General features: G+C 69.1%; 56 protein-coding genes, 6 tRNA genes and 6 pseudogenes (1 of these 68 only partly in view). 40 read left to right on the top strand and 28 right to left on the bottom strand.

All coding sequences use genetic code 11. The features are described from left to right. The 19 genes and pseudogenes from N0A24_09650 to N0A24_09560 form a co-directional block, all read left to right on the top strand. On the top strand, nucleotides 1-272 hold the 3' portion of the coding sequence (locus N0A24_09650; protein MCS7173617.1) for a hypothetical protein. Its footprint begins 172 nt before the window's first position; the window shows 272 of its 444 coding nt (coding positions 173-444); the start codon falls outside the window, past its left edge; its stop codon occupies nucleotides 270-272. Between the two features lie 15 nt (nucleotides 273-287). Continuing rightward, nucleotides 288-1,842: pseudogene (locus N0A24_09645) on the top strand (thiamine pyrophosphate-dependent enzyme). 3 nt (nucleotides 1,843-1,845) lie between these two features. After that, nucleotides 1,846-2,139 carry a 2-oxoacid:acceptor oxidoreductase family protein gene (locus tag N0A24_09640; protein ID MCS7173616.1) on the top strand — a complete coding sequence of 98 codons (294 nt, stop codon included), beginning with the start codon at nucleotides 1,846-1,848 and terminating at the stop codon, nucleotides 2,137-2,139. A gap of 101 nt (nucleotides 2,140-2,240) precedes the next feature. Next, nucleotides 2,241-2,408 carry a hypothetical protein gene (locus tag N0A24_09635; GenBank protein MCS7173615.1) on the top strand — a complete coding sequence of 56 codons (168 nt, stop codon included), beginning with the start codon at nucleotides 2,241-2,243 and terminating at the stop codon, nucleotides 2,406-2,408. Then, nucleotides 2,350-2,697, top strand: a complete 348-nt coding sequence (locus tag N0A24_09630) for a 4Fe-4S dicluster domain-containing protein (protein MCS7173614.1) — start codon at nucleotides 2,350-2,352, stop codon at nucleotides 2,695-2,697. The genes N0A24_09635 and N0A24_09630 overlap by 59 nt, the downstream gene beginning before the upstream one ends. Beyond that, nucleotides 2,690-3,349, top strand: coding sequence for a hypothetical protein (locus N0A24_09625; protein ID MCS7173613.1), 660 nt, complete (start codon nucleotides 2,690-2,692; stop codon nucleotides 3,347-3,349). Before N0A24_09630 ends, N0A24_09625 begins: the two co-directional genes overlap by 8 nt. Nucleotides 3,350-3,569: 220 nt before the next feature. Continuing rightward, the gene (locus N0A24_09620) at nucleotides 3,570-3,860 is read left to right on the top strand and encodes a hypothetical protein (GenBank protein MCS7173612.1); all 291 of its coding nucleotides are present in this window, start codon (nucleotides 3,570-3,572) and stop codon (nucleotides 3,858-3,860) included. Between the two features lie 226 nt (nucleotides 3,861-4,086). Beyond that, the gene (locus N0A24_09615; GenBank protein MCS7173611.1) at nucleotides 4,087-4,368 is read left to right on the top strand and encodes a hypothetical protein; all 282 of its coding nucleotides are present in this window, start codon (nucleotides 4,087-4,089) and stop codon (nucleotides 4,366-4,368) included. Nucleotides 4,369-4,414: 46 nt separating this feature from the next. Then, nucleotides 4,415-4,597 carry a hypothetical protein gene (locus N0A24_09610; GenBank protein ID MCS7173610.1) on the top strand — a complete coding sequence of 61 codons (183 nt, stop codon included), beginning with the start codon at nucleotides 4,415-4,417 and terminating at the stop codon, nucleotides 4,595-4,597. Between the two features lie 151 nt (nucleotides 4,598-4,748). Beyond that, entirely contained in the window at nucleotides 4,749-4,889 is a 141-nt protein-coding gene (locus N0A24_09605; protein MCS7173609.1) for a hypothetical protein, read from the top strand. A gap of 4 nt (nucleotides 4,890-4,893) precedes the next feature. Beyond that, on the top strand, nucleotides 4,894-5,583 hold the full coding sequence (locus N0A24_09600) for a TetR/AcrR family transcriptional regulator (GenBank protein ID MCS7173608.1): 690 nt from the start codon (nucleotides 4,894-4,896) through the stop codon (nucleotides 5,581-5,583). A gap of 42 nt (nucleotides 5,584-5,625) precedes the next feature. Beyond that, nucleotides 5,626-6,063, top strand: a complete 438-nt coding sequence (locus tag N0A24_09595) for a CoA transferase (GenBank protein MCS7173607.1) — start codon at nucleotides 5,626-5,628, stop codon at nucleotides 6,061-6,063. Next, nucleotides 6,060-6,251, top strand: a pseudogene (locus N0A24_09590) (CoA transferase). Before N0A24_09595 ends, N0A24_09590 begins: the two are co-directional and overlap by 4 nt. A 98-nt stretch (nucleotides 6,252-6,349) precedes the next feature. After that, nucleotides 6,350-6,742, top strand: a complete 393-nt coding sequence (locus N0A24_09585; GenBank protein ID MCS7173606.1) for a CoA transferase — start codon at nucleotides 6,350-6,352, stop codon at nucleotides 6,740-6,742. A gap of 13 nt (nucleotides 6,743-6,755) precedes the next feature. Next, entirely contained in the window at nucleotides 6,756-7,217 is a 462-nt protein-coding gene (locus tag N0A24_09580; protein ID MCS7173605.1) for an enoyl-CoA hydratase/isomerase family protein, read from the top strand. A gap of 270 nt (nucleotides 7,218-7,487) precedes the next feature. Next, nucleotides 7,488-8,237 carry a beta-ketoacyl-ACP reductase gene (locus N0A24_09575; protein MCS7173604.1) on the top strand — a complete coding sequence of 250 codons (750 nt, stop codon included), beginning with the start codon at nucleotides 7,488-7,490 and terminating at the stop codon, nucleotides 8,235-8,237. A gap of 11 nt (nucleotides 8,238-8,248) precedes the next feature. Next, nucleotides 8,249-8,683: a Zn-ribbon domain-containing OB-fold protein gene (locus N0A24_09570; protein MCS7173603.1), complete on the top strand. Its 435-nt coding sequence runs from the start codon at nucleotides 8,249-8,251 to the stop codon at nucleotides 8,681-8,683. Then, the gene (locus tag N0A24_09565; GenBank protein ID MCS7173602.1) at nucleotides 8,680-9,858 is read left to right on the top strand and encodes a thiolase family protein; all 1,179 of its coding nucleotides are present in this window, start codon (nucleotides 8,680-8,682) and stop codon (nucleotides 9,856-9,858) included. Before N0A24_09570 ends, N0A24_09565 begins: the two co-directional genes overlap by 4 nt. Continuing rightward, nucleotides 9,828-10,964 carry a 3-methylitaconate isomerase gene (locus N0A24_09560; GenBank protein MCS7173601.1) on the top strand — a complete coding sequence of 379 codons (1,137 nt, stop codon included), beginning with the start codon at nucleotides 9,828-9,830 and terminating at the stop codon, nucleotides 10,962-10,964. Before N0A24_09565 ends, N0A24_09560 begins: the two co-directional genes overlap by 31 nt. Nucleotides 10,965-10,969: 5 nt before the next feature. Here the strand turns inward: N0A24_09560 and N0A24_09555 are convergent. The 3 genes from N0A24_09555 to N0A24_09545 form a co-directional block, all read right to left on the bottom strand. Beyond that, nucleotides 10,970-11,045, bottom strand: a tRNA-Arg gene (locus tag N0A24_09555). 30 nt (nucleotides 11,046-11,075) lie between these two features. Continuing rightward, nucleotides 11,076-14,654 carry a GAF domain-containing protein gene (locus tag N0A24_09550; protein MCS7173600.1) on the bottom strand — a complete coding sequence of 1,193 codons (3,579 nt, stop codon included), beginning with the start codon at nucleotides 14,652-14,654 and terminating at the stop codon, nucleotides 11,076-11,078. A 347-nt stretch (nucleotides 14,655-15,001) separates the two neighbouring features. After that, a tRNA-Arg gene (locus N0A24_09545) sits at nucleotides 15,002-15,078 on the bottom strand. A gap of 34 nt (nucleotides 15,079-15,112) precedes the next feature. On the opposite strand from N0A24_09545, the gene N0A24_09540 reads away from it, so the two are divergent. Continuing rightward, a complete protein-coding gene (locus N0A24_09540; protein MCS7173599.1) occupies nucleotides 15,113-15,574 on the top strand; it encodes a hypothetical protein in 462 nt (153 codons plus the stop codon). 1 nt (nucleotide 15,575) lies between these two features. On the opposite strand, the gene N0A24_09535 is transcribed toward N0A24_09540, so the two are convergent. The 10 genes and pseudogenes from N0A24_09535 to N0A24_09490 form a co-directional block, all read right to left on the bottom strand. After that, nucleotides 15,576-15,668: transfer RNA gene (locus tag N0A24_09535), tRNA-Ser, on the bottom strand. 45 nt (nucleotides 15,669-15,713) lie between these two features. Further along, complete coding sequence (locus tag N0A24_09530) at nucleotides 15,714-17,069, bottom strand: M20/M25/M40 family metallo-hydrolase (GenBank protein MCS7173598.1); 1,356 nt, start codon at nucleotides 17,067-17,069, stop codon at nucleotides 15,714-15,716. Then, nucleotides 17,066-17,788 carry a DUF309 domain-containing protein gene (locus N0A24_09525; GenBank protein ID MCS7173597.1) on the bottom strand — a complete coding sequence of 241 codons (723 nt, stop codon included), beginning with the start codon at nucleotides 17,786-17,788 and terminating at the stop codon, nucleotides 17,066-17,068. Before N0A24_09525 ends, N0A24_09530 begins: the two co-directional genes overlap by 4 nt. 55 nt (nucleotides 17,789-17,843) lie before the next feature. Beyond that, nucleotides 17,844-18,989, bottom strand: coding sequence for a beta-ketoacyl-[acyl-carrier-protein] synthase II (locus tag N0A24_09520; GenBank protein ID MCS7173596.1), 1,146 nt, complete (start codon nucleotides 18,987-18,989; stop codon nucleotides 17,844-17,846). Continuing rightward, on the bottom strand, nucleotides 18,986-19,141 hold the full coding sequence (locus N0A24_09515; GenBank protein ID MCS7173595.1) for a hypothetical protein: 156 nt from the start codon (nucleotides 19,139-19,141) through the stop codon (nucleotides 18,986-18,988). The genes N0A24_09520 and N0A24_09515 overlap by 4 nt, the downstream gene beginning before the upstream one ends. Nucleotides 19,142-19,168: 27 nt before the next feature. Continuing rightward, the gene (locus N0A24_09510; protein MCS7173594.1) at nucleotides 19,169-19,441 is read right to left on the bottom strand and encodes a hypothetical protein; all 273 of its coding nucleotides are present in this window, start codon (nucleotides 19,439-19,441) and stop codon (nucleotides 19,169-19,171) included. A gap of 2 nt (nucleotides 19,442-19,443) precedes the next feature. Next, nucleotides 19,444-20,556: an NAD(P)/FAD-dependent oxidoreductase gene (locus N0A24_09505; protein MCS7173593.1), complete on the bottom strand. Its 1,113-nt coding sequence runs from the start codon at nucleotides 20,554-20,556 to the stop codon at nucleotides 19,444-19,446. After that, nucleotides 20,546-21,136 (bottom strand): methyltransferase domain-containing protein, encoded by a 591-nt coding sequence (locus N0A24_09500; GenBank protein MCS7173592.1) that lies wholly within the window; start codon nucleotides 21,134-21,136, stop codon nucleotides 20,546-20,548. Before N0A24_09500 ends, N0A24_09505 begins: the two co-directional genes overlap by 11 nt. A gap of 844 nt (nucleotides 21,137-21,980) precedes the next feature. Next, nucleotides 21,981-22,106: pseudogene (locus N0A24_09495) on the bottom strand (N-acetylmuramoyl-L-alanine amidase). Nucleotides 22,107-22,900: 794 nt separating this feature from the next. Further along, nucleotides 22,901-23,377 (bottom strand): annotated as a pseudogene (locus N0A24_09490) (thioredoxin domain-containing protein). A gap of 183 nt (nucleotides 23,378-23,560) precedes the next feature. Between N0A24_09490 and N0A24_09485 the strand changes: the two are divergent. Next, nucleotides 23,561-23,983, top strand: a complete 423-nt coding sequence (locus tag N0A24_09485; protein MCS7173591.1) for a hypothetical protein — start codon at nucleotides 23,561-23,563, stop codon at nucleotides 23,981-23,983. Between the two features lie 7 nt (nucleotides 23,984-23,990). Here the strand turns inward: N0A24_09485 and N0A24_09480 are convergent, their stop codons facing one another. From N0A24_09480 to N0A24_09440, 9 genes are all read right to left on the bottom strand, one after another. Beyond that, nucleotides 23,991-24,272: a hypothetical protein gene (locus tag N0A24_09480; protein MCS7173590.1), complete on the bottom strand. Its 282-nt coding sequence runs from the start codon at nucleotides 24,270-24,272 to the stop codon at nucleotides 23,991-23,993. A 23-nt stretch (nucleotides 24,273-24,295) separates the two neighbouring features. Further along, nucleotides 24,296-26,518, bottom strand: coding sequence for a TRAP transporter fused permease subunit (locus tag N0A24_09475; GenBank protein MCS7173589.1), 2,223 nt, complete (start codon nucleotides 26,516-26,518; stop codon nucleotides 24,296-24,298). Continuing rightward, nucleotides 26,515-27,054 (bottom strand): hypothetical protein, encoded by a 540-nt coding sequence (locus N0A24_09470; protein MCS7173588.1) that lies wholly within the window; start codon nucleotides 27,052-27,054, stop codon nucleotides 26,515-26,517. Before N0A24_09470 ends, N0A24_09475 begins: the two co-directional genes overlap by 4 nt. 6 nt (nucleotides 27,055-27,060) lie before the next feature. Then, nucleotides 27,061-27,348, bottom strand: a complete 288-nt coding sequence (locus N0A24_09465) for a cytochrome C oxidase subunit IV family protein (protein MCS7173587.1) — start codon at nucleotides 27,346-27,348, stop codon at nucleotides 27,061-27,063. A gap of 12 nt (nucleotides 27,349-27,360) precedes the next feature. Next, nucleotides 27,361-28,269, bottom strand: coding sequence for a cytochrome c oxidase subunit 3 (locus N0A24_09460; protein ID MCS7173586.1), 909 nt, complete (start codon nucleotides 28,267-28,269; stop codon nucleotides 27,361-27,363). 12 nt (nucleotides 28,270-28,281) lie between these two features. Next, nucleotides 28,282-28,890, bottom strand: a complete 609-nt coding sequence (locus tag N0A24_09455; GenBank protein MCS7173585.1) for a cytochrome c oxidase subunit 3 — start codon at nucleotides 28,888-28,890, stop codon at nucleotides 28,282-28,284. Beyond that, nucleotides 28,890-30,626, bottom strand: a complete 1,737-nt coding sequence (locus tag N0A24_09450; protein ID MCS7173584.1) for a cbb3-type cytochrome c oxidase subunit I — start codon at nucleotides 30,624-30,626, stop codon at nucleotides 28,890-28,892. Before N0A24_09450 ends, N0A24_09455 begins: the two co-directional genes overlap by 1 nt. 10 nt (nucleotides 30,627-30,636) lie before the next feature. After that, complete coding sequence (locus N0A24_09445; GenBank protein ID MCS7173583.1) at nucleotides 30,637-31,485, bottom strand: cytochrome c oxidase subunit II; 849 nt, start codon at nucleotides 31,483-31,485, stop codon at nucleotides 30,637-30,639. 109 nt (nucleotides 31,486-31,594) lie between these two features. Then, nucleotides 31,595-31,987, bottom strand: a complete 393-nt coding sequence (locus tag N0A24_09440; GenBank protein MCS7173582.1) for a DUF2628 domain-containing protein — start codon at nucleotides 31,985-31,987, stop codon at nucleotides 31,595-31,597. 116 nt (nucleotides 31,988-32,103) lie between these two features. On the opposite strand from N0A24_09440, the gene N0A24_09435 reads away from it, so the two are divergent. The 7 genes from N0A24_09435 to fusA all read left to right on the top strand — a co-directional run bounded on the left by N0A24_09435 (nucleotide 32,104) and on the right by fusA (nucleotide 39,210). Further along, nucleotides 32,104-32,190 (top strand) — tRNA-Tyr (locus N0A24_09435). 12 nt (nucleotides 32,191-32,202) lie between these two features. Further along, nucleotides 32,203-32,276: transfer RNA gene (locus N0A24_09430), tRNA-Gly, on the top strand. A gap of 45 nt (nucleotides 32,277-32,321) precedes the next feature. Further along, entirely contained in the window at nucleotides 32,322-33,188 is an 867-nt protein-coding gene (folD, locus tag N0A24_09425; GenBank protein MCS7173581.1) for a bifunctional methylenetetrahydrofolate dehydrogenase/methenyltetrahydrofolate cyclohydrolase FolD, read from the top strand. Further along, nucleotides 33,185-34,516 carry a bifunctional folylpolyglutamate synthase/dihydrofolate synthase gene (locus N0A24_09420; protein MCS7173580.1) on the top strand — a complete coding sequence of 444 codons (1,332 nt, stop codon included), beginning with the start codon at nucleotides 33,185-33,187 and terminating at the stop codon, nucleotides 34,514-34,516. The genes folD and N0A24_09420 overlap by 4 nt, the downstream gene beginning before the upstream one ends. Before the next feature lie 42 nt (nucleotides 34,517-34,558). Further along, complete coding sequence (gene lysS / locus N0A24_09415; GenBank protein MCS7173579.1) at nucleotides 34,559-36,163, top strand: lysine--tRNA ligase; 1,605 nt, start codon at nucleotides 34,559-34,561, stop codon at nucleotides 36,161-36,163. 5 nt (nucleotides 36,164-36,168) lie between these two features. Further along, on the top strand, nucleotides 36,169-37,113 hold the full coding sequence (locus tag N0A24_09410; protein ID MCS7173578.1) for a D-2-hydroxyacid dehydrogenase: 945 nt from the start codon (nucleotides 36,169-36,171) through the stop codon (nucleotides 37,111-37,113). Nucleotides 37,114-37,137: 24 nt separating this feature from the next. Further along, entirely contained in the window at nucleotides 37,138-39,210 is a 2,073-nt protein-coding gene (gene fusA / locus N0A24_09405) for an elongation factor G (GenBank protein ID MCS7173577.1), read from the top strand. A gap of 4 nt (nucleotides 39,211-39,214) precedes the next feature. On the opposite strand, the gene N0A24_09400 is transcribed toward fusA, so the two are convergent. Both N0A24_09400 and N0A24_09395 read right to left on the bottom strand, forming a co-directional pair. Further along, nucleotides 39,215-39,604, bottom strand: coding sequence for a secondary thiamine-phosphate synthase enzyme YjbQ (locus tag N0A24_09400; GenBank protein ID MCS7173576.1), 390 nt, complete (start codon nucleotides 39,602-39,604; stop codon nucleotides 39,215-39,217). Between the two features lie 32 nt (nucleotides 39,605-39,636). Beyond that, complete coding sequence (locus N0A24_09395) at nucleotides 39,637-41,154, bottom strand: HD domain-containing protein (protein MCS7173575.1); 1,518 nt, start codon at nucleotides 41,152-41,154, stop codon at nucleotides 39,637-39,639. Nucleotides 41,155-41,268: 114 nt separating this feature from the next. On the opposite strand from N0A24_09395, the gene N0A24_09390 reads away from it, so the two are divergent. From N0A24_09390 to N0A24_09365, 6 genes and pseudogenes are all read left to right on the top strand, one after another. Beyond that, nucleotides 41,269-41,937, top strand: coding sequence for a TetR/AcrR family transcriptional regulator (locus tag N0A24_09390; GenBank protein ID MCS7173574.1), 669 nt, complete (start codon nucleotides 41,269-41,271; stop codon nucleotides 41,935-41,937). After that, nucleotides 41,934-43,250: a TolC family protein gene (locus N0A24_09385; protein MCS7173573.1), complete on the top strand. Its 1,317-nt coding sequence runs from the start codon at nucleotides 41,934-41,936 to the stop codon at nucleotides 43,248-43,250. Before N0A24_09390 ends, N0A24_09385 begins: the two co-directional genes overlap by 4 nt. Before the next feature lie 11 nt (nucleotides 43,251-43,261). After that, complete coding sequence (locus tag N0A24_09380; protein ID MCS7173572.1) at nucleotides 43,262-44,743, top strand: efflux RND transporter periplasmic adaptor subunit; 1,482 nt, start codon at nucleotides 43,262-43,264, stop codon at nucleotides 44,741-44,743. Nucleotides 44,744-44,752: 9 nt separating this feature from the next. After that, the gene (locus N0A24_09375) at nucleotides 44,753-47,875 is read left to right on the top strand and encodes an efflux RND transporter permease subunit (GenBank protein ID MCS7173571.1); all 3,123 of its coding nucleotides are present in this window, start codon (nucleotides 44,753-44,755) and stop codon (nucleotides 47,873-47,875) included. Beyond that, nucleotides 47,872-48,162, top strand: a complete 291-nt coding sequence (locus N0A24_09370) for a hypothetical protein (GenBank protein MCS7173570.1) — start codon at nucleotides 47,872-47,874, stop codon at nucleotides 48,160-48,162. The genes N0A24_09375 and N0A24_09370 overlap by 4 nt, the downstream gene beginning before the upstream one ends. Continuing rightward, nucleotides 48,156-48,407 (top strand): annotated as a pseudogene (locus tag N0A24_09365) (biotin/lipoyl-binding protein). Before N0A24_09370 ends, N0A24_09365 begins: the two are co-directional and overlap by 7 nt. Before the next feature lie 358 nt (nucleotides 48,408-48,765). Here N0A24_09365 and N0A24_09360 read toward each other — a convergent pair. After that, nucleotides 48,766-49,254 (bottom strand): annotated as a pseudogene (locus N0A24_09360) (hypothetical protein). Between N0A24_09360 and N0A24_09355 the strand changes: the two are divergent. From N0A24_09355 to N0A24_09335, 5 genes are read left to right on the top strand one after another with little or no spacing between them, the layout of a single operon-like run. Then, nucleotides 49,140-49,610: an efflux RND transporter periplasmic adaptor subunit gene (locus N0A24_09355; protein ID MCS7173569.1), complete on the top strand. Its 471-nt coding sequence runs from the start codon at nucleotides 49,140-49,142 to the stop codon at nucleotides 49,608-49,610. The pseudogene N0A24_09360 and the gene N0A24_09355 sit on opposite strands and share 115 nt — an antisense overlap. Next, on the top strand, nucleotides 49,607-50,521 hold the full coding sequence (locus tag N0A24_09350) for an ABC transporter ATP-binding protein (GenBank protein ID MCS7173568.1): 915 nt from the start codon (nucleotides 49,607-49,609) through the stop codon (nucleotides 50,519-50,521). The genes N0A24_09355 and N0A24_09350 overlap by 4 nt, the downstream gene beginning before the upstream one ends. Next, nucleotides 50,518-51,441 carry an ABC transporter ATP-binding protein gene (locus N0A24_09345; GenBank protein ID MCS7173567.1) on the top strand — a complete coding sequence of 308 codons (924 nt, stop codon included), beginning with the start codon at nucleotides 50,518-50,520 and terminating at the stop codon, nucleotides 51,439-51,441. Before N0A24_09350 ends, N0A24_09345 begins: the two co-directional genes overlap by 4 nt. Next, a complete protein-coding gene (locus N0A24_09340; protein ID MCS7173566.1) occupies nucleotides 51,438-52,565 on the top strand; it encodes an ABC transporter permease in 1,128 nt (375 codons plus the stop codon). The genes N0A24_09345 and N0A24_09340 overlap by 4 nt, the downstream gene beginning before the upstream one ends. 13 nt (nucleotides 52,566-52,578) lie before the next feature. Continuing rightward, nucleotides 52,579-52,956 carry a RidA family protein gene (locus tag N0A24_09335; GenBank protein MCS7173565.1) on the top strand — a complete coding sequence of 126 codons (378 nt, stop codon included), beginning with the start codon at nucleotides 52,579-52,581 and terminating at the stop codon, nucleotides 52,954-52,956. Between the two features lie 21 nt (nucleotides 52,957-52,977). Here the strand turns inward: N0A24_09335 and N0A24_09330 are convergent, their stop codons facing one another. Genes N0A24_09330 through N0A24_09320 form a run of 3 tightly spaced genes read right to left on the bottom strand, consistent with a single transcriptional unit; the run spans nucleotide 52,978 to nucleotide 54,998 of the window. Continuing rightward, complete coding sequence (locus N0A24_09330) at nucleotides 52,978-53,736, bottom strand: ABC transporter permease (protein MCS7173564.1); 759 nt, start codon at nucleotides 53,734-53,736, stop codon at nucleotides 52,978-52,980. A gap of 16 nt (nucleotides 53,737-53,752) precedes the next feature. Continuing rightward, nucleotides 53,753-54,568 carry an ATP-binding cassette domain-containing protein gene (locus tag N0A24_09325; GenBank protein ID MCS7173563.1) on the bottom strand — a complete coding sequence of 272 codons (816 nt, stop codon included), beginning with the start codon at nucleotides 54,566-54,568 and terminating at the stop codon, nucleotides 53,753-53,755. A gap of 13 nt (nucleotides 54,569-54,581) precedes the next feature. After that, nucleotides 54,582-54,998, bottom strand: coding sequence for a MarR family transcriptional regulator (locus tag N0A24_09320; protein ID MCS7173562.1), 417 nt, complete (start codon nucleotides 54,996-54,998; stop codon nucleotides 54,582-54,584). Between the two features lie 135 nt (nucleotides 54,999-55,133). Here N0A24_09320 and N0A24_09315 point away from each other — a divergent pair. Next, a tRNA-Gln gene (locus N0A24_09315) sits at nucleotides 55,134-55,207 on the top strand. Nucleotides 55,208-55,392 lie beyond the last annotated feature (185 nt).

The raw sequence follows: 55,392 nt of genomic DNA, 5'->3' as shown, positions 1-55,392 counted from the left end.
CCATCGCCAAGGCCTTCCGGAAAGGGGGTTACTGGCTCGCGAACCGTGTGTACAGCGGAGTGCCCGCGGAGGAGGTGGGACGAAAACAGGTGATCACCGTGGGCCCCATGAGCGGGCAGGCCAACGTGGTCTTCTGGCTGGAGCAGCACGGCTACTCCATCACCCACGACGCCGTCGAGCGGGTGCTGCGGGCGGCCAAGGAAAGAGATCGGGGCCTCACGGACGAGGAGATCGAGGTGCTGCTCCACCCGGCGGAGCAGGCGAGGAGGTGAGGCGTGGAGACCGCGATGCGGAAGGCCGCACGGGTGGCGCTCCTCACGGGCAACGAGGCCATGGCCCGGGGAGCGTACGAGGCGGGGGTGCGGGTGGCCACGGGGTACCCGGGGACCCCCAGCACGGAGACCCTGGAATACCTCAGCACCTTCCCCGACGTGTACGTGGAGTGGTCCACCAACGAAAAGGTGGCCCTGGACGTGGCCGTGGGAGCCTCTCTGGGCGGGGTGCGGGCTCTGTGCACCATGAAGCACGTGGGGCTCAACGTGGCTTCCGACACCCTCATGGCGGCCACCTACACAGGGGTGCACGGAGGCCTAGTGGTGCTGAGCGCGGACGACCCGGGGATGCACAGCTCCCAGAACGAGCAGGATAACCGCTTTTATGCCAGATTCGCCGCCATCCCGCTGCTGGAACCCTCCGACAGCGAGGAGGCCAAGACCTTCGTGGCCCTGGCCTTCGAGCTCAGCGAGGAGTTCGATACCCCCGTCCTGGTCCGCTCCACCACCCGCCTGAGCCACACGCGGGGCGTGGTGCACCTGGGAGAGCGAGCCGTCCCACCCCTCAAGGGCTTCCAGCGCGACCCCGCTAAGTACGTGATGCTGCCGGTCTATGCCCGTCAGCGCCGACCCCACGTGCTGGAACGGCTGCGCCGGTTGCCGGAGGTGGCGGCGCGGCCTGAATTCCTCCGGGTAGAGATGCGGGATCGCTCCGTGGGCGTGGTGACCGCGGGCGTGTGCTACCATCAGGCGGGAGTGCTGCAAGGGGGAAGACTCCAGGCGTGCCCCGGACGTCCCCACCGCACCTCGTCCGCCCGTGCTGTGCCCGGGCTGCCCGCACACGGGTCCATTCCTGGCTCTGCGCCGGCTGGGTGCCGTGGTGTGCGGGGACATCGGGTGCTACACCCTGGCGGCCCTGGAGCCCCTCCGGGCCATGGACTCGTGTCTGGCCATGGGCTGCAGCATCGGGATGGCAGTAGGCCTTGCCCTGGCGGGGACGGCTCCCGGACCTGTGGTGGCTGCCATCGGAGACTCCACCTTCCTCCACGCGGGTCTGCCGGCCCTTGTAGACGCGGTGTACAAGCGGGCCAACATCACGGTGCTCCTCCTCGACAACGGCACCACCGCCATGACCGGAGGCCAGCCGCACGCCTCCACGGGCACCTCCATCCGCGGAGAGCCCGCACCCAGGGTGGATCTCGCGGCCCTGTGCCGGGCCGCGGGTGCGGAGTTCGTCCGCGTGGTGGACCCGTACGACCTGGGGGCCACCTTCGTGGCCCTCGAAGAGGCCCTCCGGTACCCCGGGGTATCCGTGGTGCTCACGAACCGACCGTGCGTGGAGGCGCCTGTAAAGATCCGGGACGAGCCCTTCCGGGTGGTGGCGGAGCGGTGCACCGCATGCCAGCTGTGCATGGACCTGGGCTGTCCAGCCATTGTGTGGGTGGAGGAGACGTGCGAGGGGCGTCCCAAGGTGCGCATCCGGGAGGAGGCGTGCACGGGGTGCACCCTGTGTGCCCAAATCTGTCCCGCGGACGCCATCCATCGGGCCGGAACACCGCAGAAGAGGTAAGCCGTGAGGGAGACGCGGAACCCCCTGATCGTAGGCGTGGGTGGACAGGGCGTGCTGCTCGCGAGCAACATCCTGGCCGCGGTGTGCCTGGAGCGCGGCTACGACGTGAAGAAGAGCGAAGTGAAGGGGATGGCCCAGCGGGGCGGGGCCGTGGTGAGCTTCCTCCGGTACGGTCCCAGGGTCCACAGTCCCCTGGTGGAGCGGGGCCGGGCGGATGGGGTCCTGAGCCTGGAGTGGGCAGAAGGTTTCCGGTGGGCCGGCTATCTGCGCCCGGGGGATTTCTGGCGACGGACCTAGTCCGGATCCTCCCGCCCGCGGCGCAGCAGGATCGTCGTAGCTGGAAACCGATCTACCCGGGTACGGAGGCGATCGGAAGGCTACGGCAAGCAGGAGGAAGGGTGCTGGCCTACAAGGCCAGCGTGCGGGCCCAATCCCTGGGTGATGCCCGGATGGCCAACGTAGTGCTCCTGGGTGCCGTGAGCCGCGAGCTGGAGTTCACGATGGAGGATGGAGGAGTGGGAGGCGGGGATGCGGGCGTCCTTCCCCGCCCGCGTTCTGGAGCCTAACCTGCAGGCGTTCCACGCGGGACGCGCGCTGCAAGCGGTCAATCTTCGGGAGTTGCCGCTCCCAACTGGTTCGCCCCGCCGGTATCAGGTGGAGGTCAACGCCGCGTGGTGCAAGGGGCGAAGCTGCGGCATCTGCGTGCGGGTGTGTCCGGAGGAGATCCTGGGATTTGGAGAACACGACCGAGTGACCGTGCTGGACCCAGCGCGCTGTACGGGATGTCAGCTGTGCCAGCTTCTCTGCCCGGACTTCGCCGTTGTAGTGCGGGAGGAGGCGGTCCTCCATGGCTAGGTGGCGCCTGGTCCGAGGGAACACCGCGTGCGCGTACGGGGCCGTGTGGGCGGGATGCCGGTTCTACGCGGGCTATCCCATCACACCCTCCTCGGAGGTGGCGGAGGAGATGGCCCACCTGCTGCCTCAGGTGGGTGGGGTGTTCGTGCAGATGGAGGACGAGATGGCGAGCCTGGCCGCGTGCATCGGAGCCTCCGTGGGTGGACTGCTGGCCATGACGGCCACGAGCGGGCCGGGCTTCACCCTGATGCAGGAGCACATCGGGTACGCGGCGCTGGCGGAGATTCCCTGCGTGGTGGTGGATGTGATGCGGCTTGGGCCCAGCACAGGCTTCCCCACCGCTCCTGCCCGGGGGGACGTGATGCAGGCCCGTTGGGGGAGTCATGGGGATTACCCCGTGATCGTCCTCGCATCCGCGAGCGTGCCTGAGGTGTTCGAGCTCACCGTGCGGGCCTTCGAGCTCTCCGAGAGCTACCGGACCCCGGTGCTGGTGTTGTACGACGAGGTGATCGGGCACATGATGGAGCCCGCACCCCTGCCCACCCTGGAGGAGCTCCGGGCTCGGGGAGCGGTGCGCCGGCCGCTCCCGCCGGACTTGCGGACCCTTACCTCCCCTACGCGACCGCGGACGGAAGACCCGCTCCCTTCGTGAACTTCGGGGAAGGCGTCCGGTACCACATTACAGGCCTCCTCCACGACGAGTCCGGCTTTCCTACCCAGAACCCCGCGAAGGTGGAGGAGATGCTTCGCCGGCTCCACACCAAGGTTTCGGACCCAGTGGCGGAGGACTTGGTGCCGGAGGCCTTCCACCTAGACGACGCGGAGGTGGTGGTGATGGCCTATGGCATCGTGGCCCGACGGCCCGGCAGGCGGTGCGCACGGCCCGGCGGGAAGGGGTGCGGGCGGGACTGCTGCGGCCCCGGGTCCTCTGGCCCTTCCCGGACACCGCGGTCCGGCGAGCCGCGGCCCAGGCCCGGGCCGTGGTGGTGGCGGAGATGAACCTGGGGCAGTGGAGCCGGGAAGTCGAGCGCGTGGTGGGAGATCGGGTCCCGATTCTGGCGGTGCACCAGGTGAACAGCACCCCCATCGAGCCCGATCGGATCCTCGGGGAAGTCCATCAGGCCCTGGAGGCCGTGCCGGTGTCGGCCCGGAGGACGTCGTGATCCCTGATGTTCGGACCTACCTACGGCAGCCGCGTATGCCCCACATCCTCTGCCCCGGGTGCGGGCACGGGATCGTGCTGGGGGCGCTGCTGCGGGCGGTGCACGCCCTCGGGATTGACCGCAACCGGCTGGCGGTGGTGGCGGGCATCGGGTGCAGCAGTCGGCTGGCGGGGTATGTGGATGCCTGTACCCTGCACACCACCCACGGTCGAGCTGGAGGCCATCCTTGCGGGAGGCCCTGCAGCACCGGGGCTTCGCCTTCGTGGAGGTCCTCACGGACTGCCCGGTGTACTTTGGTCGGTACAACCGCATGGGGGAGGGGCCGGATCTCCTGCTGGCCCAGAAGGCCCGCTTCACGGAGATCGGGGAGATGCTGAGGGGCAAGCGGTTCGTGACCCCGAACGGGACTACACCCCCGAGCCGGGTGGAGGGGTTGCGGTTTGGGATCCTGCATCGGGAATCCCGTCCGGAGTTCGCGGAGATGTGCTGGACCCACGGGGAGGCGTAAGATGCAGCGCACGGTGGTGCGGATTGCGGGCTCCGGGGGCTAGGGGGTGATCCTGGGAAGCATCCTGCTGGCGGAGGCCGCGCTGCAGGAGGGGCGGTGGGCCAGTTGCTTCCACGCCTTCGGCCCCGAAGCGAGAGGGGGTGCCGCACGGGGGGACGTGGTGGTGGCAGACGAACCCCTGGACTACCCCGTGAGTATCTGGGTGGATGTACTGGTGGCCCTCACCTAGGAGGCTTTGGACGGATACGTGAAAGACCTACGGCCGGGGGGAGTTCACCGCGTGGTGCGTTCCCGTCTACCGTTCCGTACGGGAGGCGCTGGGTACAGAGACCGTGGGGAACGTAGCAGCCCTGTGAGTTCTAGCGGCCCTTACGGCGGTGGTGCGTCCCGCTTCCCTGGAACGGGCGATCCGAAACCGGGTGCGGGGAGTCCTGCTCCAGCAGAACCTGCGGGCGCTGGAGCTGGGTCTGAGTCTGGGCCGGTCCCTCCACGGGGATTTGGAGGGCCGTGGGGAGAGGTAAGAGGGTGGGACGTCTGACGCTGCGGGACCGAACCCACAGGCAATCCCGGACGTCCCGGATTCCCTTAGTGGCGCCTCGGGACGGGGAGAAGCGGCGGGAGCACATCCTGCGAGCTGCAGCCTTCCTCTTCCGTACGAAGGGCTACAAGGGGACCAGCATGCGGGACATCGCGGAGGCGGTGGGCCTTGCCAAGAGCAGCCTCTACCACCACTTCCGCGGCAAGCAGGACATCCTCCTCCAGGTGCTGCGGCACACCGTAGATCGGGCCATCCGCCGGCTGGAGCGCATCGCCCGCAGTCCCCTCTCCCCTTCCGAACGACTGCGGTTGGCGGTGCAGAACCACGTGGTCCACCTCATCGAGGACCTGGACAACGTGGTGTGCTTCATCGAGGAGGGCAAGAACCTGGCTCCGGATCGCCTGCGGTCGTACGTGAGCCAGCGGGACCGGTACGGGGGGTTCTTCCGGCAGATCATCGAGGAAGGGATCCGGCAGAGGGAGTTCCGCCCCACGGATGTGCGCTTGGCTGGCTGGGCCATTCTCGGCATGTGCAACTGGATCGCGAAGTGGTACCGGCGGGAGGGGCCCTTCACCGCGGAGGAGATCGCGGTGCACTTTGCGGAATTCGCGGTGCGGGGATTCCCGCCCGCGGACCTCTCCGGGGTGGAGGCCAGACGGGATGGTTCGACCCCTTGACACGTACGGGTGGTGGATCTGAGCCAGGGGGCCGCAGGGCCCGTGTGCACGCAGCTACTGGGCGACTTCGGCGCGGACGTGATCAAGGTGGAGCCACCCGAGGGGGATTGGGGCCGGCTGCTGGGGCCGCCCTTCTACGTGCTTCCGGACGGCTCTCAGGTGGCCGCCGCGTACGTGGGGATGAACCGGAACAAGCGCAGCATCGTGGTGGACCTCAAGCGGCCGGAAGGACGCGAGGTGGTGCTTCGCCTGGTGCGCTCCGCGGACGTGCTGGTGGAGAGCTTCCGGCCCGGCGTGCTGCCCCGCCTGGGACTGGGCCCTGAGTCACTATGGGAGCAGAATCCGCGCCTGGTGTACTGCAGCATCTCCGCCTTCGGGCAGACGGGTCCGTGGCGGGACCTTCCGGGGGTGGACGGGGTGGTGCAGGCCATGAGCGGCCTTATGAGCATCACGGGCACGGAACCGGGACCGCGGACATGACGGGTGGGTTCCTGGCCGCGACGGGGGTGCTGCTCGCGCTCCTCGCCCGGCAGCGCACGGGGCGGAGACAGGTGGTGGACATGGGCCTGCTGGACGGTCTGCTGGCCTTCCAGGCCATCGCGCTTGCCACGTTCTTCTGCTCGGGACAGCCACCGAAGCGCTCGGGAACCGCGGCGCCGTATGCGGCGCCCAACGAGGCGTTCCCGACCCGGGATGGGTACGTGATGGTGGCCGCCTATACCCCGAGCGGTGGAGATGCCTGTGCGAGGTCCTGGATTGTCCGCACCTGGCGGACGATCCGCGGTGCGCCACCAACGAGGCGCGGGTGCGCAACCGGGAGGCCCTGGAACCCCTCTTCCGTACCCGCACCACGGAGGAGTGGGTGCGGGATCTGCGGGAGGCGGACATCCTGTGTGCGCCCATCCTTTCGTATCCCGAGATCGCCACGCAGGAGCACGTGGCCCATCGGGGCATGGTGGTGGAGGTCGTCCACCCGCAGGTGGGCACCGCCCGGGTGGCGGGAATCCCCATCCGCCTTGGCGAGACTCCGGGGGGAATCCGGCGGCCCGCCCCCCTGCCAGGAGAGCACACCGTGGAGATCCTGCGGGAGGCGGGTTACGACGAGGCGGCCATCGGGGACCTCCTGAAGAGCGGTGTGGTGCGGGCCTGGAACCTGTGATGGAGGAGCGGCCATGACGGAGGAGATCCTGTTCGAGCGGGAGGATTCCCTCGCCATCCTCACCCTGAACCGTCCAGAGGCCCTGAACGCCCTCACGGTGCAGATGCTGGAGCGCATGCAGGAGCACCTGGAGACCGTGGAGGCCGACCCCGCGGTGCGGGTGGTGCTGGTCACCGCGGCGGGAGAGCGGGCGTTCTGTGTGGGAGCGGACCTCAAGGGTCGGGCCCAGGAGTACGAGGCAGGGGTCACGGAGGACCCCATGGGAAAGCGCATCCGCAGGCTGCTGCGCCATCTGGAGACCCTGGACCGGCCCGTGATCGCCGCGATCCACGGGTACTGCCTGGGCGGGGGCTGGAACTGGCGCTGGCCTGCGGCCTCCGGGTGGCTTCCGAGAAGGTGCAGTTCGGGCTTCCCGAGGCCAACGTGGGGAGCATGCCGGGAGCGGGCGGTACCCAAAGGCTCACGCGCCTGGTAGGGCCGGCGCGGGCCAAGGAATTCATCTTCACGGGGCGGCGCATCAGCGCCCACGAGGCGTACCAGATGGGACTCGTGAACCGGGTAGCTCCCGTGGATCAGTACCTGGAGGAGGCAAAAGCCCTGGCCCGGGAGATCGGCCGGAAAGCCCCGCTTTCCCTGCGCTACGCCAAGTGGGCGGTGAACCTGAGCCTGGACGTTGACCTGGAAAGCGGGCTCAGCTTCACGGGAGCCCCGGTTCGTGGGCCGGTAGCGAAAGGAGGGAGGCGTCGTGGGTGTGCGGGATCGGGTAGCCATCGTCACAGGGGCGGGGCAGGGCATCGGGAAGGGGATCGCACGGCGTCTGGCCGCGGAGGGCGCCCGGGTGGTGGTGAACGACGTGGTGGCGGAGCGGGCGGAGCAGGTGGCCGCCCGCATCCGGGAGGCGGGCGGGCAGGCCATCGCGGTGGTGGCGGATGTGGGCCGCAAGGAGGGGGCCGAACAGCTGGCCAGCCGGGCCCTGGAGGCCTTCGGGCAGGTGGACATCCTGGTGAACAACGCGGGCATCGCCCGGGACCGGTGGCTGGTGAAGATGAGCGAGGAGGACTGGGACGAGGTCCTGCGGGTGAACCTCAAAAGCCAGTTCCTGTGCTGCCAGGCGGTGGTGCCGCACATGATGGAACGCAAGTACGGCCGCATCGTGAACATCTCCAGCCGGGCCTGGCTGGGCGGGCCGGGTCAGGCCAACTACGCGGCCAGCAAGGGGGGCGTGGTGAGCCTCACCCGGACCCTGGCGTTGGAGCTGGCCAAGTTCGGCATCACGGTGAACTGCATCGCCCCCGCTCTCATCGACACGCCGCTGTTTCGGAGCCTGAAGGAGGACGTGCAGCACTGGCTGGTGCAGACCGTCCCCGTGGGCCGCATCGGTACACCCGAGGACGTGGCCCATGCCGTGGTGTTCTTCGCGTCTGAGGAGGCCAGCTACATCACGGGCCAGGTCCTGTACGTGTGTGGGGGACGGAGCCTGGGAGGCGCCTCGTAGGGGAGGGGAGGATGTCGGAGCTGGGCCCGCACGCCCTCGTACCGCTTCGGCCGGAGGTGATCCGGCTCGAGGAGGGCCGGGGGAAGCTTCTGGGAGGCCGGTGTCGGTCATGCGGCGCATGGCATTTCCCTCCACCTGAGGTGTGCGCCCGTTGCCACGGCGCGGAGGTGGAAGTTGCGCCTTTGAGCGGCCGGGGCGTGGTGTACACGTACACCGTGGTGCACCAGTCCACCCCGGAGTTCCGCACGCCCTATGTACTCGTGTACGTGGACTTCCCGGAGGGCGTGCGGGTTCTGGGACAGCTGGTGCGCTGCCCTGCGGAGTCGGTGCGCATCGGCATGCCCGTGGAGGTGGTGTTCGAGGAGGTGGGGGAGGACGCGGAGGGGCGGAAGGTGGTGGGCTGGCGTTTCCAGCCTGCTAGCCCGGCGCGGGAGGGGTCGGGATGACGGACGTGTACGTGATCGGAGTCGGCATGACCCGGTTCGGCAGGCATCCGGACCGGGATGCGGTGGATCTCGCTGCGGAGGCCATCCGGGAGGCGGTGCGGGATGCGGATCTGGATCCCCGGCGCATCGAGGCCGCGTACTGCGGGCACGTGTATGGGGGCATGGTCCTGGGCCAGCGGGTGCTGGCCCAGGTGGGCCTTGCGGGAATCCCTCTCGTGAACGTGGAGAACGCCTGCAGCAGCGGGGCCAGCGCGGTGCGGGAGGGATTCCTCGGCATCCGAGCGGGAGAGTACGATGTGGTGCTGGCCTTCGGCACAGAGCACCTTACCACGCGTTTCCGGGGAGCCCTCACGCCCGGTGAGAACGATCTCGAAGCGGCCCTGGGGCTCACCATGCCCGCAGTGTACGCCATGCGGGCCGTACGGCACATGGCGGAGTTCGGGACCACGCGGGAGGAGCTGGCGTACGTGTCCGTGAAGAACAAGCGTAACGCCAGCCTCAACCCGTACGCCCAGTTCCGGAACCCCATTACCGTAGAGGACGTGCTGAACTCCCGTCCCATCGCGGAACCCCTGCGACTGCTGGACTGCTGCCCTGTAAGCGACGGAGCCGCGGCGGTGGTGCTCGCCAGCGAGCGGGTGGTGCGGCAGATCGGGCGCGCTCGTGCGGTGCGGCTGCTGGCCGCGTCCCTCCGCACGGGCACGGTAGAGGTAGGGCTCCCCTCCATGGCCTTCGAGTCCCTCACCCACGTCACGGCTCAGGACGCCTACCAGCGGGCTGGGATCGGACCGGAAGAGGTGGATTTTGCGGAGGTGCACGACTGCTTCAGCATCGCGGAGGTGCTGCGGGTAGAAGGGCTGGGCCTGTATCCCGTGGGGGAATACCCTAAGCGGGCCGCCCGAGGCGAGGCGGACATCGGCGGGCGGCTGCCCATCAACCCCAGCGGGGGGCTGCTGGGGAAGGGGCACCCCCTGGGCGCCACGGGCGTAGCACAGGTGGTGGAGCTCGTCCGGCAGCTGCGGGGGGGAGGCGGGACCGCGGCAGATCCCCAAAGCGCGCGTGGAGCTCGCGCACTGTCGGGGCGGAAAGGCCGCGGGGATCGAGGGAGCTGCGTGTACCGTGCTCATCGCCGCACGGTGAGGGGATGCGGCACCAGGTACCCATCCGGTGCGTGATCATGCGGGGAGGGACCAGCAAGGGAGTGTTCCTGCGGGAATGCGACCTCCCCCAGGATCCCGCCCTCCGAGACCGGGTGATCCTCGCCCTCTTCGGGAGCCCGGATCCCCGGCAGATCGACGGACTGGGTGGGGCAGACATCCTCACCAGCAAGGTGGTGATCGTGGGTCCTCCTTCCCGCCCGGACGCGGATCTGGACTACACGTTCGGGCAGGTGAGCATCACGGAGCCCTACGTAGACTACGACATCAACTGCGGCAACCTCTCCGCCGCGGTGGCGGTGTACGCGGTGGAGGAGGGATGGGTCCGACCTCGGGATCCCATCACCAGGGTCCGCATGCACAATACGAACACCCGTAAAGTCCTGGTGGCGGAGGTGCCTGTGCGGGGTGGGGCTCCACTCGTGGAGGGCGACTGCGCCATCGACGGCGTTCCGGGTACGGGAGCCCCCATCCTCCTGGACTACGCGGAGACCGTGGGTGCCACCACGGGTCGGCTTCTTCCCACGGGCTCGGTACGGAATGAAGTGTTCGTCCCCGTGTTGGGACGAGCGATCACCGTGAGCGTGGTGGACGTGGCCAATGCGTGCGTCTTCTTCCCCGCGCAGGCGGTGGGCTGGCGGGGAACAGAGGGGCCGGGGGAGACGACGCGGGAGGTCCTGGACGCGGTGGATGCCCTCCGGCGCGAGGTGGCCCGACGCCTGGACCTACCGGTAGACGGCCTCGTGCCCATCCCCGTGGCGGTGGCGCCTCCCGCGGTCTACCGCACGCTCCAGGGCCACCCCGTCCTGGAATCCGAGAACCACCTCCTGGTCCGGCTGCTGGGAGGTAGACCCCTTTCCCTGCACAAGACCTTCGCGGGCACCGCCGCCGTGTGTGCGGCCGTCGCCGCCTGCATCCCCGGGACCGTGCCACAGGAAGCCTGCCGGAGACCTACGGGCTCACCCGAGGTGATCCTGGGACACCCCAGCGGTACTTTCGTGGTGCAGGTGCGGGTCTCGGGCTCGGTAGAGGGTTGGCAGGTGGAACGTGCCAGCTACCTGCGCACCGCCCGGCGTCTGATGGAAGGGTACGCCTTTCTGCGGCCCGGGGTCTTTGCTCCGTAAAGTCCTGGCGGGCCCGGAGGGAATCGAACCCCCGACCTGAGGCTTAGGAGTCCCCTGCTCTATCCACTGAGCTACGGGCCCGGTCTGGGCGCATTATAGCACGAAGACAGCCTAGGGGGACGGCCCTTCCGGTCGCGGCCGCTCCATTTCCTCCTCGAGGACCTGCAGGAAGGCCTCCACCACCCGGGGATCGAACTGCCTGCCCGCCTGCTCCTGGAGGTAGGCCACCGCCTCCTCCTGGCTTAACGCCCGGCGGTAGGGTCGGTCCGAGATCAGGGCATCGTAGACGTCCACCACCGCGAAGATCCGGGCCCCTAACGGGATCTCCTCTCCCGCAAGTCCCCTTGGATATCCGCTTCCGTCCCACCGCTCGTGGTGAGCGTACGGGATATCGAGGGCGGGCCGTAGGTACTCGATGGGGGAGAGCAGTTCATAGGCGTACTCCGGGTGCCGCCGCATCACCGCCCACTCCTCCTCCGTAAGCGGTCCGGGCTTGAGGAGGATGTGGTCTGGGACCGCGATCTTCCCAACGTCGTGCAGGATGGCTCCCCGGCGCAGGTGGACGATCTCCGGCTCCGGGACCCCGAGTCTGCGGGCCACCCGCACCGTGAGATCCGCCACCCGCTGGGTGTGGGCGCCCGTTGCCTGCTCCCGCAGTTCCAATGCCCGGGCCCATCCCTCAATGGTGGCCTCATAGGCCAACTGCAGTCGGAGGTTGGAGCGCTCCAGGTCATCGAACAGCCGGGCGTTGTCCACCGCGATAGCCGCCTGGCCCGCCAGGGCCTCCAGCATCTCCAGCCAGTCCCCGTCTGCCTCCACTTCCCTCCGGTGGTAGGTCTCCAGGACCCCCAGCACTCGGCCCCGGGAGATCATGGGGGCCGCGTAGTACGCCCGGAAGCCCTCCTCCTGGAGGAGTTGTTGGCGCGCAGGGTCCTCGGGTCCGGGCAGGTCGGTGAGGGTGTAGATGCGGCGGTGCAGGGCCGCGCGGCCCGCGTAGCAGGAGCCCATCCGCACCCGGGACCGCTCCAGCAGAGAACTCCGGAATCCCCGGTGAGCCGCGCACGCCAGTTCCAGGGTGTTGGGGTCCAGGAGGAGGACTGCGGCCGCGTCCACCCCGAGCTGGATGGTGACCTCCTCCAGGAGCACCCGCATGGTGACCCGGGGATCCAGGCTTGCGGTGATGGCGAGGTCGATGTTGCGCAGAGCCTGCACCTGTCGCAGCCTCCGCGCGGTCTCCTCCAGCAGGTGCGCGTTCTCGAGCACGAGGGTCAAGGGGGACGCCATGGTGGAGAGCACCCGCAGGTCCTCTTCGCCGAACGCCTGAGGTCGGGAGCTCTCCAGCGCGAGGACTCCCACGAAGTGCCGGCCCGTCCGGAGAGGAACGATGGCCATGCTCCGGGGAAGAGGTACCTCGCGGGACGTGCCGGGTTCATGGGGCAGGGGGTCCACGATCGTGGGGTGCGGTGTCCGGAGCACCTCTTCAAGGACCCTGTAGGAATCGGGGAGCTTCCCCTCCCGGACCTCTGACCCCGGTTGCTGTGCACCCCGGTTGCTGTGCACCGCGCGGATCCGTAGGGAACCGTCCTCCCTGGCTACGGCCACAAAGCCTCCCTCGGCGCCGGGGACCATCTGCAGGGCGGCCTGGAGCACCCGCTCCAGTAAGGACACCGGTTCCAGGGTGTCTCGGAGGGCTTCGGCCACCAGCGCCTCCGCCTGGACCAACCGTCCCCGCTCCTTTCGTTCGGAGATGTCCTGAAAGATCACCTGCACGGCCGGCTTCCCTTCGTGGACCAGGGGGATCTCCGTGATCTCCACCTCAAGGCTACTCCCATCCGGCCGGATGAACCGTGTCTCCTCGGGTGGTGCGGGCTGTCGGTCCCGCAGCGCCCGGCTCATGCGCTCCTGTTCCCGCTGTCGGAAGGCGGGGTGGACGAACTCCGCCACCTCCTGCCCCACGACCTCCTCGGGCCGCTCAGCGCCCAGCATCCGGGCGCCGGTCCAGTTCAGGAACACCCACTTTCCGTCCTGTACGATGCCGTACCCGAAGGGGGTGTGCTCCACCAGAAGCCGGTAGCGGGCCTCGCTGGCCACCAGGGCCTGTTCGGCCGCCCTGCGCTGGAAGGCGGTTCCGAGCTGCGCCGCGGCTGCGGAGATCAGGGCCACCTTCCGCTCGTCCTCCTCCTGCACTTCTGTTAGGAAGAAGCACAGAACCGCCACCACGAAGTCCTCCGCCAGCACGGGAACCCCCACCGCGGCCCTGAGCCCGAACTCGCGGGCGAGGGGTTCGCGGGGAAAACTGGGGTCCTGCGTCACATCCGGGATCCACAGGGGCCTCCGCGAGGTCCACACGCGGCCGGGAAGGCCCGCTCCCGGGCCGAAGGTGAACGCGCGGCTATTCTCCGCGAACCGCTCCAGCCCCTCCCGGGTCGTATAGGCTCCTCGCCACTCGAGCCGCCTACCGTCGGAGGAGGGCATCCAGGCCTCGCCCAGGGCCCACCCCGCGGCCTCGCACACGATCCGGAGGGTGGCATGCAAGGCCGTGTCGAAGTCCGGAGCCCCGGCCACGGTTTGTGCGAGCGAGGACAGGAGACGCAGGCCTTCCTCCATCTCCCCGCGCTCCCGCTCCCGTGCTTCTAGAGCCCGGCTCATCTCCTCGAACGCCTGGCGCAGCTCCTCGAACCCCGGGAGGGGGGAGGAGAGCAGGGCACGGGCGGAGAAGTCCCCCGCCGCGATCCGCCGTGCGGTCGCCACAAGACTGCCAATGGGACGGACCACCACGCGATCGCTAAGTCCCCACACGATCCCCCCGACGAGTCCTGCCACGATTCCCAGCCACACCAACCCACGGCGGAAAACTTGACCGGCCGCTGCGTGGATCCGATCAGCGGGCACGCGGATCACGAGCTGGACGGCCCCCTCCCGATCCTCTCCGAACCGGAAGGGGGCATGGGCCAGCAGGTACCGGGTGCCGTCCGGCCCCGTGGTTTCGATGACTCCGGACCCATCACCCCCCGCCGCTTGCGGGATCTGCGACGCTTCCAGCGCCCTCCGTCCTACGGATTCGGGATCTCGGGAGTGGGCCAGTACTGTGCCCCGGGTGTCGAGGAGGAGCAGGGATGCCTCCTCCGGGAGAACCCGGTGGGCCAGGAGGGCAGCCAACCGACCGAGATCCATCGCCGCCACAAGGGCTCCTTGGGTCCGCCCGCGGGCGTCCATCAGGGGATGGCCGAGGAGGGCTACGGGTCTATGGGGTGTGACCCTTGAGAACCGTCCGGTCACGAAGCGTCGGGTGCGCAGGACGTCCGGAGCGAGTTCACGGCCCACCCCCGTGGGTTCCAGTGGCTTGGCCGCACACCGAGGCTTTCCGTCCGGGCTGAGGACCACGAGATCCGCGTACAGGGGGTGCTCGCGGAGGCGTTGGGAGAGCAGGGCGGAACAGGCCCGTGACTCCCCTTCCCGGATGGCGGGGATCTGGGCGAGGCTACCGAGAAACTGCCGGGCACCCTCCACCACCAGGTCCGCCTGGTGGGCCACGGTCCGGGTCAGGACCAGCATCTCGCGCCGGAAGGCCTCCACCACCATCCGCCGCTCGCCTGTGGCCTGCGCGAGCAGGAGACCAAGCGGAGGCAAGAATGCGAGGAAGACCACCAGCAGGAGGCGGGCCTGGATCGCTAGACCGGAGCGCGTCACACGCCCTCCTCGGATCCAGGGATCCCCGGGCACCTGGGGGTCCGACCGTGGAGGGATTACGCGGGCCATAGCGCGGCTACTGTCACGCCCCTTCCGCGAATTCCCGCCCGTTGCTTCTACGGCTAGGTCCGGAATCCTGCCCGGCTGCCCAAGACCGGAGCAGCTTCTGTGCCAAAATCCTGTCCCGGAGCGGGAGCCAATGGGTACCTCCTGGGCCTGCGCGGAACTCCTCGTAGGGCCAGCTCGTAGTCCGGAGGAGGGCCGGCTTTGGAGCGGAGAGGCCATGGCCTGGAAGCCCGATGGCCCGGAGCAGTGCGGGACGTCGCGGGAAGGCTTGTGGGTTGGTGTGGCGCGCCCGGAGGGACTCGAACCCCCAACCTTCTGATCCGTAGTCAGATGCTCTATCCAATTGAGCTACGGGCGCAACCGGCCCTTATTTTAGCAGCGAGGTGAGGGGAGTGTCCACGAGGTTCAAAGCCGCGTTGCTTGCTGTCGTGGCGGTCCCCACGGGGGTCCCGGCCGCGTTCCTCATCGTGCCCGGCCAGCGGGTGGGGCCCATCGTTCTCGGCATGCGGACAGTACAGGTGCTCCAGTACCTGGGACCCCCGGCGGCTCAAGCCCGGTCGGAGGGGAGCGGCAGGCTCTTTTGGCCGCATCGGGGGATCACGGTACAGGTGGACTTCGAGGGGCACGTGGACGCCATCTTCGTGGAGCACCCGCGGTATCGCACCGCTCAGGGAGTGGGTGTAGGCAGCGAACTCGCGGAGATCCTGCGGGCCTTCGGCCCTACGGATCAGGCCCAGGAGGACCGGAACACCCTCGTCCTGGCTTACCCGCACCTCGGGATCTCCTTCGCCCTGGACAAGTCCCGGGGGAACCGGACCCAGATGGTGGTGGTGTATCGGCCGATAAGACCCTAGCTGGCGGAGGGGGTGGGATTCGAACCCACGGGCGGGGTTTTTGCCCCGCCACGGTTTAGCAAACCGCCGCCTTGGACCGCTCGGCCACCCCTCCGGGCCGGCCTCATGATAGGAGTGGGGCGGGGAGAAGTCAACGCGTTTATCGGGCCGCGTACCGCTCCAGGATGAGGGCGATGTGCTTGATGCCGTCCACATAGTCCCGGATCCGGATGTTCTCATTGGGCGCGTGCACGTTGGCGCCCGGATATCCAACCCCGGTCCCCACGACTGGGGTGCCGAATCGCCCGCACACTACGTCCATAGGCCCTGTCGCGGCCATGAGGGGGAAGATGAGGGGCTCCTGTCCATACACCTCCCGGGCCGTGGCCGCCACCACCTGTACGATCTCCGCATCCATGGGCGAACGGGCGGGGTTCTCCGCGCCCAGATCCACCACCCGGATATCCCCGAACCCGTGCCGCCGAAGATGCACCCGTAGCTTCTGCAGGATGTCCGGGGCTCTCTGGTTGGGAACGAGCCGGAACTCCACCTTCGCCCTCGCCACCTTGGGGAGCACGGTCTTGGAGCCCGGGCCGGAGTAGCCGCTCGTGATGCCGCAGATGGTGCACGTAGGCTGAAAGAGATGCCGTTTGAGCAGCTCCACGCCGCTCAACCCTAGGAGGAAGTGATCCAGGCCCAGATCCCGCAGCAGGGCCGCGTCGTCCCGGGCGGAGGCGATCCGCTCCAGCTGCGCGAGGTCCTCCGGAGTGGGCTCCGCCACGTCGTCGTAGAACCCCTCGATGAGAACCCGCTCCCCTTCGTCCTTCAAGGTGGAAAGCGCCCACACCAGCCGCCACGCGGGGTTGGGGATGATGGTGCCGAGGGAGGAGTGAAGGTCCCGGACCGCGCCCCGGGCCTCCAGCTCCACGTATACGATTCCCTTCGCGCCCAGGTACAGGTTGGGGATCTCCTGGTGGTCCTTGCCGCCGGATTCCCACAAGCACCCATCCGCCCGGAAGAGCGCCGGATATCGGTCCGCATACTCCCGGAGGTGCACGCTTCCGATCTCCTCCTCCCCCTCCACGAGGAACTTCACGGTTAACGGTACGTGCCCCGTCACCTCCTGGAGGGCGCGGACCGCGCACATGCGGGCCACCAGGTTCCCCTTGGTGTCCGCGACCCCGCGTCCGTAGATCCGGTCTGCCCGCACCTCCCCGGCGAACGGATCGCAGATCCACTCCTCCAAGGGCTCCGGGGGCTGGACGTCGTAGTGCTCGTAGATGAGGAGGGCCTTGGCCGAGGCGCCGCGGATTTCCCCGTACACCAGGGGCGCGGCCCCTGGAAGCCGCAACACCTCTACACGTGCCCCGATCTCCCGGAGCATCTCCGCCACCAGCTCTGCGCATGCCTCGATCCCCACTCCCTGGGCTGCCACGCTGGGCTGGCGCACCAGGCGCTGCAGGGCGGAGATGTACGCCTGCGTGTTGCGCTCGATGTGCTCGAACACCTGCCTCATGCTCCCTCCCCCGGTTCCGGGGACCGCTCCGATTGTACGACGAGCCGGGGGGGACCCGCGGAGCCTCCCTGCTGGAATCGGCCCTCCCAGGGGAGCAGGATCTCCCATACACGCGACACTTCCAGCCCCCGGTATTCGGGACGATATGCCGCGAGCTTGGCAAGTCCCCGGCGCAGCAAGGCCAGGGCCCCGCGGGAGTTCCCCTTCTCGTGGTGGTAAAAGGCGGCCGCCACCTGGATGAGCCCGTGGTAGAAATCCCTGTCCCCCGGGGCCGCGGCACGCCACATTCCCTCGAAGTACTCGTGGCACGGGAAGTACAGCCCGAAGTCGAAGAGCACAAGCCCCCGGTACAGCTCGTCCGGCAGATCCCCGGCCCCGGGATTGTGGAGGAGGTGTGCGGTGGCCCGGTAGAGCCGGAGGGCCTGGGAGTGGAAGTACGGCCAGTGGGGACGGTACTTCCGGGCGAGGCCGAGCCGGCGGCTTCCCCGCCACAGGAGCCGTTGCCCCACCAGCGAGGCAAGATCCCGCAGCCGCACCCGCCATCCCAAGGGTGCCGCGAGGTTGCGGGCGGTGGACTGCACCCGAGAGAGCGGTACCGCCTCCCCGGCCGCGGCCACCTGTGCGTACCCCGCCAGCCACACCGCGAACCGGGCCTGGGCGGGAGCGCGCACCGCCTGCAGGCTCAGCGCACTCAACGTGTGTTTGAGGCTGACGTACATTCCACCCGTAGCCTACTTGCCTTGGCGAACCGGGGGAAACTTGACAGGGAAAGGGCTATTGGCTCTCGCGTCCGGGGGATGGGAATCGCCCGAACACCAGACACGCGTTGATCCCGCCGAATCTAAAGGAGTTGTTGAGGACGTAGTGCACCCGGGTGAAACGCCCGCGGTTCGGCACGTAGTCCGGGTCGCACTCCGCGTCCGGCTCCTCCAAGTTGATGGTGGGGGGGACGTAGTCCTGGAAAAGCGTCAATAGACAGATGGCAGCCTCCACGGCACCCGCAGCCTCCAAGGGATGTCCGTGCATGGACTTGGTGCCACTGACGGGGGCTCGGTACGCGTGTGGGCCGAAGACCTCCTTGATGGCCCGCGTCTCCGTGGCGTCGTTGAGGGGGGTGCTGGAAGCGTGCGCGCCGTACCCCAGGACTTCTCCGTAGATCCGGGCATGGCGGGCCAGGGCGTGCTCCAGGCGTTCCAGTACCAGGATGGCCGCACCCTCCGCCATCACGAACCCGTCCCGGTGGCGGTCGAAGGGACGGGAAGCTCGGGCAGGGTCGTGGTTGAACCGGGCGGACATGGCCCGGAGGAGATCGAAGGCCCCGAAGATGAGGGGTGTGAGGGGAACCTCCACACCGCCCGCCAGCATAAGATCCACCTCGCCGCCGCGCACCAGCCGCATGGCCTCCCCGATGGCGATGGCGCCGGAAGCGCAGGAATCGGAATTCGCGCTTGTGGGACCTCGAAGCCCCAGGTCCATGGCGATGTTGCAGCTGGCGGCTCCCCCGAAGACGGAGACCGCCAAGGTGGGCCGCACCCGCCGGATCCCCTCCCGCAGGAAGATCCGGGCCTGCTCCTTCGCGAAGGCGGCTCCGCCCAAGGCGGTCCCGATGAAGACCCCCACCCGATCCCGATCCACGGCCTCGAGATCTAGCCCTGCATCCGCCACCGCCTGCCGGGCACAGGCCACCGCGAACTGGGCGAACCGGTCGAGCCGCTTCACCTGCTTGGATTCCAGAACCATGGCGGGGTCGAAATCCACCACCTCCGCGGCTACCTGGCTGGTGAACGAGGAGGCATCGAACCGCTCCAGCCGCCGCACCCCCGACCGTGCCTCCAGGATTCCTCCCCATAGCCCTTCCACGCCGATCCCGATGGGGGTGATGGCCCCAATCCCCGTGACCACTACCCGATGTCCGTTCATCGCCTTTCGATGGCCAGCTGTTCCGCCCGCGCCCGGATGGCCTCCAGGGTCCTCCGGGCGATGAAGTCCAGGAACACCGGCCCCACAATCCGCTCCGTGACCCATCGACCCACGAGCGGCCAGCGCAGCGTGAGGTCGTGCACAAGCACCACCTCTGTGCGCTCGCCGTCCCATTGAAATCACCACTCCACGGTCATCCCCCGGGTGATCCCCCGGAGGTGCCGGAAGAGCATGCGGTGACCTGGCTCGTCCACCTCCTGGACCGCTACCCACCGGGCGGGCCAACCCCGGATACGCCCGCCCATGGCGAAGATTAGGTGGTCCTGCGCCCGCTCCAGCACCCGGCACCACCGGTAGGCGGGAAGAAGCCCTGGCCAGCCTTCCACGTCGCGGGCCACCTGGAAGGCCAGGACGAGTGGCGCTCGAATGCGAGCGGTGTGCACAAGGCGCATGGTTAGCTGCCCTCTACGGTTCCCATGAGCCACGACGCGAAAGCTGAGGAGCTGACCAGACACCGCACGAATCCCCGCGCGAGCCAGGGCCGCCGCAGCCCCCACTGCAGCAGTCGGCTGATGCGCCACATGGGCTGGAAGGCCCTCCGTCGGGCCCGTTCGTAGTCCGCGAGCGCCTGCAGGCTCTGGGTGTGCAGGAACCGGTGGGCGAAGTCGGCGGCGAGTTCGGCGCTCCGAAGCCCCAGATACACGCCATGGCCCGTCATCGGGTCCACGGTGCCCGCGGCATCGCCCACCAGCAGCACCCCTGGAGCCCATGCCCGCCGCACCGCGAACCCGAGCGGGGCCACGCACGCGAAGGACGTTCGGGGTCGGGCGCCCCGCAGGAGGCGGTGCAGGGCGGGAAGGGCTTCACAGGCCAGGAAGAAGGCTCGGTGCGGGACTCGAAGCCGTCGCATCATTCCCTGGGGCAGAGCGGCCACCACGTTTCCCACGCCGTTGCCGTACAGGGCCGCTCCTACATACCACCCAGGCCCCACGTAGAGATCTCCGCGCGGATGGTGGTATCCCAGTCCTTCGAAGTGCGCCCCGATGGTGATGCGGGGATGGGAGGGAGGCCGGACGGGGTGGATCGCCCGGGCCACCGCGGAGCGGAGTCCGTCCGCTCCTACCACGAGTCGAGCCTGCAGTCGCAGGGCACGATCTCCCGCCCGTGCCACGACGATCGGGGGGTTACCAGGAACCACCGCGCCTACCCGGACGCCCTCCAGGAGTTCCGCGCCTGCGCGCACCGCCGTCTGCACCAGGAGGTGGTCGAGCCGGACTCGGGGCAGCAGCAGGCCGGACCCCGTGGAAAACGGCATCCATCCGGAAGCCCCGTCCGGGCCCACAAGGAGGATTCCGTGGATCCGCACGCCCGCCGCCTGTACCGCACCTCCGAGGCCGAGCCGCTCCAACGCACGCACGGCCCCAGGGTTCAGGTACTCCCCGCACGGTTTCGGCCTGGGGAAACGCGCCCGGTCCACCAGCAGCACACGCCAGCCCAGGCGACGAAGCTGGATCGCCGTACTGCTCCCCGCGGGGCCCGCTCCCACCACCACCACGTCAGCGTCCATTCTGCGTCTCCGGCCACCGCACGATGAGGCCCCGCTGGAACCGGTGGCGTCGCACCTCGGCGTCCTGCAGCCCCGCGGCGCGCACGAGGGCCTCAAGCTCCGGGAGGGTGTACGCCCGCAGCACGGATAAGGGGCCGTCGTGGCGGCTCAGAGGGCTGCGGCCCAGGATCCGCGTGTCCAGGAGCACGCCGAGGTACGCGGTCCAGGTCCGCAGCACGTCGTGCACCAGGTATCCGGCCGCTACCCGGTCCACCTCCCGCAGCACCTGGATCGCGCCCTCCCAGGGGAAGTGGTGGAGGGCGAGCCCGCAGAAGGCCACGTCCACGCTGCGGTCGGGAAACGGCAGGGCCCTGGCATCCGCCCGGATCAGGATCACCTCCGGCACATTGTGGACAAGCCTGCGGGCCACCGCCAGGACATCCGGATGGATGTCCAGAGCCAGGATCCGGAGTGAGATTCCCCGGGCCCGGGCCCAGCGGGCCATCTCTACGGGAAGGTCCGCGCTCCCCGTGGCCACGTCGAGGATCCGAAGGGGTCGATGCGGGATACGGCGGACAAACCGCGCGAGGTGGCGGAGCACCAGGGACCGCCCTCCGTACCAGCCGGGATGTCCGCCAGCAGTCCCTCGAACGCCACCGGGTCCTGTGCGGGCCCGTCGAGGAATTCCCGGGCCTCAAACCTGGGCGGTGCTCTCACCAGGGCACCAGCTTGCGCCCCCTTCGCAACGGAACCGTCACGGCCACAGGAGGCGTCAGGACGCTGCTTTCAGTTCCAGGAGCGTCCGTTGGAGGGATTGGAGGTCGAAGGTGGGCGGCCGGCAGGCGTGCCCCACGCACACGAAGGCCGCGGTCCTGCTGCCTGCATGCTTCGCCATGGGCCGGACCGGCGGGGGCAGGTCTTCGCCCGGCGCGTGCCGGCTTACGAGTTTGTCGGGGTGGAAGGTGTGCCACGCGGCCTCGAACAACTCCTGGACCTGGGGGTCCTCGCGGTCCCCTACGATTACCACGTGGGCACCGGGCTGGAGATGGCGGCTGAGCGCTAAGCTGTAGGTGGCCGCGAAATAGCCGTGAGCGGAGGCAGGGCGGGCGAACACCTCCAGTACCTCCTGGGCCCGTTCCCGGTACCGGGCTTCCCCCGTGAGGGTCGCGAGGTCCTGCAGGAACAAGGCCGCGGCGGCGTTGCCGCCGGGTGTGGGAGCGTCCTGTAGGGGCTTGTAGGGGACAGAGAGGGCGGGATCGCGAGAAGCGTCGCTGGGAACGTCAAAGTAGCCGCCCTCCACGGGATCCCAGTACGCCCGGTCCAGCAGATCCGCAATCGCCTGTGCGACGCGCAGGAGGTCAGCTTCCGCGGTGTACTGGTATGCCGCCACCAGCGCCCGGCCCAGGTGCACCTGGTCGTCCAGGGTGCGGGGGCCCGCGGGATCGTGGAGGGCGTGCGGGAATCCGCTCTCCTCTCGGTACCCCTCCCGGAGGAATCGCCGGAGGGCCCGCAGGGCCGCCTGCACGAACCGTGCTTCCCCGAGCATCTGGTGGGCGAGGAAGAGGGCCTGGATGGCCATCCCGTTCCAGCCGGCGTAGAGGGTACGATCCACGGCAGGCGCGGGCCGCCGCGCTCGGGCGCGCCGCAGCTTCTCCCTCGCGCTGCGCAAAAGGGCGTCCACGCGCCCGGGTTCCAGACGCAGCTCGCGGGCGATCTCCGGGATGTCCCGGGCGATCCACAGCACGTTGCGGCGGGGATCGTGCCGCATCTCCCCGGCCTCCTCGAGATCGAACCGGAGCCGCACCACCTGCATCTCCTCCGGATCCAGGACCGCGGCCGCCTCCTCCAGGGTCCAGGTGAAGTAGTCGCCGTCGTCCCCGGGGCCCACGTCCGCGTCCTGGCTGGCACCGAAGCCACCGTGCGGATCCTGGAGGACTTCCAGCAGGAACTCTGCCGTATCCAGCGCCACCTCCCGGAACCCCACATGTTCCAGGGCTGCCGCAGCCCGGGCGTAGGTGCTGAGCAGGGCCGCGTTGTCGTAGAGCATCTTCTCGAAGTGCGGCACGCACCAGCGGGCATCCGTGCTGTACCGGTGGAAGCCACCGCCCAGCTGGTCCCGCATCCCGCCCCGGGCCATGGCCTCCAGGGTGCGGGTCACTACCACCTCCATCCAGCCCTCCCGCCGGTACCACCACAGGTGCAGCAGGAGATCCAGAACCGGTGCATGCGGGAACTTGGGAGCGGACCCGAATCCGCCGTACCGGACGTCAAAGGCCCGGCTCGCCTCATCCAGGCACCGGTCCACGAGGTCCCAGGAGAGCGGCGCACGGCCCGTGGCGGTCTGCGCCCGGCGCAGGTCCTCCACGAGGCGTTTGGCGGACTCCACGGTGCGGTCCCGCTCCTTCCGGTACGTCTCCGCCACGCCCTGCAGGATCCGCTTCAGCCCCGGGAGTCCGTAGCGGTCTTCCTTGGGGAAATAGGTGCCGCCGTAGAAGACCTGCCCCTCCGGGGTGAGGAAAGCGGTGAGGGGCCAGCCGCTCTGTCCGGTAAGGGCGCTGACGGCGTTCTGGAACCGAACGTCGAGGTCCGGCCGCTCGTCCCGATCCACCTTGATGGGGACGAAGTGCGCGTTGATGATCCCGGCCACCTCCGGATCCTCGTAGGACTCATGGTCCATCACGTGGCACCAGTGACACCACGCGGCCCCGATGTCCAGCAGGATGGGCTTGTCCTCCCGACGCGCACGCTCGAAGGCCTCCTCGCACCACGGGTACCAGTCCACGGGCTGGTGCGCCGCAGCCCGCAGGTAGGGACTTTTGACATGGATCAACCGATTCACCATGTGCCTATTGTACCCGCACGCGCCGGTGAGAACCACAGGGATCTGCTTCAGAATTCTCTGCATTCGGATTCCGGGGACACATTTCTCGAAATCTAAGGAGGGACAGGGGGTTGTCCACGGCGTACTAAATGGGAAGGCAGGGAGGGTGCATATCGATGCAAAACCCTGAATGGGAGGTCGGCCATGGGGATCTACTACTGGTGCGATGAGGTGCCCATCAAGCCCGAGGATGTGGAGGAGGCCGAGTCCCTGATCGCCCGTCACGGCCTAGTGGGGTGCGTTCGGGTCTGGCGGGGCGAAGAACAGGCCGCGGTGATCATCTCCGCGGACAGCTACGGGTGGTCCACGTGCGAGCGCATCGATGGGCTGCTCCACGACCTCGCCGCCCGCGGTCTATTGGCCGAGGAAGTGGTCTTCGTCCCCTACCAGTTCGACACCTCCCGGGGCTACACGATCCTGCGCAACGGCACGGGCCTAATCGGTTCCGTGGACACAGGGGCCCTCATCCTAGAGGCCCCGTACCTCCCGCCAGGAGAGCATCAGATTACGGTTCGGGTCTTCGCGGACGGGAAGGGGCGGGCCATCTTCCTCCCCTCCGAGCACTGACCTCCGGCTAACGGGGCTGCTGGAGCTGCAGATAGCGGAGGCGCAGGTCCGCGATGTGCATCAGGAGTTCCCCAAGGGTTTCCCCGGGAAGTTTCCCCTGAAGGAGCTCCACCAGGGCGCTCGCGGCGTCCATGGCGAGCCGGGCCTGGTCCGGATCCGTCGGGCCCTTATCCGGATAGAGGCCCAGGTGAAGGCGGGCTTTGTGCACGAGGAGCTCCGCGCACCACGCCACCACCTCCGAGGCGGCGGCGAATTCCAGGGGAGCCAAGGGGCTCAGGTCCTCTTCCACGGTGCTCGCCTCCTCTCCTCCGTTTAGGGATGCGAAACGCCCCGTTCAGGGGCGGGCTGCGGCCGGGTGAACCACTGGAGCAGGGTCACGGCCCCAAAGCCCCCCGCTGCCACCAGATCCAGGGCGGTGGCCGGATAGATGAGCAGCAAGCCGCACAGGGTGAGGACCACCCGCTCCGGCCAGGTGGTCCGGCGCAGGAGCCATCCGTTCACCGCGGCGCTGAGGCTCACGAGCCCCAGGAGGGAGGTGAGGATCACCTTTGCGGCGACCTCCCAGGGGGCATGGAGCAGCAGGCCCATCCCCTCCGGGTGCACGGTGAACATGAGGGGAACCACGAAGGCGGGTAGGGTGTACTTCCACGCCATGAGCATGGTCCGGAAGGCGTTTCCGCCCGTGAGGGCAGAGGCCGCGAGCGGACTCAGTCCCACGGGCGGGGAAACCTCGGAAAGGATGGCGTAGTAAAAGATGAACATGTGGGCCGCCAGCTCGTGCACCCCCAGACGGATGAGGGCAGGGGCGATGATGGCCGCGGCGATGATGTACGTGGCGGTGATGGGCAGGGCAAGTCCCAGGATCCACAGAGCAATCCCCGCATAGAGGAGGGTGAGCAGCAACTGACCCTGGGCCAGGTCCACGATGATGCCCGAGAGCTTCAGCCCCAGCCCTGTGAGGGTGATGACCCCCACGATGATTCCTGCTACCGCGCAGGTCACGGCCACGGTGAGCACCTGCTTGGTGCCGTTCACGAGGGCGGCCACCAGAGGGGCGCCACCCACCTCCCACGCCCCCAGCCCCCGGAAGCCGGGTTCTTGGAGCCGCAAGGGAGGACCCGTATACGGTTCCCTCCACGCCCGCTCCGCGGCGGCCCCAAGCGCCGCACCGAGTGCCGCACACAGGGCCGCCGCCGGGAGGAACGAGGGCAGGGCCAGGAGGTTCCGGATGGCCGGGGTGAGGAGGAGGGCCAGGGCAGCCCCCAGGGTTCCCCCCACGAGCCGGCGGATCCCCACCGGCCAAGCCCGCGCGCCCGGGGCACGCCGCACGGCCACCAGGGCGGTCTCGGGGCGGAGGAGGCTGGTGAGGGCCGTGGTCACGATGCACCAGAATACCGCGGCGATGGCGGTGAATCCCCGCACCATGAAGAGGGGGATCAAAATCAGGGAGGCCAGCAGGTACCAGTAGCGGCCCGCTAGCCGCCAGGGGTTCTCTGAAGGGATCTCCACCTGCCGGAGGCCGAACCGTCGGACGTCCAGCTCGATCATGAGGAGGATGGAGAAGTAGTACAGCAGCGTGGGGACGATGGCGAGCACCATCACCTGCAGGTAAGAGATCTTCAGGATCTCCGCGATGAGGAAGGCCGCGGCCCCCAGGATGGGCGGGGAGATCACGGCGCCGATGCCGCCCGCGGACAGCAGTCCTCCCGCGGACTCCGGATCGTAGCCGCTGCGGCGCAGCAGGGGGTATGCGATGGCGCCCACGGTCACCGTGGTGGCCACCCCGCTTCCGGAGGGCCCGCCCAGGAGGAAGGAGGCCACCGTCACCGCCTGTCCCGCTCCCGCGCGGCGTCGCCCCATGAGGGCGAAGGCCAGGTCCACGAAGTACTTCCCGGCCCCCGATTGCTCGAGGAACGATCCGTAGAGGGTGAACAGGATGATGAAGCTCGCGGAGACGTCCAGGGGGACTCCGAAGATCCCCTCCAGTCCCACGTATAGGTGGCCGATCACCCGGTGGAGGTCGTAGCCTCGGTGGGTCCACGGTTCCGGGAGAAGGGAGCCGTAGAAGGCGTAGAGGAGGAAGGCCACCGCGAGGACCACGAGCGGCCAGCCCGTGGTCCGCCGGGTGGCCTCCAGGACCGCGAGGAGGGTGAGGGTGCCGAAGAGGAGATCGTAGACGTTGGGGACCACCTGACGGTACACGAAGCGCTCGAAGTCCCAGAACACCCACCCCAGCCCCAGGATGGAGAGGATCACCAGGAGCCAGTCCACGGGGTGCACGCCACGTCGTGCACCCTTCCACCCCGGATACAGCAGAAAGGTGAGCACCAGGACCAGCAACAGGTGGCGGGTGAGATGCAGTTGGCGGATGTAGGGAGCCTGGGCGGCCCACAGGTGGTAGAGGGAACCGACGAGGGCCAGGAGCGTCACCAGCCACCCCGTGGGTCCCCCCAGCTTTCGGGTAGCCCCCTCGAACCGCTCGAGGAGCTCCTCCACCTCGAGCCGCGGTGCCTCTGGGGCTTGCATCCCGGTCATCGTTCCTTCCCGCGGACCTGGAACCGGTTCCAGGCTAGCCGCAGCCGGGGGAGGGACACAACCCGGAGCTGAATCCGGTGTCCCTCCCGGCCGGCCGCCAGGGGAATGGCTCGACCGCCTACCACCAGCGTCCGCTCTCCCAGGGAAGTGGCGCGCACCACCACCTCGCCCACAGACACCCTCAGGCCTTCGATGGCCGCCCGGCCTGCCCGATACCGGATCCGCTGTGGAAGCCCGTAGTACTCCAGGGCGGCCTCTTGCTCGGCTTCCAGTCCGGTGAGCACGAGTCCGTTCGCGCCTGCCTGGAAGTGCTCCCACACCCATCCGCCGTAGCGGGAGTGGCGGTAGCGGAGGGAAAGGATCTCACCAGGCCTCAGCGGGAAGATCCCCACCACTCCCGGTTCGTCGAGATCCTGGACGAGGAGCGCGGGAACCGGCCAGAGCGCCAACGTGAGGAAAGCGAGGGCTCCAAAGAGGAGCACCCACCGGATCCGGAATTGGGGAATGCGGACGACCTGAGGAGGGAGCCGCTTCACCCATTCCTAGAAGGCGAGAGCGTCCATGCCCACCACCGCGAACAGGGCCACGAGGAGGATGGCGATGGGGATGCTGAAGATGGCCGCCACCACGGGACGCTCGTACCGGAGGTGCATGAAGTAGGCCATGATGAGGGCTGCCTTGAGGATGGCCATGCCCACGAGCCCCGTGATCAGCACGGGGCGGGGGAGGTGAATCAGGGTGATCCAGATCTCCGCCACGGTGACCACCAGCAGCCAGAACCAGGTGACCCCGTAGAGGGCGTATCCGTGCCCGGTGTGGCGTTCCTCCATGATCCTCCCCTCCTAGTGCGGGATGGCCGCGGGAACCGCGGGCGGGATCAGGTACATGAGGGTGAACACGAACACCCACACAAGGTCCACGAAGTGCCAGTAGAGCCCCGCGTTCTCGATGCGTTCCGCGTGGGCCACCGGGTCCACGGGGACGGGCGCAGGGGGAGCCTCCTCCACCACCTCCACCCACTCCACGGGGACCATGTCCGCGGCGTTCGGACCCTTCTCCGGGACCAGCACCACCACCTTCCCCCACTGCGGGTGGACCTGCTCCACCACCAGCTCCGGTCGCTGCGGGAGGTGCAGGAGTCGCACCCGGGCCCCGGGATCGATGCGCCGGCCGGCTTGGTCCCGCACTGTCCGCTCCCAGGCCTCCAACCGCCGTCGCTCCCGCCGGGTCTTGAGGAGCACGGCGGAGAGGTAGAGGACCCCGCTGGTCACGTGCCCGCCGTGGAACCCCGTGATGATGAAGAAGGAGGCGCTGAAAGCCGGGATGCCCCATGGATTCCTGGAGAGCCGTGCGCCTTCCTGGATGAAGTGGGTCCACTCCACCGCCTGCATCCCGAGGAAGGTGAGGCCGCCGAGGATGGTCAGCAGGAGGAAGCGCTCCGCGATGCGCCGGTCTCCCCGACGGGCCGCGTGCACCGCCACCGCCATGGTGGCGCTGCTGCAGATGAGGATGAAGGTCATGGTGCCCACGAACCCGATGCGGAAGATCTCCGCGGCATTGGGCCAGGCCCCGGCGCTCATCCGCACCGCGCCGTAGGCCACGAGCAGCCCCCCGAAGGTGAAGGCGTCCGAGAGGAGGAAGATCCACATCATGAACTTCCCCCAGCTCATGCCGAAGGGCGAGACCCCGCCCGCCCAGGCGTCCACGGTCTCCGCTTCGACGCGCTCTAGGGTCCGCACGGCTTCCGCCACGGTCCGACCTCCTTACAGGAACAGGACGGCAAAGAGGTACACCCAAAGCCCTGCCAGGAAGTGCCAGTACACCGCGAAATCCCCCACCCGTTCCGGGTCCACCTGTCCGCGCCTTGCATTCCGCACCAACGCCCCGAACCAAGCCACTCCCCCCAGGAGGTGGACGGCGTGGGCCCCCGTCAGGAGGTAGAAGTATGCCGCATGCGGGCTCGTGGCCAGGTGAACCCCTCGGTGCAGGAGGCTCCACCACGCGCCGGCCTGTGCGGCGAGGAACCCCACCCCGAGGACCAGGGAGCTCCGCAGCCTCCCGTAGAAGGCCTGCCTCCGATCCCCGCGCAGCACGGCCCGGGCCCGTTCCAGCAGGAGGCTGCTGGTGAGGATCAGCGCGGTGCTCGCCCATAGGATGCCGGGCGTTCGGACCGGTCCCCACTCCAGGCCCTCCCGCCGGGCGAGAAGAGCGCTGGTGAGGCCCAGGAAGAAGATGGCCACAGCTCCCACCAGGAGCCACACGCCAACCCGCGTGGCGACGCGGGGAGCGGGCGGAGGGCCGCCCCATCCGCGATCATCCCGGGGTGGCGGGGCTTGCGGGGGCGGAGGGCGTTTTTCGACCGCGACGGCCATCAGTGCTTGACCTCCACGCCGGCCTCCACGGGGCTCAGCCACTGCGGGAGGTAGTCCTCCGGTGCCCCCGGTACGCTGTACTCATATGGCCCCCGGTACACCCGGGGGGCCTCTCCGTGCCAGTTCCCGTGCGGCGGAGGACTGTCCGCGTACCACTCCAGGGTGGTGGCCCGCCAGGGGTTGCGGTCCGCCCGGCGCCCGTTCACAAGGCTTCCGAACAGGTTGTAGGCGAACACTAACCCCCCGATGAAGATGAGGAAGGCGCTCAGGGTGATGAAGACCTGCACGGGCTGCAGCTTCGCCAGGTACGGAAAGGCCTGGTAGTTGTAGATGCGGCGGTGCATGCCCGCAAGCCCCAGGTAGTACATGGGGAAGAAGGTGCCGTACACGCCCAGGATGCTGAGCCAGAAGTGCCATCGGCCCAGCCGCTCGTCCATCATCCGGCCGAACATCTTCGGAAACCAGAAGTAGGTTCCCGCGAAGATGCCGAACAGAGCCGCCACTCCCATCACCAGGTGGAAGTGTCCCACGACGAAGAAGGTGTCGTGGAGCGGGATATCTACGGCGGCGTTGCCCAGGAAGATCCCCGTGAGCCCGCCCGCCACGAAGGTGCTCACAAAGCCCAGGGCGAAGAGCATGGCTGTGCTGAAGTAGAGCTTCCCTCGCCACAGGGTCACCAGCCAGTTGAAGGTCTTCACCGCGCTGGGGGTCCCGATGAGGAGGGTGGTGATGGCGAACCCCGTGCCCAGCAGGGGATGCATCCCGCTCACGAACATGTGGTGGCCCCAAACGAGGAAGCTCAACACCGTGATGGCCACCATGGAGCCCACCATGGCGGGATACCCGAAGATGGGCTTGCGGGCGAAGTTGGCGAGGACGTCCGAGACGATGCCCATGGGGGGCAGGATGACGATGTAGACCTCTGGGTGCCCGAAGAACCAGAAGAGGTGCTGCCAGAGGAGCGGATTCCCACCCGTGTGCCGGATCACCTCCCCGCCCACCACCAGCCCCGCGGGCACGAAGAAGCTGGTGCCCGCGTGCCGGTCGAACAGCAGGAGGATTCCTGCCGCCATGAGCACGGGAAAGGTCAGCAGGGCCAGGATGGCCGCGAGGAAGATCCCCCAGATGGTGAGGGGCATCCGTCCCAGACGCATGCCGGGGGTGCGCATCACCAGGATGGTGGTGATGTAGTTCAGGGAGCCCAGGAGCGATGAGACACAGAAGATGGCGATGGACACGAGCCACAGGCTCTGGCCGAGCCCTGAGCCCGGTGCCGCCTGCGGGAGGGCGCTGAGGGGCGGGTAGGCGGTCCAGCCGGCGTTGAGGGGTCCGCCCGGCACGAAGAAGCTGGCAAGCAGCACCAGGGCGGAGAGCAGGAATACCCAGTACGAGAGCATGTTGATGAAGGGGAAGGCCATGTCCCGGGCCCCGATCTTGAGGGGCACGAGGAAGTTGGCAAACCCCCCGAGCAGGGCCGGGGTGAGCACGAAGAAGACCATGAGGGTGCCGTGCATGCTCACCGCCGCGAGGTACTGATCCGCCTGCAGGATGCCGCTCTGGGGCCACGCCAGGTTCACCCGCATGGCCATGGCAAGTGCTCCGCCGATGAACAGCATCACGAAGGAGGTAAGTAGGTACTGGATCCCGATGACCTTGTGGTCCTGACTGAAGACGTACCGGGTCCAGAAGCTCTCCCGGTGGGCCTCGTGCACGGTGTGTTCGAGTGCGGCCGCCATGGGCGCCCTCCTATCGTCTCCCGGTCTGCCGGCGCAGCCAGCGATCGAACTCCTCCTGGGTCACCACCCGCACCTGCCCGTACATGGTGTAGTGGCCTACCCCGCAAAGCTCCGCGCAGGCGATGTCAAAGGTGCCCGTGCGGGTTGGGGTAAGCCAGAGCTCTGTTGTTCGGCCCGGCAGGAGGTCCTTCTTCAGCCGGAAGGAGGGGACCCAGAAGCTGTGCTGGACGTCCCGGGTCCGCAGGAGGATGTGCGCGGGCCGGTTCACCACCAGGTAGATCTCGCTGCTGGTGACGTCATCCCTCGCGGCGGGATCCCGGGGATCCACGTTAAAGGGCTGCGGAATCCGGGGATCCACCCGGCCGAGCTTTCCATCCGGGCCCGGGTAACGGGCTGACCAGCTGAACTGCTGTCCCCGGATCTCGATGAGGAAGGCGTCTGGAGGAGGGGAAGCGTGCAGCCGGGACCAGGTCACCATCCCCGCCACGCTGAGACCCACCAGGACCGCGGCGGGCACCGCGGTGTAAAGGACCTCCAGGGGGGTGCTGTGGGGGAAGTAGTGCGCCCGGGGCTGTCCCCGGGTGCGGTATCGGATCACGAAGTAGCCCAGAAGCGCGTGGACGAGCAGGAAGGCGGCGCCCGTCACCCCCAGGGTGATCTCGAGGAGCTGGTCGATGCTGGCCCCCTCCCGGGCAGCCAGGGGAGGAAGCCACCAGGCGTGGCGGGCGTACAGGGTGGCCGCCACCGCGGCCAGCATGAACAGCCAGAACAGGAGCCCCAATCCGATTCCGGAGCCCGCGGTCCGCTCCAGGGGATTTGGGGAACGCTCCGGGGAAGGGGCCGGTGTCCCGTGTGCCATCTCCCGCTCCGTTCTGTACAGCAGAAGGGCCGGGGATCCGGCCTACCGCCTGGATCACCCGACCTCGCCCTCAGTATAGACCAGTTTACCCTATGTACACCAGACGGGGCTAGTATGCGCTCCACCGGGCCTTTCGAGCCTCCCACAGGTCCTCGTTTGCCTTGAGGGCGCAGTAGAGCCACACGAGGGGCGCGAGCAGCCCGCCGGAGAGGAACGCGAGCGCCGCGAGGGCCACGAAGTGCGCCCAAAGGCCCATGGCGAGGTACCAGAAGGGCCCGAGCACCGCGGCCGCCCAGTTCCACGAGAGCCGCGGAGGGGGGATCCGGTCCCCGAGGTCTTCCTGGAGGCTCATGCGGGGGAAGGGGAGGGAGGCCTCGCTGAGGGAGCGCAGGAGGTCCTCCCAGGTGCTTTGCCAGCTGGGGGCCAGCAGCCTCCACCCCACGTAGACCGCCCCGCCCATCACCCCTAGGGCGATGAGGACGCCGAAAAGGGTCGCGGCCATGGAACGCTCCTCGTCTCAGACAGTATCGGGTTCATTGTGCACCGGTTTCGGGCCTGCGTCCAGAAGCCCCGGTCGCCTTGACCCGGAAGGGGCTCCTGGTATACTCAGCAGTGGTTGGGCGGGTGCCCGAGTGGACAAAGGGGGCTGACTGTAGATCAGCTGGCGGAATGCCTTCGGAGGTTCGAATCCTTCCCCGCCCACCAGAGGAGTGCGGAGCGGGAGTAGCTCAATGGTAGAGCCCCAGCCTTCCAAGCTGGTGGTGCGGGTTCGATTCCCGTCTCCCGCTCCAGAATAGGGAATACGAGCCCCATCCGGGACGGACGCAGAGGGAGTCATGGCGCACCTTCTCGATGGACAGCAACTGGCGGCCCGCGTGGAGCAGGAGGTCCGGGAGCAGGTGGAAACCTTCGTGCGCACGCAGGGCATCACCCCATGCCTTGCGGCCATCCTCGTGGGGAACAACCCCGCCAGTGCGGTCTACGTGCGGAACAAGACCAGGGCCGCGGGGCGGGTGGGCATCCGTTCGGAGACCTTTCACCTTCCGGAGGAGACCACCCAGGCGGAGGTCCTGGAGCTGGTGGATCGCCTGAACGCACGGTCGGATGTGCACGGCATCCTGCCGCAGATGCCCATGCCCCCCCAGATCGATCCGGAGGCCATCTTCGAGCGGCTCGACCCCCGAAAGGATGTGGATGGCCTGAGCCCCTACAACACCGGCCGTCTGGCCCTGGGCCGACCGCACCTGGTGCCCTGTACTCCCCTCGGGATCCTGGCCCTGATCCGCCAGACCGGCATCTCCCTAGTGGGCAAGCACGCGGTGGTCCTAGGACGCAGCAGCCTTGTGGGCAAACCCACGGCCCTGTTGCTTCTCGGGGAGCACGCCACCGTCACTCTGTGCCATTCCCGCACGGAAAACCTGGGGGAGTACACGCGCCGAGCCGACGTGCTCGTGGTGGCCGTGGGGCGGCCGCGCCTGGTGACCGCGGAGATGGTAAAGCCCGGGGCTGTGGTCATCGACGTGGGCATCAACCGGGTGGACGGGCGCCTGGTGGGCGACGTGGACTTCGAGGGCGTGCGGGAGGTGGCGGGCTGGATCACCCCGGTCCCCGGCGGGGTGGGGCCCATGACCATCGCCATGCTCCTCCGCAACACCCTGCAGGCCGCCCAGCTCCAGGTGGCCGCGGACGTCCCGGTCCCATGACCTACCAGCAGGCACTGGCCTGGCTCGAGGGCCTGCTCAACTACGAGCGGGTCCCCCTGCCCTATGCCCAGATCAAGCTGAACCGCATCCGAGCGCTCCTCCACCGCCTCGGCAATCCGCACACCTCCCTGCGCACGGTGCTGGTGGCGGGCACGAAGGGCAAGGGGAGTACTGCGGCCATGATGGCCGCGATCCTGCGGGAGAGCGGGGAGCGGGTGGGACTGTACTCCAAGCCCCACCTCGTGGACTTCCGGGAGCGGATCCGGGTGGGGGATGTGCTGATCCCGGAGGAGACCCTCGCGGGCCTGGTGGAGGAGGTGCGCCCCGCGGTGGAGGCGGGGGATGCAGACCCCTGGGGACGGGCCACCTACTTCGAGGTCTCCGTGGCCCTGGCCCTCCTGCACTTCCTCCGGGAGCGGGTGGACCGGGCCATCCTGGAGGTGGGAATCGGTGGACGCCTCGATGCCACCAACGTGTGCGACCCCGATCTCTCCGTCATCACGCCCATCTCTTACGACCATATGGACGTGCTGGGCAGCACCCTGCGGGAGATCGCCTCTGAGAAAGCGGGGATCATCCGGCCGGGGGGCACGGTGGTGACCGCGCCGCAACTTCCGGAGCCCTGGGAAGTCCTCCAGGAGCGGTGTCAGGAGCTGGGGGCTTGTCTCCTCGAGGTAGGCCGGGACGTGCACTACGAGATCCGACGGGTGGGGCTGGACGGCGTGGATTTCACAGTGCAAACCCCTCTTGGCCGGTACGAGGACCTCCACGTGCCCCTGCTGGGGCGGCACCAGGCGGTGAACGCCGCGGTGGCCGTCGCCGCGGTGGAGGAGCTGCTGCGTGGGGAGGGACGGAGGGTGGAACTGGAAGCGGTCCGTGCGGGGCTCTCGCGCCTGTCCTGGCCTGCCCGGCAGGAGCTCCTGAACCTCCGGCCTGCCATCCTGGTGGACGTGGCCCACAACCCCGCCAGCATGGCGGCCCTCCGGGACACCCTCCGGGAGCTGTTCGGAGGACGGCGGGTGATGCTGGTTTTGGGGATGATCGCCACCCACGATCCGGATCCCGTGGCCCAGCTCATCGTCCCGCTGGCGGAGGAGGTTATCGCCACCACCCCTCGGGATCCCCGGGCCCTCTCCGCGGACGCCCTCGCGGAGGTGGCGCGGCGGTACACCTCCCGGGTCCGGAGCCTGTCGGATCCGCAGGAGGCTCTCGCCAGCGCCCTGCGTCGGCTGGGGGAGGACGACGTCCTGGTGGTCACCGGTTCCTTCTACCTCGCGGGTCCCCTCCGGGAAGCACTGCTCAGCCGCCTGCGCTCCCCGGTTCCCTAGGTCTTAGCCCCGACGCCTCTGCAGGCGGTATGATGGGGGGTGATGTGGGTGGACGTACTGGTGGAGGCCATCCTCGCGGAGCGCCCGGCACCCTATGTGGTGAACGACTCCTGGACGCCCTCCGGCCTCGTGCACGTGGGGTCCCTGCGGGGGGTCATCCTCCACGATGCCCTCGTTCGGGGACTCCGGGAGCGGGGTGCGGAGGTCCGGTTCCTGTACGGATTTGACGACTACGATCCCTTGGACGCGGTTCCCGCGGGGCTCCCGAAGGAGTTCTTCGTGCCGCACCTGGGCAAGCCCCTGAGTGAGGTGCCGTGGGTGGATGGGACCGCGGCGAGCTTCGCCCAGCGCTACATCTCGGAGTTCGAGGCCATCATCCGGGCGGTGGGAGGGGGGTGCACGTTTTACCGCACCAGTGACCTCTACCGGTCGGGCCAGTTTGACGGAGCCCTGCGGGTGGTGCTGGACCGGGCGGAGGAGATCGTACGCATCGAGCGGGAGATCACAGGCAGCACGCGGGCGGAGCGGCACCCGGTACAGGTGGTGTGCGAGGCGTGCGGCCGCATCGCCACCACGGTGGTGCTCGGTTGGAACGGCGCGGAGGTGGCGTACGAGTGCCGGCGGGATAAGGTGACGTGGGCCAGGGGCTGCGGGTATCGGGGCCGCCGTTCCCCCTTCCGGGGCGGGGCCAAGATGACCTTCCGGACGGAGTGGGCCGCCAAGTGGTGGCTCTTCGGGGTCCGGGTAGAGGGGGCCGGGAAGGACCACATGACCCGGGGAGGCAGCCACGACACCGCCTCCGCGGTGGCCCACCGGATCTTCGGGATCACCCCCCCCTTTCCCATCCCCTACGAGTGGATCTACGTGGGGGGCAAGAAGATGTCGGGGAGCGCGGGAAGAGGCACTCCTGCCCGGGATCTCCTGGAGGTGCTGCGACCGCAGTTGGTGCGGTTCCTCCTGGTGCGGGCCCACCACCGCACCGCCATCGAGTTCGATCCCGGCGGGGAGACCGTTCCCCGGCTCTACGACGAGTACGACCGGGCAGCGGCCGCGTACTTCGGGGAACTGCGGCCCAGGACTCCCGGGGAGGCGGAGGATCTCCGGGACCTTGCCCGCACCTTCCGCTACGCCTGGCTTGACGACACACCCCCGCAGCCCTTTTACCGGCCCCGGTTCGCGAAGCTCGCCTACCTCGTGCAGATGCCGCACGTGGATCTTGAGGCCGCGGTGGCTCGGGAGAAGGGAGCCCCTTTGACGGAACGGGACCGGGAGGAGCTTCAGGCGCGGGTGCTGGATGCCAGGCGATGGCTTGCGCGGTGGGCGCCGGATCGCTACCGGTTCACGATCCAGCCCCGGCTCCCGGAGGCCGCACGGGAGCTTTCGCCCGCGCAACGCACCCTGCTCGCGCGGCTTGCGGATTTCCTGGAGCAAGAGGAACCGACGGGCGAAGCGGTGCAGGCCCGGATCCACACCCTGAAGGCCGAGCTGGGGCTCTCCCCCGAGGAGGCCTTCGGCGCTATTTACTGGAGCGTTCTCGGCAAACCCAGCGGGCCACAGGCGGGGTGGATGCTGGCGGCTCTGGACCGCCAGTTCGTAGTGCAGCGCCTGCGGGAGGCGAGCCAGGCGGTGCCGGCTCCTGCGTCTTAGGGAAGATGGGGGATCGGTGTGTGGTGGTGTGCACGGTGCGGATCGGGCCGTCTCACGAGGCCATGATCCGGGCCGTGGACAGCCGGGTGGAATTGCGCGTGGTGCCCCGTCCTGAAGCCCTGGACCACGCGGCGGAGGCGGAGGTGTGGGTGGGGTGGGACCTGCCGGAGGAAGCCCTGGAACGGGCCGACCGGCTGCGTTGGGTACACTCCACCGCCGCGGGGGTGGAGAACCTGCTCCCGAAGCTCGCGGGCCGGGGCCTCCTCCTCACAAACAGCCGGGGCATCCATGCCATCCCCATGGCGGAGCACGTGCTCGGATGCCTCCTGGTGTTCGCCCGCAACCTCCACCTGGCGTTCCGCCACCAGCTCCACCGGCGGTGGCAACCGGAGCCGGGCGGGGAGCTGTGGGGCGCGACCGTGGGGATCCTGGGCCTCGGGGCCATCGGACAGGAGGTGGCCCGACGGTGCCGGGCCTTCGGTGCTCGGATCGTGGGTCTGCGACGCGTCCCCGCACCGGTGCCTGGAGTGGAGGAGGTCTACGGGCCCGAGGGGCTGGAGACGGTCCTCCGGGTCTCGGACTACGTGGTGCTGGCACTCCCACTCACCCCGCAGACCCGGGGGCTCCTCGGAGCGCGGGAACTGGGGTGGATGAGACCTGGGGCGGTGCTCGTCAACGTGGGCCGGGGAGCCCTGGTAGACGAGCGGGCGCTGGTGGAAGCCCTCCGGGCGGGGAGGCTGCGGGGCGCGGCCCTCGACGTCTTCGAGACCGAGCCGCTTCCCCCCGACCACCCCCTGTGGGACCTTCCCAACGTTCTGATCACCCCGCACATCTCGGGCAACTCCCCCCGGTACATGGACCGGGCCATCCCGTTGTTCTGCGAGAACCTCCGCCGCTACCTTCGAGGAGAGGGGTTGCGGAACGTCGTAGATCCGGAGCTGGGATACTGACCGCGAGGGGGAAGGAGGCACAGGATGAGGGTCTACCCGGTAGAGCGCATCCGGAACGTGGCGGTGGTGGGGCACGGTGGGGTGGGGAAGACCAGCTTGATCGAGGCCCTGCTGTACACCTCCGGGGCCGTGGAGCGCATGGGGCGGGTGGACGAGGGGACCGCCACCACGGATTACGATCCCGAGGAGGTCCGGCGGAAGATGACCATCAACCTGGCCACCGCCCCGTTGGAATGGAAGGAGCACAAACTGAACCTCCTGGACACGCCCGGGTACCCGGATTTCATCGGGGAGTGCCACGCGGCCCTGCACGTGGCGGATGCGGCCCTGTTCGTGCTGGACGCGGTGGCGGGCATTCAGGTACAGACGGAGAAGCTGTGGAAGGTGGCGGACAGCAGGAGCCTTCCGCGGTTCGTGTTCCTCAACCGGATGGACCGGGAGAACGCCCACTTCGAGCGGGTTACGGAGCAGCTGCGGGAGCGGTTCGGGCCGCACATCGTTCCCCTTCAGGTCCCTGTAGGCCGGGAAGGGGGGTTCCGGGGGGTTGTGGATCTGGTGACGCTGCAGGCGTACCTGGTGGAGGAGGGGAGGCTCCGCGTCGCGGAGCCTCCTTCGGAGGTCGAGGAGGAGATCCGGCGGTGGCGGGAAGTGCTCGTGGAGGAGGCTGCAGAAGGCGAGGATACCCTGCTGGAGAAGTACCTGGAGGCCGGGGAGCTCAGCCCGGAGGAAATCCTCCGGGGCCTGCGCTCGGGCGTCGGATCTGGCCGGGTGGTGCCCGTGGTATGCGGGGCGGCGCTGGCCAACGTGGGCACGCACCCGCTTCTGGACGTCCTGGTAGCCCTCGCGCCACACCCCGGGGAGCGGAAGGCAGAGACGGAGTCCGGGGAGCTGCTTGCCGCGGAAGCCGCGGGCCCGCTGGCGGCCGTGGTGTTCAAGACCATGGCGGATCCCTACGTGGGCCGGCTCTCCTACCTCCGGGTGTACTCCGGGACCCTGCGGGCCGACAGTCAGGTCTACAATGCCACGAAGGAAAGACCGGAGCGCATCGGGCCCCTCTACGTCCTGCGCGGGAAGCAACAGATTCCGGTGCCGGAGCTGCCCCCGGGCGACATCGGGGCGGTGGCGAAGCTGTCGGAGACCCAGACCAACGACACCCTCTCCCAGCGGGATCGTCCGATCCGGCTGCGGCCCATTCCCTTCCCCAAACCCGTGATCTCCATGACCATCGAGGCGAAGACCCGACAGGACGAGGACCGGCTCGCCACGGTCCTGCCGCGTCTCGCGGAGGAGGATCCCACCCTGCACGTGGAGCACGATCCCGAGGCCAAGAAGACCGTGCTCGCGGGGATGGGGGAGTCCCACCTGGAGATCGTGGCGGACCGGCTCAGGCGGAAGTTCAACGTGGAGGTGCAGCTGGGGCGGCCCTACGTTCCGTACCGGGAGACCATCCGGAAGAAGGCCACCGCGGAGGGCCGCTACGTCCGACAGACGGGCGGGCGCGGGCAGTATGGGGTGTGCGTCCTCGAGCTGGAGCCCCTGCCGCGGGGAAGCGGCTACGAGTTCGTGGACCGGATCGTGGGCGGGGTGATCCCCCAGCAGTTCCGGCCCTCGGTGGACAAGGGTGTGCGCAAGGCCATGGAGGAGGGGATCCTGGCAGGGTACCCGGTGGTGGACGTGCGGGTGGCGTTGGTGGACGGGAAGACCCACCCCGTGGACTCCTCGGACATCGCCTTCCAGATCGCGGGCTCCCTGGCCTTCAAGAAGGCGGCGGAGCAGGCGGGGCTGATGCTTCTTGAGCCCATCATGCAGGTGGAGGTTACTACCCCGGACGACGTGGTGGGCGACGTGGTGGGGGATCTCAACGCGAAGCGGGCCCGCATCCAGGGCATCGAGCCCAAGGGGGACGGGACCACGGTGATCCGCGCCCAGGTGCCCATGGCGGAGATGCTGCGGTACGCCAGCGACCTCCGGGCCATCACGGGAGGAAGGGGGAGCTTCGAGATGAACTTCTCCCACTACGAGGAAGCTCCCCCGCACGTGGCCCAGAAGGTGATCGAGGAAGCCCAGCGACAGAAGCAGGCGGAGGAGGCCCGTTGACCAGTCAGGCCGGGTCCGGTAGCACCTTCACCAGGACCCTGCGGGTCCTGGGGCCGTCGAACTCCGCGAGGAAGAGTGCCTGCCAGCGCCCCAACACCAGCTCCCCGTCCCGCACGAACACAAAGGTGGTGTGGCCCACCAGGCTCGACTGGAGGTGGGCGGGGGAGTTCTCCTCCATATGACGGTAGGCGGGGTCTCCCCGTGGGGCGATGCGGCGCAGGAGCAGAAGCATGTCGTGGGCGACTCCGGGGTCCGCGTTCTCCTGAATGACAAGGCCGCAGGTGGTGTGCGGCACGTACAGAAAGGCGGTCCCGTTCCGGATGCGGCTTGCGCGCACCGCCTGCGTCACCTGGTCCGTGATCTCCACCAGGCATTCCCGCTGGGGGGTGCGCACCGTGAACTCGTGTACTCTCCCCTCCATAGGGTCTACTGGGAGTATAGCCCATCCGCGGATGCGGGATCCTCCGCCCGGAGAAACTGAGCCGTGAGGAGGCGGACCTCCTCCGGCAGATCCCGGACCGTTTCCTCCACCACGGCCCGCGCGATGCGCCTCCCGCACACCTCCGCGGCGTACGCCACCATGCGGGCAACTTGCTCCCGGTATTCCTCGATCCGCCGATGCACGGTTTGGGGAGAGGGTTCCTCCCCCTCCGTGGGGGGGAGGACGGGGATCACGGGGATCCGTTGCAGGAGGCCTTCCGTGAGGGGTCTTCCCGCGGTTCGCTCCAGGGCCTCCAGCAGCCGGAGGGTGAAGGCGTAGAAGGCCTTCGCGAGCTGCGCCAGCACTTGCACCGGGTCCGCGGCCCGAGGCTCAGGATGGTTGACCTCGGAGAGGGCTTGGTGGAGGGCGGAGCGTCCCCGCGTGGACCGAAGCAGCCCGCAGAAGGCGGCCACCACCCGGGGATCGAATTGACGGCCCTTCCCCTGCTCCAGCTCCCAGATGGCCACCTCCCAGGGGAGGGCGAGGCGGTAGGCTCGGTCCGAGGTCATGGCCTCGAAAGCGTCCGCCACCGCCAGGATGCGGCTCAGCAGCGGGATCTCCTCCCCGCGCAGGCCCGCGGGGTACCCCCTCCCGTCGTATCGTTCGTGCACGTGGCGCACCGCGTCCACGATCTCGGGATCGATTCCCGCGCTTGCGAGGATCCGGGCACCGATCAGGGCGTGCTCCTGCATCTCTGCCCGCTCCGCGGCGGTGAGGGGACTGGCCTTTAAGAGGATCTCGTCCCGCACGCCGAGCTTGCCGATGTCGTGCAGCAGCGCGGCCACTTGAAGGCGGTGCAGCGCCTCTGGATCGACCCCCAGGGTCCGCCCGATGGCCCCGGCAAGGACCCCGACCCGGCGACTGTGCCCCGCGGTGTAGGGGTCCCGGGCATCCACCGCCTCCGCGAGACTGGTGATCAGGCGCTCCTGCTCCCGCTGCAGCCGCGCTTGCATCTCCGCCCGGTCCAGTGCCAGGCCCACGATCCGGCCGTACGCGGAGAGGAGCTCGAGGAACTCGGGCTCAAAGGGCTGCGGCTCCGCGAAGTTCAGGTACACCAACCCCCATACCGCGTCACCTGGCCCCACGAACGGAACCGCCACGAAGGAGCCTACTCCGGACTGCACCACCTTGGGGCTCACCCCCGGATCCGCCCGGCAGTCACAAACCGCCAGGGCCCTTCGGGCGGAGAGCACCCGGTACGCAATCCCCGCGCTGCCCACGGGGATGGTCGGGCGGCGGATGGGGACGGGTCCACGGTGGGCCCGCAGCTCGAGGATCCGGTCCTCGGGACGGAACCGGAACACCGCCACGGAGACCGCGAGGGCGCTCAGCCCCTCCCCCACGCGGGCCAGGATCTCGTCGGGGTCCTGCGCCGCGCTGGCCCACTGGGCCGCCTGCAGTAGGTGCCCGGCGAGAGAGGAAAACGGCGGTACGGTTTCGGGAAGCTCCGGCGCCGTAAACACCTTCCCCTCCGTGGGGGAGGCAATGAGCAAAAAGAATGCCAGGTTCCCTGTTGACCCGCGGGAAGCAGGTATGTATTTTGAGTGAGTGATCATTCATTATTATGGGCGTAACCGGTGGCGCGCCTGACGGAGGAAGCCCGGCGGCGCCTCACCCAGCGGCGCCGCCAGCAGATCCTGGAGGCGGCGGTGGCGGTCTTCTCGGAGGCCGGGTATGAGGGAGCCACCGTCCGGGCCATCGCGGAGCGGGCCGGGCTTGCGGAGGGCACCTTGTACCTATACTTCCCCAGCAAGCGCCACCTCCTTCTGGAAGCGTGGGAGGAGGTGGCGCTTGCCTCCTTACACGGGGTGATGGCGCATCCGGAGCTCCTCGACGACGAGGCGCTTCTCGCGCAGATCTTCCGGACCCAGTTCGAGCTCCTGGAGCGCCACAGTTCCTTCCTGCGCCTGGTGATGCACCGGGCCGATGTGGATCCGGAGTTCCGCCGCAGCGTCCAGGAGCGGCTCCGGGAGCTGAAGGCCGTGGTGGAGGGCCGGATCGCGAAACGGATGGAGGAAGGGGTCTACGCACGGTTCGAGGTGCCCATCGTGGTAGCCGCCATCGCAGCCCTGTTGCGTGGGATTCCCCTCTTTGATCCCTACGACCCGGATCCTCTCTTCGCTCGCTACTCCCGAGAGGAGGTGGCCCGGGAGTTGGCCCGCTTGGTGTTCCGGGGACTCCTCAGCCGCCCCGGCTCCCGGGAGTCCCCCCCTCCGACCGGAACCGTTGTGGGAGGTCAACCATGAAGCGATGGACGTCCCTTGCCCTGCTCTGCGCCGCCCTCCTCCAATCTCCCCTTGGAGCCCAGCCCGCCCCCCGCCGGGTGGGGTTCGCGGAGGTGGCCGCCCTGGCCCTGGAGCGTAACCTGCAGCTCCGGGCCGCGGCCCTGGATCTAGCCCTCGCCCAGGCCGCTCTCGCCCAGGCCCGGGCTGCTCAGCAGCCCCAGGTCAGCCTCCAGGGCTCCTATGTGTACCTCCAACAACCCGGCACGACCCTCACCTTCCCCAACCCCTTCGGCCCGACCCCACCGCAGCTCACCGTTACCGTCCCCCCGCCGGAGCCCAGTCAATTTCTGGTGCGCCTCCTGGCCCAGTACCCTCTGTACACCGGCGGACGCTTGGAGGCCCAGATAGCGCTCGCGGAGGCCAATGTGCTGGGCGCCCGGGCGGCCCTGGAGCGTACCCGTCAGCAGGTGCTGGCCCAGGCCCAGCAGGCATACCTCGCGTGGTTGGTGAGCCGGGAGACGGTGGCTGCCGCGCAGAGAGCTCTAGCCCAGGCGGAGGAATCGTTGCGGGTAGCCCAGGCCCGGTTCCGGGCAGGGGCGTCCCCCCGGTTCGACGTCCTCCAGGCGGAGGTGGCGGTGGCCAACGCGAGGCAGAACCTGCTGCGGGCCGAGACCGGGGCCCGCAATGCGGCGACTCAGTTGAGCGCCATCCTCGATTTCCCCCTCGACACCCCCCTCGAACCCGCGGACAGCTTGGAGCCCCGTCCCGTCACCGCCGTCCTGCCGGAGGGAGTCGCGCAGGCCCTCCAGCGCCGCCCGGAGCTGCTGGAGCTCCGGGCCCGGATGGAGGCAGCTCGGGCCGCGGTGGATCTCGCCCGGAGCGGGGGCCGACCTAACCTCGCCCTCACCGCGAACTACGACCTCACGGGTCCTCTGACTCAACTCCAGGGAACGTGGTCCGTGGCTCTTGCGGTGACCTTGCAGCTCTACGACGGTGGCCTTACCCGGGAGCGGGTACGGGAGGCGGAGCTGCGGCTCGAGCAGCTGCGGGTTCTGGAGGCCCAGCTGCGTACGCGCATCGAGCTGGAGGTCCGACAGGCCTGGGTAGCCTTGGAGCAGTCGAATGCGGCCCTCGCGACCGCGGAGAAGGCCGTGGAGCAGGCCCGGGAGGCTGCCCGCATCGCCGCGGTGCGCTTTGAAGCCGGGGTGGGAACCGCCTTAGAACTTCTCTCCGCCCAGGCGCAGCTCGCGCAGGCGGAGCTCGCCCTGGCTCAGGCCCGGTTCGAGCAGAACCTTGCGCGGCTGCAGTGGCTACTCGCCACGGGTGCCCTTTAGGGAGGTGCAGGATGCGGAGGTGGGTCGCGCTCGGCGTGGTGGCGGTGGCCGCGGTCCTCGGGGCTTCGGCCCTGGCCCGGCGGGAACCTGCCCGCCCCAGTTCTCCGACCCCGGAGCCCGGGGTGGCGGTGGGAGTGATGCCCGCCCGCACCGGGGCCGTACGGGAGGGAATCCGGGCTGCGGGTTCCGTGGCGGCGCGCAGGACCGTGGAGATGAGTTCGAAGATTCCCGGTCGGGTGCTTGCGGTCTTCGTGCGGGAAGGCGACAGGGTGCGGAGGGGGCAGGTGCTCCTCCGGCTGGACCCTTCGGACACGGAGGCCCAACTGGAGCAGGCTCGGGCGGCGCTGCGCATGGCGCTTGCCCGGATCCCGCAGTCAGAAAGCGCTGTAACCCTCCAGCAGGAGGCCACGGAGGCCCAGATCGCGCAGGCCCAGTCTCAGGTGCGGGCCCTGGAGGCCCAGGTCCGCAGCGCCGAGGCCAACCGGAGCGCCCTCGAGGGTAGCCTCCGGAGCCTTCAAGCGAACCTCGCGGCCGCGGAAGCGAGCGTGCGGTCCGCGGAGGCGAACCTGGAGCGGGTCCGGTCGGACCTCGCCCGACTGGAAACCCTCTATGCCGCGGGCGCGGTGAGTGCCCAACAGGTGGAGGCGGCCCGCACGCAGCAGCTGGGCGCCCAAGCTGCCCTGGAGGCCTCCAGGGCCCAACGGGACGCCCTCCTGGCCCAAATGCAGACCCTCACCGCGCAGCAGGCCGCCGCGCAGGCCGCGGTGGCCCAGGCCCGCTCGGCCCTGGAGGGAGCCCGGGCCGCCCTGCGGGCCGCGCAGGCGAACCGCGAGCAGGTCACCGTCCGTCGCCAGGACGTGGTTCAGGCCCGGTCGGCCGCGGATCAGGCCCGGGCCGCGGTGCGCCTGGCGGAGCAGCAGCTCCAGAGCACCTGGATCCGCTCCCCACTGGACGGTGTGGTGACCCAGCGGTCCGTGGATCCGGAGGAGTGGGTGGCTCCGGGAGTGCCGGTTCTGGTGATCGCGGACCTGGATCGGGTGCACATGAACCTCGAGGTCTCGGAGCGGGAGATCCATCGGGTGCGGAAGGGGCAGCCCGTGGAGGTCACGGTGGACGCCGTCCCGGGCAGGATCTTCCGCGGCCAGGTGGCCCGCTGGTCCGAGGTGGCCAGCACCCGTACCCGCACCTTCACCGTGGAGGTGGAGTTTCCCAACCCGGATCACGTGCTGCGGCCGGGCATGTTCGGTCGAGGCACCATCGTGGTGGCGGAGGCCCGAGGTGCGGTGCTGGTGCCCGCGGAGGCCGTGATCTCCACGGGCGGCGGGTCCTTCGTGTGGGTGGTGGAAGCGGGCCGGGCCCGGCGGAGGGCCGTGCGGGTGGGGCTGCGGGAGGAGGGGCGCGTCCAGGTCCTGGGACTGCGCCCTGGAGAGCGGGTGGTGGTGCTGGGGCAGGACCGGCTGCGGGACGGCGTGCCGGTCCTCGTACGGCCCTAGGAGGTCGGGATGTGGCTCACGCGCCTTGCGATCCGCAGACCCGTTCTTGTCCTCATGGCCTGGGTGGCGCTCGGCGTCATCGGCCTTCGCCTGCTGTGGGCCATGCCCGTGGAGCTGTTGCCCAACATCGAGTTCCCCGTGGTCTCCATCCTGACCGTTTACCCGGGAGCCGGACCCCAGGAGGTGGAGACCTCGGTCACCAAACCCCTAGAGGACGCGGTCGGCACGGTCTCGGGGGTGCGGGAGATCCAGGCCACCAGCCAAGAGGGCTTGTCCCTGGTGGTGGTGCAGTTCCAGCTCGGCACAGACCTCCACGCGGCCACTGCGGCGGTGCGGGAGAAGGTGGATGCGGTGCGCGCGCAGCTCCCGAGGGATGTGCTTGCGCCCGTGGTCCAGCGGTTCAGCGTCTCCGCCTTTCCCATCCTCTCCCTCTCCCTTGCGAGCCCCACCCGCTCGCCCCGACAGCTGCGGGAACTGGTGGACGACCGCCTCAAGCCCCGGCTGGAGCAGATCGGCGGGGTGGCGAACGTGGAGGCGATCGGCGGGCAGACCCGGGAGATCGAGGTGGCGGTGGACCGGGATCGGCTCCAGGCTTACGGCCTGAGCCTCGCGCAGTTCACCGCCTCCCTGGCTCAGGAAAACCTGAACGTCCCTGCGGGCATCCTGGAAGAGGGACGGCGGGCGTACGCGGTACGGGTCCTGGGGGAGTTACCCTCCCTGCAGGAGATGCGCGACCTGCGGCTGGGGCTGCCCGGAGGCGGATCCGTACGGCTCGGGGATGTGGCGGAGGTTACGGACGGGGTCGCGGAGCGCACGCAGCTGAGCCGGGTGGATGGCCGGGAGAGCGTCACGCTCCTGGTGCGGAAGACCGCGGATGCCAACACCATCGCGGTGGCGGACGCGGTGAAGCGGGAGCTGGAGCGGATCCGGGCGGAGTTCCCGGACCTGCAGGTGACCGTTGCCAGCGATCTCTCCACCTTCACCCGGGAGGCGGTGAACGACGTCTTCCTGGCCTTGCTGCTCGGCGTCGTGCTCGCCTCCATCATCGTGTTCTTCTTCCTGCACGACGCGGTGAATACCTTCATCGTGTTCCTCGCCATCCCCACCTCGCTGCTCTCGAGTTTCGTGGTGATCGCGGGTCTGGGGTTCACCCTGAACTTCTTCACCATGCTGGGCCTGTCGCTGGCCATCGGGATCCTCGTGGACGACTCCATCGTGGTCCTGGAGAACATCCACCGGCACCTGGAGCGGGGGGAGCTGCCGGCGGAGGCCGCCTACAACGGCCGCAGCGAGATCGGGCTCGCGGCCGTGGCCATCACCCTGGTGGACGTGGTGGTGTTCGTCCCCCTTGCCCTTTCCGGGGGGATCTTCGGGCAGCTGCTACGGCCCTTCGGCCTTACCGTGGCCACGGTGACGTTGTTCAGCCTCTTCGCCGCCTTCACCCTCACCCCCATGCTGGCCGCCCGGTGGCTGCGGCGCCGCACCGCCTATGAGGAGGCGTCCTCCGGATGGACCGTGCGGCTGTTCGGGCCCTTGGACCGGTTCTACGCGTGGCTCGACGGGCGATACCGATCCCTGCTCCAGTGGGCCCTGTCGCACCGGGGCTGGGTGGTGTTGTTGGGCGTGCTCTCCGTGGTGTGCGTCTTCCCGCTCGCGTCGCGGCTGGGCTTCGAGTTCGTGCCCTCCGTGGACCAGGGTGTGTTCACCGTGCGGATGGAACTCCCGGCAGGAACGAACCTGGAGACCACGGAGGCCGCGGCCCAGCGCGTGGAGGCGGTGCTGCGCCGGGTTCCGGAGGTGGAGGCGGTCATCACCAACGTGGGCACCGCCGGGCAACAGAACCAAACCGGACCTCACTTCGCGCAGCTCCTCGTGCGCCTGCGGGAGGACCGCAGGCGCACGGATCGGGAGATCGTAGCGCAGCTCCAGCGGGATCCCGAGGCGAACCGGATTCCCGGGGCCCGGGTGGTGTACGCGGTGGGCAATGTAGCCGGTCCCGTCTCGCCCGTGGAGATCCGGGTGCGGGGAGAAGACCTGGATCTGCTGGCCCAGACCGCGGACCGGATCGCGGACCGGCTGCGTGGGGTCCCCGGGATCCGGGATGTGGATGTGAGCGTGCGGCTGGGCCGGCCGGAGCTTCAGGTGCACATCGACCGGCAGCGGGCCAGCGAGCTCGGCCTCAGCGCCGCGGCCATCGCGGGGATCCTGCGCAACGCCGTGGAGGGGAACACGGAGGTGAAGTTCCGTGCGGGGGAGAAGGAGATCCCGGTCCGGGTGCGCATGGTCCGGGACGGTCGGCCGCTCTGGCCCGAGGATCTCCCGGACGTCCTCCTCGTCACCGTGGGGGGGCGTCCCGTGTACGTGCGGGACGTGGCCCGCGTCGAACCGGGAGCCGGTCCCACGCGCATTGACCGGCGGAACCGGCAGCGGGTGGTCTCCGTGACCGCGAACCTGGAGCCCGGATCCTTCGCGGGCAACGTGAACCAGGCCGCAGCCCGGGCCATCGCGGACATCCGGCCCGCGGGCGTGACGGTGGAGTTCGGCGGGCAGGCAGAGCAGATCGCGGAGGCGGGCGGGACGTTCCTCTTCTCCCTGGTGCTGGGCGTGGTGCTCGTGTACATCCTGCTGGCAGCCCTCTTCGAGAGCACCTTTATGCCGTTTGCCATCATGCTGGCCCTGCCCCTGGCGTGGGTGGGCGGGATCCTGGCGCTGCTGCTTACAGGGAAGTCCCTCTCCATGGTGAGCGCCATCGGCTTTATCCTGCTCACGGGCCTTGTGATGAAGAACTCCATCCTGCTCGTGGACTACACCAACACCCTGCGGGCGCGGGGGCTCCCGCGCACGGAGGCGGTGCTGGAAGCCGGGCCCACGCGGCTGCGGCCCGTACTCATGACCACCCTCTCCGTGATCCTCGGAAGCCTGCCCGTGGCCCTGGAGTTCGGCAAGGGTTCGGAGCTGCGCTCGCCCCTCGCGTGGGTCGTGATCGGAGGCCTGGTGTGGTCCACCCTCCTCACCCTGGTGGTCATCCCCGTCACCTACACCCTGCTGGACGACCTCCGGGGGTGGGTGGCCGTCCGGAGCCTCAGGCCCACCCCGAAGGTGGCCGCACACCCGGAGGAGGCGGGACGATGAAGCTGGTGGTGGTGGTCTACGAGGCGGGGATTGACGACTCTGTGATGGACCTCCTCCAGCGCCTGGAGCTTCCGGGGTGGACGAAGCTGGAGGGAGCCGTGGGGTTTGGCCGGAAGGGGCTGCGGCTCGGCAGCGCCATCTGGCCCGGCACCAACAACCTGCTGTTCTTGATCCTGGAGGAGCCGCAGGTGCGGATGCTCCTCGAGGCCCTAGAAGTCCTCAAGCGGGAGTACCTCCGGCCTCCGGCCCTCTTTGCCTTCGTGCAATCCGTGGAGGCGGTATGGTAGCGCGGCGGTGGTTCGTTCTGGTTCTGCTCACAGGGGGCGCGGCCTACTTCCTGTGGCCGCGCCCCCTGCCGTCTGCGGATCGCATCGAGGCGAGCGGCACCATCGAGGCCACGCAGGTGGACTTGGCGCCGAAGGTGGCAGGCCGCGTCCGCCGGATCCTGGTGCGGGAAGGAGAGGAAGTGCGCTCGGGGCAGGTGGTGGCGGAGCTGGAGGCGGAGGAGCTGGAGGCCCAGCTCGCACAGGCCTGGGCGAACCTCCGGCTCGCCCAGGCCCGGCTCGCTCAGGCGGAGGCCGCCCTGAGCCTTCAACAGGCCCAGTACCAGGCCGCGGTAGAGCAGGCCCAGGCCGCCCTCCGGGCTGCGAGGGTGCGGGTCCCTCAGGCCCGGGAGGCGACGGAGCTGCAGCGGTCCACGGCGGAGGCACAGGTCGACCAGGCTCAGGCCCAGTTGCAGCATGCCCGCGCGCAACGCGTGGCCGCGGAAGCCAACCTCCGGGCCCTTCTGCGCAACCTCGAGGCTGCCCGGGCTCAGACCGAGGCCGCTCAGGCTGCCCTTCGCACCGCGGAGGCTCAGCTCGCCTCTGCCCTGGCCCAGCTCGATCGGGCCCGGGCAGAGGCGGTCCGGGCGGAGGCGCTTTACCAGGCCGGCGCCATCTCGGCCCAGCAGGAGGAGACGGCAAGAGCGCAGCTCGCCGCCGCCCGGGCCGCGGCGGAGGCCGCCCAGGCCCAATGGGCGGCCGCGCGGGGCCAACACGAGGCGGCTGCGGCGCAGCTTCGGGCCCTTACCGAACAGGTGGCGGGGGCCCGGGCCGCGGTGGTGCAGGCCTCGGCCGCGGAACAGGTGGCCCGGGCCGCCCTGGCCGCGGCCCGGGCGGCCGGACGGCAGGTCTCCATCCGGGAGCTGGAGGAGGAGGGCGCGCGGGCACAGAGGAGCCAGGCCGAGGCCGCCCTGCAAAGCGCCCGGGCCGCCCGGGACCTCGTGCGCCAGCGGGCCCGGGAGGTGGAGGCAGCTCGGGCCGCGGTGGATCAGGCCCGGGCCGCGGTGCGCCTGGCGGAGGTGACCCGATGGCAGGCGGTGCTGCGTGCGCCGCAATCCGGCGTGGTCCTGGCACGCCTCGTGGAGGTGGGCGAGCTCGTAAGCCCCGGGGCTCCGATTCTCACCATCGCAGACCTTAACCGTCCTTACCTCCGGGTGTTCGTGCCGGAAGCGGATCTGGGCCGTGTGCGGCTGGGCCAACCCGTGGAGGTCCGGGTGGACGCCTATCCGGATCGGGTCTTCTGGGGCCGGGTGGTGGAGATCGCAAACCGTGCGGAGTACACACCCGGAAACGTCCAGACCCGGGAGGAACGTACCCAGCTCGTGTTCGCGGTGAGGATCGCGCTCGAAAACCCCGACTGGATCCTCAAACCCGGACTTCCCGCGGACGCCATCATCCGCTTCCGGCCATGAGGCCTGCCATCACGTGCCGGGGACTGGGGCGCGTCTTCGGTACCCTCCGGGCCGTGGAGGGGGTGGATCTGGAGGTCCAGCGGGGCGAGATCTTTGTCCTCGTGGGGCCGGACGGTGCGGGCAAGACCACCCTCCTCCGCCTCCTGTGCGGGGCCCTGGAGCCCACCTCCGGGGAGGTCCGGGTGGTGGGGCTGGACGTGGTGCGGGAGGGGGAGGCGGTACGGGCCCGCATCGGCTACATGCCTCAGCAGTTCAGCCTCTACGGGGACCTCACCGTGTGGGAGAACCTGCGGCTGTACGGGGACCTCTATGGGGTTCCGCCCGCCCGCTTTCGGGAGCGCGCGGAGCACCTCCTGGTGGCCTTCGGCCTGTGGGAGGCCCGCGACCGGGTCGCGCTGGCCCTCTCGGGCGGCATGCGGCAGAAGCTCGCCCTCGCCTGCACCCTGGTGCATGAGCCGGAAGTCCTGCTCCTGGACGAGCCCACCACGGGCGTGGACCCCCTCTCCCGTCGGCAGTTCTGGCGTATCCTGTACGCCCTCAACCGCCAGGGGATCACGGTGTTCCTGAGCACCACCTACCTGGACGAAGCGGACCGGGCCTCCCGGGTGGGGCTTCTGCACCGGGGGAGGCTGTTGGCCTATGACGATCCCGCCACCCTGCGTGCACAGCTGCGCGGAACGGTGGTAGAGGTGGTGGCCGCTCCCCGCTCCGAGGCAAAGGCGGTGCTGCGGGAGCATCCCCTCGTGCGCAGCCTGGAGGTCTTCGGAGACCGGTTCCACGTGCAGATCGGCTCCGAAGCCGATCTGCACACCCTGCGGAGGGTCCTGGAGGAGGCCGGGGTTACGGTACACGGACTGCGGGCGGTGCGGCCGAGTCTGGAAGACGTGTTCGTGGCGCGGTTGCGGCCATGACGGAGATGGCGATCCGGGCGGAAAACCTCACCCGGGTCTTCGACGGGCTTGTGGCCGTGGACCACGTCTCCTTCGAGATCCCCCGGGGCCGGAAGTGGGGGTTTCTGGGCCCCAACGGCGCGGGGAAGTCCACCACCATCCGCATGCTGTGCGGGATCCTGAGCCCCACGGAGGGGACCGCCTGGGTCCTGGGCCGGGACGTGCGGCGGGAGGCGGAGGCCATCCGGGCCCGCATCGGCTACATGACCCAGCGGTTCAGCCTCTACAGGGACCTCACCGTGCGGGAAAACCTGGAGTTCTACGGTGGGGTGTACGGGCTGTGGGGGGCGGAGCTGCGCCGACGGGTGGAGGGGTGGCTGGAGCACGCGGGGCTTGGGGCCCGCCAGCACGACCTCGTAGCCGCGCTCCCGGGTGGGCTGCGCCAGCGGCTTGCCCTCGGGTGCGCGGTGCTGCACCGGCCGGAGGTGCTGTTTCTGGACGAGCCCACAGCCGGCGTGGATCCCCTTTCCCGCCGGCAGTTCTGGGATCTCATCGACCGGTTTTCCGAAGAGGAGACCACGGTGATCGTCACCACCCACTACATGGACGAGGCGGAGCACTGCGATGAGCTGGCCTTCATCTACAACGGTCGCCTCATCGCCCGGGGAACTCCGGAGGAGATCAAGCGCACCCGTATGCCGGGCGTGGTCCTGGAGATCCGAACCGACCGCCTCATGGAGGCCCTGGCGGCCTGCGAGCGGCATCCCCTGGTGCGGGAGGCGGCGCTCTACGGATCCGGCATCCACGCCATCGTGGAGGACGCCACGGTGGCTCCTCGGATCCTGCAGGACCTGCGGGAGGTTGGATTCGCGGTGGAGTCCGTGGAACCCGTGCTGCCGAGCCTGGAGGACGTGTTCGTGGCCCTGGTGGAGGCCGGATGAGCACCCGGCGCCTGATGAGCATCGTCCGCAAGGAGGCCACCCAGCTCCTGCGGGACCGGCGCACCCTGGGCATCATGATCACCCTGCCCATCATCCAGCTCGTTCTCTACGGATACCTCACCAACGAGGTCCTCCACCAGCCTACCGCGGTATGGGACCAGTGTGCGTGTGCGGAGAGCCGCACGCTCGTGCGGGCCTTTGAGAACACCCGGTACTTCACGGTGCGGTGGTGGGTGCGGAGTCTGTGGGAGATGGAGCGCCGGCTGGACCGGGGACAGGCCAAAATCGGCATCGTGATTCCCCCGGACTACGCCCGCCGTCTCCGGGCCGGGGAAGCGGCGCAGGTGCTGGTGGTGGTGGACGCCTCGGACGCCACGAGCGCCCGGGTGGTGCTCTCCGTGGCGAGCGGCGTGGGTGCGCGTCTGTCGCAGGATCTCACCGTGCAGATGCTGCGGCGCCGGGGCCAGCGGCCGCCTGGGCAACCCGTGGAGGTACGCACCCGAGCCTGGTACAACCCGGACCTCCGTAGCCAGGTGTTCATCGTGCCGGGGATCCTGGGGGCCATCCTGCAGTTCACCACCACCTTCCTCACCATCGGGGTCATCGTGCGGGAGCGGGAGCTGGGGACCTTCGAGCAGCTGGTGGTGACCCCCATCCGACCCGCGGAGCTCATGCTGGGGAAGATCCTCCCGCTTGTGGCCTTGGGCTACATCAACCTCACCTTCATTCTGGGTCTTGCCTGGGTGTGGTTCGGAGTCGCCGTGAAGGGGAGCTTGGCGCTTCTGTACGTGCTCACTCTGGCCTTCTTCTTCTCCAGCCTGGGCCTGGGTACCCTCATCTCCACCGTCTCCCGGACCTTCACCCAGGCGGCCCAGCTGGCACAACTCATCCTCCTCCCGAGCATCCTCCTCTCCGGCTTTCTCTTCCCCCGGGAATCCCTGCCCGTGGCCCTGCAGTGGGTGGGGCTTGTGGTCCCGCTCACCTACTACCTCACCGTGATCCGCGGGATCCTCGTGAAGGGGGTTGGGATAGAAGCCCTGTGGCCTTCCATCCTGGCCCTGGTGGCGTTGGGGGTTGTGGTGTTCGCCGCGGCGATTGTACGGTTCCAGAAGAGGCTCGACTGAAGGAGGTGGTGCGGTGAAGGAGGTGATCCACACGGACGCGGCCCCCCGTGCCATCGGTCCGTACTCCCAGGCGGTGCGGGCGGGCGGATTCGTCTTCGTCTCCGGCCAGATCCCCCTGGACCCCGAGACCGGGGAGCTCATCACGGGGGACGTGCGGGTGCAGACCCGGCGGGTGCTGCTGAACATTGCGGCCATCCTGGAGGCCGCAGGCACCTCCCTGGAGAAGGTGGTGCGCACCACCATCTACCTCAAGGACTTGAACGATTTCAACGCGGTGAACGAGGAGTACATGAACTTTTTCCGGGACGCGCGGCCCGCCCGCACCACGGTGCAGGTGGCGCGGCTGCCGCGGGATGCCGCGGTGGAGATGGACGTGATCGCCCTGGCCTGAGGGCGGGATCCCCCATGGTCCCTACACGGCCACGCGGGGGTACAGCCGCGCGGCCACGGTGGCCAGCAGGCTCAGGGCCACCACCTGGACCGCGAGATCCACCCCCAGTCCGAACTGGGTATGCCCCGTGGGGAGCATGAGAGCCCGCAGAGCGTCCACCTGGTAGGTGAGGGGGTTGATGGAGGAGATGCCCCGTAGCCAGGTGGGCATGAGTTCCAGGGGATAGATGGCGTTGCTGGCGAAAAACAGGGGCATGGTCACCAGCTGCCCAATTCCCATGAGTCGCTCCCGGGTCTTCACCAGACACGCCACCAGCAGGGAGAAGGTGGCGAACACCGCGGATCCCAGGGTGACGAAGACGGGCACCCCGAGCAGGGTGTCCCACCCAACCCGCAGGTGTACACCCAACAGGAGCGCAACGAGGTACACCACCACCGCCTGGGAGAGTCCCCGCAGACCCGCGGAGAGGGCTTTCCCGAGCACCAGGGCGCCCCGGGGGACAGGGCTCACCAGGTACTTGTGCAGGACTCCTAGATCCCGCTCCCAGATGATGGCGATCCCGTAGAAGATGGCGATGAACAGCCCGCTCTGGGCGAGGACCCCGGGAGTGAGGAACTCCCGATAGCCCACGGACCCCGTAGGGATCCCCCGCACCCGGGCGAAGACCCCGCCGAACACCACGAGCCACAGGATGGGCTGGACCGCACGGGTGAGGAGCTCTGCGGGGTCGTGCGCGAGCTTGCGCACCTCCGCCTCCACCACCACAAGCGTCCCACGCACGAACTCCGCCAGCCGATCAGCCGAGCCGGCGCGCGGTGCGACGCGTACGGACGACATCCCGGAACGTTCCTCCTTCCGTAATGGCGCCCCCCGTGAAGTGGGCGAACACGTCGTCCAGGGTGGCCTCGCCACCCACCCGGGCCTTGAGGTCCGCGGGCGTTCCCAGGGCCGCGAGCCGGCCCCGGTGAAGGATGGCCACGAGATCGCACAGCTCGTCCGCCTCCTCCATGTCGTGGGTGGTGAGGACCACCGTGGTGCCGAACCGGTCCCGCAGCTCCCGGATGTACGCCCACACCGCCCGCCGGGCCACGGGATCCAGTCCCACCGTGGGCTCGTCGAGGAACAGGACCTGCGGGCGGTGGAGCATGGCCTGCGCGATCTCCAGCCGCCGGATCATGCCCCCGGAGTAGTTGCGCACGAGCACGTGCGCGGCCTCCCATAGCCCCATGAAGCGCAGGGCCTCCTCCACCCGCTGCCCGCGCTCCTTTCTGGGGATCCCGTACAGTTTGGCGGAGATGAGCAGGTTCTCGTAGCCGGTCAGGAGCCCGTCCGCGGACAACAGCTGCGGCACGTACCCGATGCAGCGGCGGACCTGGTGGGCCTCCCACACCACGTCCCATCCTGCCACCCGGGCCTCCCCCGAGGTGGGCTCGAGAAGGGTGGTGAGCATCTTCACCGTGGTGGACTTCCCGGCCCCGTTGGGCCCCAAGAGCCCGAAGACGATCCGTGCGGGAACGGTGAGATCCAGACGGTCCACCGCCACGAGATCGCCGAACCGCCGGGTGAGACCCACGGTCTCCACCGCGGCTGGCCCGTCCCGGCCCGTCGCCATCCGGGGAGAGATCTCAGCCGTCGCCACTTCGGAAGACCTCCTCGAGGATGCGCATGGCTTCCCGCAGCTGCTCCACCCGGGCGGGGGGAAGGGAGGCGAGCTTCTGCCGCAGCCGCGCCCGGGTGACCCGCCAGGCCCGTTCCACGAGGCGTGTGCCCGCAGACGTGAGTTCCAGAACCACCCGACGCCGCTCCCGGGGATCCGCGGCCCGGTGCACCAGCCCCCGCCGCACCAACCGTTCCACCAGGACCGAGGCCGTGGGCGGGGTCACGCCCAGGTGCTCCGCGAGGTCTGCCAGGGAGGCACCCCGGTGGTGGCGGAGGAAGACGAGGGTGCGGAACTGGGGAATAGACCCCAGGTCCGCGGCCACGGCCCGCATCTGGCATCGCAGGAACCGCATCACCACGGGCACCGTCTCCGCGATGGCCACCGCACAGCCCTCCAGCGGGTCCTGGGGCCCCGCGGCGGAATGTTTTTTTGAACGAACAGTTCGCACAGCTAAATCATAGCGCCCGTTCCGGGCCTCGTCCAGCCCTGAGGTTGGTACAATCTGAGGGAGGGCTGTTGGGGGGTCGTCCAACGGTAGGACATCGGACTTTGGATCCGGGAATCCGGGTTCGAATCCCGGCCCCCCAGCCACCGAGATCTGCCCCGCAGCCGCACACACCGTCCACCGCACCGCCGGATGCAGATCTCCCGTGGGACGGCAGGAGCAAAAGTGGGGGTGGGTCCGTCTGTTAGGTGGGAGGCAAGGTACGTCCGTCCAGCACCTGCCAGACCCCTCCTGCTTCCTGCTTTGTCTCGGGGTCCTCCCCCAGCCTCTC

This window comes from Armatimonadota bacterium (genome assembly GCA_025059775.1).
Taxonomy (GTDB): Bacteria; Sysuimicrobiota; Sysuimicrobiia; order Sysuimicrobiales; family Sysuimicrobiaceae; genus Sysuimicrobium.
Note: the sequence above shows the minus strand (reverse complement) of the source record. Positions and strands in the feature narration are given on the sequence as shown.

Coding starts and splice junctions, on each gene's coding strand:
- N0A24_09630 (MCS7173614.1), top strand. CDS start 2,350: ATGGAGGAGTGGGAGGCGGGGATGCGGGCGTCCTTCCCCGCCCGCGTT.
- N0A24_09625 (MCS7173613.1), top strand. CDS start 2,690: ATGGCTAGGTGGCGCCTGGTCCGAGGGAACACCGCGTGCGCGTACGGG.
- N0A24_09580 (MCS7173605.1), top strand. CDS start 6,756: ATGACGGAGGAGATCCTGTTCGAGCGGGAGGATTCCCTCGCCATCCTC.
- N0A24_09570 (MCS7173603.1), top strand. CDS start 8,249: ATGTCGGAGCTGGGCCCGCACGCCCTCGTACCGCTTCGGCCGGAGGTG.
- N0A24_09565 (MCS7173602.1), top strand. CDS start 8,680: ATGACGGACGTGTACGTGATCGGAGTCGGCATGACCCGGTTCGGCAGG.
- N0A24_09560 (MCS7173601.1), top strand. CDS start 9,828: ATGCGGCACCAGGTACCCATCCGGTGCGTGATCATGCGGGGAGGGACC.
- N0A24_09530 (MCS7173598.1), bottom strand. CDS start 17,069: ATGAGGCAGGTGTTCGAGCACATCGAGCGCAACACGCAGGCGTACATC.
- N0A24_09525 (MCS7173597.1), bottom strand. CDS start 17,788: ATGTACGTCAGCCTCAAACACACGTTGAGTGCGCTGAGCCTGCAGGCG.
- N0A24_09520 (MCS7173596.1), bottom strand. CDS start 18,989: ATGAACGGACATCGGGTAGTGGTCACGGGGATTGGGGCCATCACCCCC.
- N0A24_09510 (MCS7173594.1), bottom strand. CDS start 19,441: ATGCGCCTTGTGCACACCGCTCGCATTCGAGCGCCACTCGTCCTGGCC.
- N0A24_09505 (MCS7173593.1), bottom strand. CDS start 20,556: ATGGACGCTGACGTGGTGGTGGTGGGAGCGGGCCCCGCGGGGAGCAGT.
- N0A24_09485 (MCS7173591.1), top strand. CDS start 23,561: ATGGGGATCTACTACTGGTGCGATGAGGTGCCCATCAAGCCCGAGGAT.
- N0A24_09475 (MCS7173589.1), bottom strand. CDS start 26,518: ATGACCGGGATGCAAGCCCCAGAGGCACCGCGGCTCGAGGTGGAGGAG.
- N0A24_09465 (MCS7173587.1), bottom strand. CDS start 27,348: ATGGAGGAACGCCACACCGGGCACGGATACGCCCTCTACGGGGTCACC.
- N0A24_09455 (MCS7173585.1), bottom strand. CDS start 28,890: ATGGCCGTCGCGGTCGAAAAACGCCCTCCGCCCCCGCAAGCCCCGCCA.
- N0A24_09450 (MCS7173584.1), bottom strand. CDS start 30,626: ATGGCGGCCGCACTCGAACACACCGTGCACGAGGCCCACCGGGAGAGC.
- N0A24_09445 (MCS7173583.1), bottom strand. CDS start 31,485: ATGGCACACGGGACACCGGCCCCTTCCCCGGAGCGTTCCCCAAATCCC.
- N0A24_09440 (MCS7173582.1), bottom strand. CDS start 31,987: ATGGCCGCGACCCTTTTCGGCGTCCTCATCGCCCTAGGGGTGATGGGC.
- folD (MCS7173581.1), top strand. CDS start 32,322: ATGGCGCACCTTCTCGATGGACAGCAACTGGCGGCCCGCGTGGAGCAG.
- N0A24_09420 (MCS7173580.1), top strand. CDS start 33,185: ATGACCTACCAGCAGGCACTGGCCTGGCTCGAGGGCCTGCTCAACTAC.
- lysS (MCS7173579.1), top strand. CDS start 34,559: ATGTGGGTGGACGTACTGGTGGAGGCCATCCTCGCGGAGCGCCCGGCA.
- N0A24_09410 (MCS7173578.1), top strand. CDS start 36,169: ATGGGGGATCGGTGTGTGGTGGTGTGCACGGTGCGGATCGGGCCGTCT.
- fusA (MCS7173577.1), top strand. CDS start 37,138: ATGAGGGTCTACCCGGTAGAGCGCATCCGGAACGTGGCGGTGGTGGGG.
- N0A24_09385 (MCS7173573.1), top strand. CDS start 41,934: ATGAAGCGATGGACGTCCCTTGCCCTGCTCTGCGCCGCCCTCCTCCAA.
- N0A24_09380 (MCS7173572.1), top strand. CDS start 43,262: ATGCGGAGGTGGGTCGCGCTCGGCGTGGTGGCGGTGGCCGCGGTCCTC.
- N0A24_09375 (MCS7173571.1), top strand. CDS start 44,753: ATGTGGCTCACGCGCCTTGCGATCCGCAGACCCGTTCTTGTCCTCATG.
- N0A24_09370 (MCS7173570.1), top strand. CDS start 47,872: ATGAAGCTGGTGGTGGTGGTCTACGAGGCGGGGATTGACGACTCTGTG.
- N0A24_09350 (MCS7173568.1), top strand. CDS start 49,607: ATGAGGCCTGCCATCACGTGCCGGGGACTGGGGCGCGTCTTCGGTACC.
- N0A24_09345 (MCS7173567.1), top strand. CDS start 50,518: ATGACGGAGATGGCGATCCGGGCGGAAAACCTCACCCGGGTCTTCGAC.
- N0A24_09340 (MCS7173566.1), top strand. CDS start 51,438: ATGAGCACCCGGCGCCTGATGAGCATCGTCCGCAAGGAGGCCACCCAG.
- N0A24_09325 (MCS7173563.1), bottom strand. CDS start 54,568: ATGGCGACGGGCCGGGACGGGCCAGCCGCGGTGGAGACCGTGGGTCTC.